The sequence below is a fragment of the Halomonas faecis genome (genome assembly GCF_010993975.1).
Lineage (GTDB): Bacteria > Pseudomonadota > Gammaproteobacteria > Pseudomonadales > Halomonadaceae > Halomonas > Halomonas faecis.
On sequence record NZ_JAACZO010000043.1, the window covers coordinates 110,924 to 166,140 of the forward strand.

Genomic DNA, 55,217 nt, shown 5'->3' on the forward strand with positions numbered 1-55,217 from the left:
GCGGACAGCCCTGCAGGAACACCACCGCCGCCCGGCGACCGGGAAAGGCCGTGGCACTGTCGGCGGCCAGCCCCGCCACCGGCAGGCGGATGGCCGGCGCCGTGGTGTCGACCAGGCGCAGCACGGCGCTCATGACTGGCTCGCCGACCGGGTGTTGTCCATGCCGGGGCGGCCGTGCCAGTAGCCGTCGCAGATCTCGGCGTCGATCAGGGCGAGTGGGTCGGGGGCGGGCAGGTCGCCGCGTCGAGCGGCATCGAAGGCGGCGACCACCTCGGCCATGCCCTCGGCGCGTGGGCTCAGGCGGGCCACGCCGACGCCCATCTCCTGCATGCTCGGCACTTCATGGCGCAGATTCTGACAGGCGCCGGAAAGGGTCTGGATGCCGTTCAGCGTGAATACCTCCCGGGATTCCTGGGAGCGCAGCGCCAGGCCCTCCGGGTGTTTCTGGCAGACGAATTGGCAGCGATCCTTGGGCTTCTGGTAGCGCCGGGCAGTGAAGCAGCGCGAGGACCAGGCCAGCGGCAGGTGGCCGTAGGCGAATACCTCGCAGGGGTGGTCGAGCCCCTCGGCGCGGCAGTCGGCGAGCAGGCGGGCCAGGTCGTCGCGCGACATCTCTACCGGGGCGTTCCAGCGCTGCATGCCGACACGCGCCATTACCGTCAGCGTGGTCGGGTTGTAGAGATTGAGCGCGGCCCCGGCAACAAAGGGCACGCGGGCGGCGGACAGGCGCTGAAGGGCGCTCTGGTCGTTGGCTTCGACGCTGAACTCGCCGTTGTCGCACAGCTTGCGCAGGTCGCGCAGGTCGGCTTCGGATTCGATCAGCGTCTGACTCGACAGCACCACCTGCTTGCCGCTCTCGGCCAGCTCGCGGCCGATGCCCAGCCAGTCGTCGAGCTTCATGTCGCGCCGGCGCGAGCACACCGACTCGCCCAAATAGACGATCTCCACCGGCCAGTCGGCGGCCTCGCGGTAGAAGTCGGCATAGCGCTCGCGGGTCCAGTAGAAGAGCACCGGGCCCAGCGACAGCTGCAGGGTCTGGGGGATGGACATGGCTCTCTCCTATTTCCAGCGGCGCTCGTAGGCGCCCAGGGTGGTGGTGCTGCCTTCGGAGACCTCGCCAAGACCTCTCATCCAGGCAGGCTCGGCGTGGAAGCGACCTGGAGCGACTTCCAGGCGGTCCAGCGCCTGGCGCCAGATGCCGGCGACCTTGGAGACGTAGGCAGGGCTGCGCTGGCGGCCCTCGATCTTCACTGCGCTGATGCCCAGTTCGTGCAGCTCCGGCAGCAGTTCCAGGGTGTTGAGGCTGGTGGGCTCTTCGATGGCGTGATAGGTCTCGCCGCCCACCTCGAAGCGTCCCTTGCACAGGGTGGGATAACCGGCGTTCTCGCCCTCGCCGTAGCGATCGATCAGTACGCCGTTGAGGCGCGACTCGAGCCCCTGGGGAGTCTCCTCCCAGCGCACGTGGGCGGCCGGCGAGCAGACGCCGCGGGTGTTGGGCGATTCGCCGGTCAGATAAGACGACAGGTAGCAGCGCCCCTCGGCCATGATGCACAGGCTGCCGAAGGCGAACACTTCGAGCTCCACCGGGGTGTGCTTGGCCAGGTCGCGCACCTGGGTGATGGAGAGCACCCGCGGCAGTACGGCGCGCTTGATGCCGAACTGATCGTGGTAGAAGCGCAGCGCCTCATGGCTGGTGGCCGAGCCCTGCACCGAGAGGTGACGGGACAGCCCCGGATGGCGGCGGGCGGCGTAGTCGAGCAGCCCCATGTCGGCCAGGATCAGCGCGTCGACACCCAACTCGGCGGCCTGGTCCACGGCGCGGGTCCACATGGCCCAGCCGTCGGGCTGCGGGTAGGTGTTGATGGCGCAGAACACCCGCTTGCCGCGAGCGTGGGCGTAGTCGATGCCTTCCCGGGCGCGCTTGTCGGTGAAGTTGAGGCCGGCGAACTGGCGGGCGTTGGTGGTGTTCTGGAAGCCGAAATAGACGGCATCGGCCCCTTCATCCACGGCCCGCTTCAGGGCGGGTAGATTGCCGGCGGGGCAGACGAGCTCCATGGTGAGCCTCCTGTGGTGGGAAACCCAACCATGCTAGTCGACTATGCGGCATGGCCTTTTGACTCGGGTCATGGCGAGACACGGTCCCGGGAGGAGATGGGATCAATCGCGCAGTTCGAGCCGCTCGAAGGCGGGGCGGAGCGAGGCGAGCAGCGATTCCAGGGCCTCGCTGTGAGGCCGGTCGGTGAAGGGGGCAGCATAGGCAGGATCCAGGCACTGCCCCGGTCGCGCCAGCTGGATGGCGTAGTGCCCCACGCCCTTCCCGGCGAGGTCGAGTGCCAGCCGGCGTAGACCGTCCAGATCGAAATCGTGCCAGTGCACCGTGGTGCGGCACTCGAAGTCGATGCCGCTCTCCAGCAGCATCTGCAGGCTCATACGATGCCCGGCCCCGAGCCCCGTGCGGCCGACGATGGCATCGAAGCGCTCGGCCGGGCCCTTCACGTCCAGCCCTACCCAGTCGAGCCAGGGCAGCAGCGCCCGCAAGCGCCGCGAATAGACGCCAGCGGTATGCAGCCCCACCTTGAAGCCCAGGGAGCGGGCCCGCTCGGCGGCATTGGGCAGGTCGGCGTGCAACGTGGGCTCGCCGCCGCTGAACACCACGCCTTCCAGTAGGCCCTGGCGCCGTTCGAGAAACGCCTCGATCTCGACCCACTCTTCCGAGCCGGCCTTGCGCGGTTCGAGCATCTGCGGATTGTGGCAGTAGCCGCAACGCAGCGGGCAGCCCTGCAGAAACACCACGCAGGCCAGGTGGCCGGGGTAGTCCAGGGTGGTCATGGGCGTGAGGCCGGCCACGGGAAGGCGCAGCTGGGGCGATACGGATGCGGGCATTGGCGCTTTCCAGGCAGGCGCCCGGGGTCGCCGGGGCGCCTGGTATGGCGGTGGGGTTAGGCGCGACCGGCCGATTCGCTGAAGTGGCGGCGCTCGCGGTGCTCGGACTGCTTGCCGTGATTGAACTGGCTGACCGGGCGGTGATAGCCCATCACCCGGGTCCAGACTTCGCAGCGCTGACGCTGTTCGGTGGGCAAGTTCTCGATGGCCTGGTTCATGTGATGCTCCTTTTCACGGTGGTTTTTGCGGGGGAATGGCCTCAGGCAGTCGTCGCGGCAGCCGAGGCCTGTCTTGCCAGAAGCGCCTCGTCGCACTTCGGACAGAACTCGTGCTCGCCGGCCAGATAGCCGTGCACCGGACAGATCGAGAAGGTCGGCGTCACGGTGAGATAGGGCAGGCGGAAGCGCGACAGGGCGGTGTGCACCAGCTGCTTGCAGGCCCTGGCCGAGGAGAGCTTCTCGCGCATGTAGAGATGCAGCACCGTGCCGCCGGTATAGCGCGTCTGCAGCGGATCCTGGTGAAGTAGCGCCTCGAAGGGATCGTCGGTGAAACCGACCGGCAGCTGGCTGGAATTGGTGTAGTAGGGCGCCTCCGACGTGCCGGCCTGCAAGATGCCGGGAAAGCGCTTGCGGTCTTCCTTGGCGAAACGGTAGGTGGTGCCCTCGGCGGGGGTCGCCTCCAGGTTGTAGAGATGGCCGGTGCCTTCCTGGAATTCGCGCATCCGCTCGCGGACGTGATCCAGCAGTTCGAGGGCCAGCTGCTGGCCTTCGGGGTCGGCGATGTCGAAGCGGTCGTCGCTGAAGTTGCGTACCATCTCGTTGAGGCCGTTCACGCCCAGCGTCGAGAAGTGGTTGCGCAGGGTGCCCAGGTAGCGCTGGCTGTAGGGGTAGAGGCCGTCGTCCATCCACTGCTGGATGCATTCGCGCTTGACCTCCAGGCTGTCGCGGCCCAGTTCCAGCAGGCGGTCCAGCTCGGCGTAGAGCCCTGCCCGGTCGCCGGCGAAGCGGTGCCCCAGGCGCGTGCAGTTGATCGTCACCACGCCCAGCGAGCCGGTCTGCTCGGCACTGCCGAACAGGCCGTTGCCGCGCTTGAGCAGTTCGCTGAGGTCGAGCTGCAGCCGGCAGCACATGGAACGCACCATGTGCGGTTCCAGGTCGGAGTTGAGGAAGTTCTGGAAGTAGGGCAGACCGTACTTGGCGGTCAGCGCGAAGAGCCGCTCGGCGTTGTCGCTCTCCCAATCGAAATCCGCGGTGATGTTGTAGGTGGGGATCGGGAAGGTGAACACCCGGCCGCGGCAGTCGCCCTCCTCCATCACTTCCAGGTAGGCGCGGTTGAGCAGATCCATCTCGGCCTGCAGCTCGCCGTAGGTGAAGGGCTGCTCCTCGCCGCCGACGATCGGTACCTGATCGCACAGGTCCGCCGGGCAGATCCAGTCGAAGGTTAGGTTGGTGAAGGGCGTCTGGCTGCCCCAGCGCGATGGCACGTTGAGGTTGTAGATGAACTCCTGCACCGCCTGCTTCACCGCCGGGTAGTCGAGCCGGTCGATGCGCACGTAGGGCGCCAGGTAGGTGTCGAAGGAGCTGAACGCCTGGGCGCCGGCCCATTCGTTCTGCAGGGTGCCGAGGAAGTTGACCATCTGCCCCAGTGCACTGGAGAGATGCTTGGGCGGCCCGCTTTCCGCTCGGCCTGGAACGCCGTTGAAGCCTTCGATCAGCAGGGTGCGCAGCGACCAGCCGGCACAGTAGCCGCCGAGCATGTCCAGGTCGTGAATGTGCAGATCGCCGCGGCGGTGGGCCTCGCCAACGGCGCTGGGGTAGACCTCGTCGAGCCAGTAGTTGGCGATCAGCTTGCCCGAGGCGTTGAGGATCAGCCCACCCAGGGAGAAACCCTGATTGGCGTTGGCGTTGACGCGCCAGTCGGCGCGCTGCAGGTACTCGTTGACCGTCGAAGCGACGTCGACGACGCCGGGCTGGGGGCTTTCCATGGCGCTTTCCTCGCTGGCCGATGATCCATATATGGTGCTTTTAAAATCCATGAACACCATATGTTGTGTCTCGTGCAGGGTAGACACTCCGGCGGGACAGGAAAATGATCCAGGTCATGAAGGTTGCAATGCGTGATTTCCAGCAGCCGTTGCAGTGCTGTCGTCTCGATTGCTGCGCCGAGCTGCCGGTTCCGGTAGCGGATCTTGGGCGATAGGGGCAGGCGCGTCGGCTGTCTCGGGCAAGCGAGCCTGGCGCGTGTCCGGCCGATACTTGCGCATGATATAGCGCAGTCGCTTCATGACGTCCAGGTTGGCGGATTCCATCGTCGCCAGGGCGTCCATCGCCTCGTCCATGCGCCCTTCCTGGTGATGGGTCACGGCCTCGATGGCGCGCTGGTGCACGTCGCGGTGAGGGGCCTCCAGCGCCTGGAAATCGCGGTCGCTGTAGAAGCGCTGGCTGCCGGTACCGTCGTAGTACCAACGGCCCAGGGCACACTGGGTCTCGTCGGGTAGGTCCTCCGCTCGCTTGTCCGACAGGCCCATGAAGATGCGATAGACCTCCAGCTTGATTTCCAGCTCTTCCAGGTTGGCCAGCTCGACTTCGCTGAGCATGGCCGAGAAGGCCAGCGCCTGACTGCTCTCGCCGCTCAGGCCCAGCAGCTGTTCGGTGCGTTGCATGACGCGGCTGGCCTCGGCGCTCAAACGCTCGGCCTTGCGGGCGTTGTCGTCCATCACGCCGTCGACCTGGTCGGCCTGGCTCAGAATGCTGCCGTTGAGCCCGCCGATCTCGTCGGTGGCGTCGTTGGTCCGCGAGGCGAGCTGACGCACTTCGGTGGCCACCACGGCGAAGCCGCGCCCGGCATAGCCGGCCCGGGCCGCCTCGATGCTGGCGTTGAAGGCCAGCAGCGTGGTCTGCATGGAGATCTCGTCGATGACGGTGACGAAGTTGTCGATGCGCCCGGCATCGCCGCGCAGCGAGGTGACCTGCTCGGCGGCCTGGCCGATGCGTGCATTGAGGGCACGCAGCTCCTCGACCATGGCGTTCAAGGCATCCTGGCTGCGCTGCGATTCGCTGGTGGTGAAGTCGGCGACCTGCTGGTTGCCCTGCAGTAGCTCGGAGAGATCCGAGAAGGATTCGCGCAGGGCCACCACGGAGTCGCCGAATCCGGTGAGGTTGGTGAACAGGTGCTGGTGGAGGCGCTGCTCGGCCTCGAGGGCGTCGATGCGGGCCTGAAGACGGTCGCGCTCGGCACGCAGGGCGTCGGCAGTATCGCCGCTGGCGCGCTGATGAGACGCTGCGGTACGTGGAAAGAGTCGCATGAAGTCTCCGGGTCGGTCAGGGGAGAAGCCGTCTGCCATGACGAGACGGCGCGCAAAGTCGGGTGGTGGTGCTTCAGCCGGCACGCTCGAAGAGCAGGTTGTTCTCGAGGTGGATGTGCTGCATCAGGTCCTCGCGGAATTCGCGCAGGCCGGCATACAGGGCGCGCCAGGTGGTGCAGGCGCCCCTGGGGGGATGGATGTCGTCGGTGAGCACCATCAAATGCTCGAGGCTGGCGCCGTGATCGTCGTGTTCGTGGCGCATCACCGTGATCGGCCCCTGGGCCTGGGCGCCCTGGCCGCGGCGCAGCATGGGGAAGAGGATCTGCTCCTCTTTCTGCATGTGGCTTTCCATCTCCTGGTGGATGCCGGCCAGCAGGTCGGCGAGCCCGCGGGGACAGGCATCGCGGTCGCCGTGGACCTGCTCCACGCGGCGCGCCATGCGCGTCAGTTCGGGCAGCTGCTGGCGGTGGACGTCGTGGTAGCGGGTCAGGATGTGGTCGATCAGTTCGTCGTTGTCAGCGGCTTGCCAGTCGTGCTCCTCGCTGGCGTTGGCCGGCAACGCCTCCAGTTCGGCGATGAGCCTGTCGGGATGCAGGCCGGCGCGCTTGGCCGCCTCTCGCAGCGTGACGCGACCGCCACAGCAGAAATCGATGTGATGGGCATGGAAGACGCGAGTGGCGCCGGGCAGGGTGAGGGCGGTACGGCCTACGGTCTGGTCGAGCAGGGGCATGGCAGTGACTCCTTACAAAGAATGGTCTCTTGAGTTAGCAAAAGGCGTGCCACTCAAATCTTTGCTTTTCAATCAATCTATTATGGGTTTTAGGGTCGAAATCACCCTGTTGAGTCAGGGTTTTTATGACCGTGAAGGGTTTTTTTGACCATGTCGCGTGTCCTTCAGAAGTAAGACACCCTCTCAGTGGATGGCTGGAAGGAGGCCGATCTGACTGATAAGATAGTAATCAATTACTATCTTTTGGGGTTCGGCCATGTCGGAACGTCAGCATCTCAGTGCCGAGGCGCGTCGCGAGCGCACCGTGGAGACCGTCATCGACTTGTGCGGTGAGGAGGAGCCCGCCACTCTCACCACCGGGCGCATTGCCCGGCGCATGGGCGTCACCCAGGGCGCGCTGTTTCGCCATTTTCCGAGCAAGGACGCCATCTGGGAGGCGGTGGTGACCTGGGTGGCCGGGCGGGTGATGGCGCGCGTCGACGCCGCCGCCGAGGGTGTCGATGACCCCCTGGCGGCGCTGGAGGCGATGTATCTGGCACATGCTGCCTTCATTGCCGAGCACCCTGGCGTACCGCGGTTGCTGATGGGCCAGCTTCAGCATCCGCGTCCGACGCCGGCCAGTCGCACGGTGCGCGAGCTGATGGAGCGCTACCGCCAACGCCTGCTGAGCCTGCTGCAACGTGCCCGCGACGAGGGGCGCCTGCGCCCCGGGCTCGATCTGGATACCGCGGCGACCCAGTTCATCGGCACGCTTCAGGGGCTGGTGATGCAGGCGTTGATCGTCGATGACGTGGCGGGCATCGTCGAGCGCGCGCCGGCGGCCTTCGACCTCTATCGGCATGGCATCTGCCAGGCGGTGGGAGGTGACGCATGAAGCCCTGGAGTCGGCGGTTGGGGCGGGCGCTGACGGTGCTCGTCGGCGTCGCCCTGGGTGTGGCGCTGCTGGTCGTTTTCGTGGCCAATCGCCAGGCCCCCGAGCGCCAAGAAGCAGCAGTGGCCGCCACTCCGGTGCGGGTCATCGAGGCCCGCCCGCTGGTTTTCCGCCTGGAAGCGCGCGGACACGGCGTGGCGCGCCCCGCCGAGACCTGGCAGGCGGTGGCCAACGTGCCGGGCCGGGTGGTGGAGCGCCACCCGGAGCTGGAGAGTGGCACCTTGCTGCCCGAGGGTACCCTGCTGGTGGCGTTGGATCCCAGCCGCTATGAGCTGGCCATCGCCGAGGCCGAGGCGGAGTTGGCGAGCCTGGCCGGCGAACTGGCCCAGCTTCGGGCCGAGGAGGACAATACCGGCCGCCTGCTGGCCTTGGAGAAGGAGGCGCTCGCCCTGGCCGAGCAGGAGTTGTCGCGTATCGAGCGCCTGGCGGACAGTGGCTCGGTTTCCACCTCGCGGCGTGACGAGCAGCGTCGCAGCACCCTGGGGCAGCGCCAGGCGGTGGCTTCGCTGGAGAACACCCTGGCGCTGGTGCCCGCACGGCGTGCGGTGCTCGAGGCTCAGCGCGAGCGCGCCGCCGTGCGCCTCGCCCAGGCCCGCGAGGATCTTGCGGATACGCGCATCAAAGCACCCTACGACCTGCGCCTGGGCGAGGTGGAGGCGGAACGTCACCAGTTCGTGGCCAGCGGACAGCGGTTGTTCGAGGCCGACAGCCTGGCCGCTGCCGAGGTGGAGGCGCACGTTCCCATCGGCATGATGCGCCGCCTGCTGGGTGCGATCCTGCCCGACGAACCCTTCGATCCGGGGCTGGACCTCGACGAGCGGCTGGATCTCTCCGCAGTGGACGCCGAGTTGTCGCTGGCGGGTGCCGAAGGCGTGGGCTGGACGGGGCGGTTGGTGCGTGTCGCCAGCGGGCTGGACCCGAGCACGCGGACGGTGCGTGCCGTGGTACGGGTGGACGAACCCTACCGAGACATTCGACCGCCAGATCGTCCACCCCTGCAACGCGGCATGTACGTGCGTACGCGGCTCACGGCATCGAGCCCGCAGCCACGGCTGGCGATTCCGGCCAGCGCCGTGCATCAGGGCGAGGTGTGGCTGGCGGATGCCGAGCAGCGCCTCGAGCGACGCGACGTGAGCGTGGCCTTCACCCAGGGCGACCTGGCGGTGATCGATGCTGGCCTCGAGCCCGGTGAGCGAGTGGTGGTCGACGACCTGCCCGCGGCGATCGTCGGGATGGCGCTGGCAGCACGGCGCGACGAAGCCCTGGAAGCACGCATCGCCGCTCGCGCGCGGGGGGAGCGGCCATGATCCGCTGGTTCGCCGCCCATCCCACCGCCGCCAATCTGCTGTTGGTGCTGCTGATCGCCGCCGGGCTCTTCACCGCTCCGTCGCTCAAGCGCGAGACGTTTCCCGACTATCGCCCGGTGGAGGTGAGCGTCGAGGTGGTCTACCGCGGGGCCAGTGCCGCCGACGTGGAGGATGCCGTGTGCCGGCGCCTGCATGAGGCGGTGAAGGGGGTGGAGTACCTCGACGAATTCGTCTGCATGGCCCAGGACAATCTGGCCAGCGCCACTGCCACCATGCAGGGCGGCGGCGACCCGATACGCTTCGTTAGCGAGATAGACACCGAGGTCGGCGCCATCACCGAGCTGCCGGCGCGGGCCGAGCCGCCGGTGGTGCGCGAGTTGCATCGCAGCGATTCGGTGGCGGCGGTGGCGGTGTCGGCCGACATGCCCGCCCGCCAGCTCGAGGAGTACGCCCTGCGCCTGGAGGCGCGCATCATGGCGCTGTCCGGCGTGGCGGACGTGACCATCCACGGCATGTCCCAGCGCCAGTGGCTGGTGGAGGTGCCCGGTGACGTGCTTGGTCAGCACGGCCTCTCGGCTCGCGAGCTGGCGCGGCGGATTTCCGCCCAGAGCCTGGACTTGCCGCTGGGCACGCTGGAGACGCCCGAGCGCGATATTCTGCTGCGCTTCACCGACCAGCGCCGCTCGCTTGCCGAACTGGAGCGCCTGGTGGTGGTGTCCGACTCGGCCGGCGGCGAACTGACCCTGGGCGACATCGCCACCCTGACCGAGACCGGGGAACGCGAGGAAGAGAAGCTGCGCTTCAACGGCGAGCCGGCGCTGGTGTTGGAGGTGAGCAAGAGCCTGCGCGACGACGCCCTGACGGTGAAGGAGGATCTCGAGGCGCTGCTGGCGGCGGAGCGCCGCCGCTTCGATGATGGCATCTCACTGTCCCTGACCCAGGACATGACCCGTATCGTGCGCGACCGCCTGCAGATGCTGGTGGCCAACGGCCTCATGGGTCTGGCGCTGGTGGTGCTGGTGATGAGCCTGTTCTTCCGCCCGCGCCTGGCGCTGTGGGCGGTACTGGGACTGCCCGCCGCCTTCATGGGCGCCTTTCTGGTGATGGGGCTTGCCGGCCTTTCCCTGAACATGATCACCCTGGTGGCGCTGCTGATGGCCATCGGCATCGTCATGGACGACGCCATCGTCATCACCGACAACATCGCCGCCCACGCCGGGGAGGGCGCCACGCCGCTGGAGGCGGTGGTGGCGGGGACCCGTCAGGTACTGCCCGGCGTATTGTCGTCTTTCCTGACCACGGCTTCCGTGTTCGTGCCGCTCTCCTTCCTGGCCGGCGAGTTGGGGGCGGTGCTGGAGGTGCTGCCGGTGGTGCTGATAGCCGCCCTGGCGGCGAGTCTCGTCGAGGCGTTCTGGATCCTGCCCCACCATCTCAAGGGCAGTGTGAAGCATCTGCAGCAGGGCCATGATTCGCGTTTTCGTACCGCCTTCGACCGTGGCTTCGAGCGCTTCCGCGAGGGCGTGGGACGGCTGGCCGACCGAACGATTCGTTTTCGCCATGTAGTGCTGGGGGCAGTACTGGCCGTCATGTTGGGGTCGGTGGGTTTCATGGCCGGTGGCCATGTCGGCAGGGAGGCGATGCCCGACATCGACGGCGACGTGCTGGAGGCGCGCATCCTGATGCCCCAGGGCACGCCGCTGGAACGTACCGAGGCGGTGGCCGAGCGGGTCGAGGCGGCGATGCGCGAGCTCGATGCGAGGTTCTCCCCCGAGCAGCCGGAGGGCAGGGCGCTGATCGAGGCGATTCAGGTGCGCTTCAACCACAACCTCAGCGCTCGGGAGACGGGCCCCCACGTGGCCACGGTGAGCGTCGACCTGCTCACTGCCGAGCGACGCACCAAGAGCCTGGACGAGCTCACCGCGGCGTGGCGCGAGGCGATCGGCGAGATCGAGGGCCTGCAGCGCCTGATCATCCAGGAACCGGGCTTCGGCCCTGCCGGAGTGCCGGTGGCGGTGCGCCTCACCGGTGAGGATCTCGATGCCATGAAGGCGGCAGCCCACGAGTTGACCGAGCGACTCGAGGGTTACTCGGCGGTCTATAACGTCATGGATGACCAGCGCCTGGGCAAGCCCCAGCGCGCCTACTCCCTGGCCCCTGGGGCTCACGGCCTGGGCCTCACCGCCGACGAGGTGGCCGGCCAGCTGCGTGCCGCCCTGCTCGGCGAGATCGCCAATACCCAGCGCATCGGCGAGCAGGAGATCGAGGTGCTGGTGCGCCAGGCCGAGGCAGACCGCGACGGCCTCGACGACCTGGCCGACCAGACCCTCATGCTGCCCGACGGCAGCCAAGTGCCGCTTTCGGTGGTAACCGAGATGGCCGAGCGTCGCGAGTGGGCACGCATCACTCGTATCGACGGGCGGCGCACGGTGACCGTGGAGGCCAACGTAGACGCCCGTCAGGCCAGCGGCCAGGCCATCGTCGACGATCTGATCGGCAGCGGCTGGCTGCAAGACTTCCGGGAGAAGCATCCCGATGTGGAAGTCACCTTCGAGGGCCAGGTGGCCAGCTCCGCGGAGACCGGCGGCTCCATCGGCCGCGCCCTGCTGATCGGCCTGGTGGGGATCTTCGTGATCCTGTCGTTCCAGTTCCGCAGCTACGTGGAGCCGCTGATCGTCATGCTCTCCATCCCGCTGGCGTTCATCGGCGCCATCTGGGGACACGTGATCATGGGCTACTATCTCTCCACGCCCTCGCTGATCGGTGCAGCGTCCCTGGCCGGCATCGTGGTCAACAATGCCATTCTGCTGATCCACTTCATCAAGGAGCACAGGGCGAGAGGGCTCGACGCCGCAGCCGCAGCCGGCCGCGCCAGCCGCGACCGGCTGCGCGCCATCCTGATCTCCTCCTCCACGACCATCGCCGGCCTGCTGCCGTTGCTGGCCGAGACCAGCACCCAGGCGGATGCCATCAAGCCCCTGGTGATCGCCGTAGTGTTTGGTCTGCTCAGCGCCACCGTGCTGGTGCTGCTGGTGATTCCGGCGCTCTACGTGCTGTTCGACGACTGGGGGTTGGCGAAGGTGTCGGAGTGCCCATGATGGGTTGACCGATGGTGCACGGCGGCTATCCTATAAGAAGTAATTCAAATACATCTTTTGTTGGCAGGAAGCGATGCCCATCAGTGGCCTTTGTCGTGGCCTGCCCAGAAGCGAGGAGGAGCCGTATGCTGTTGCATTACTTCGAAGATCCCGGCCGAACCCATACGCTAGGCGACACCCTGCTGATACTGGGGCTGGCATTGCTGGGGGCCGGCGTGATGGGCGGCTACGTGATCGACGACCGGCTGTCGCTGATGGTCCAGGTGCTGGCGCATATTCTGGTCATCGTCGGCCCTACTCTGGTCAAGATCGGCTACGTCATGCGTATCAATGCCCGGCACCGCTTGCATCTCGCCTACTGAGGCCTACCGCTTTCCGATCGACAGCCGCGCTGCCGACACGGACGAGCGCTTGGCCGATCTCGACGCTCCGTTCAGCGTGTTCCGCTGTCGGCAGATCGCCAACTGCACCTGGGTGTGTCCCAAGGGGCTCAACCCGATGCGTGCCATCGGCCGCATCAAGGCGATGCTGCTGGCACGTGGAGCCTGACACTCGTCGACGTGGCCCTCGCCGGGGTTGCAGCCCGCGATATCGCTCGATGGAGGTCATTGAAGGAGACATGACGTACAGCGGATGTGCACCGATACCGAACCACCACAACGACAAGCGACGAGGAGGTTGCGAGATGACCGCACCCGTGATGATGCAGCGACGCATGCCGCTGGCCGTACTGTTCTCCACTCTGTTGGGAGCGAGCGTGTTGGGAGGCCCGGTCTGGGCCGATGAGCACGGCGACGGTGAGGCAGAGAGCTGGCTACCCAGTCTGGTCACGGAAACGCCGCAGGCGGGGTTCGCTCTGGCGGTGACTCTGTCGCAGAAAGGGGTAGCGACGACTCAGACCGATGGCGAGGTACGCCAGGCATTGCGCCCCGAGTATGCCGAGGACGCCGATAGCCTGATTGCCGTATCCCAGGTCATTGCCACCCACTTCCAGACGGTCGCAGCTGCCAACGGCTACTGGCGCGACTGACCCGACAGGCGCGATAGACCGCCGTTCCACTGCAGTGAGGCCCCGGCCATGACCGGGGCCTCGCTGCATCGTGGCCAAGCGTTGCGCCTCAATACGCCCAGACGATGGCCATCAGCAGCCCCCAGGCCAGCACCCCGGCGGCCATGATGGTGTAGGTGGCCGACATGGTCGTCACGTCGTTGTCGCTGCGCGCGCACAGCGCTTGAAGGCCGTGGTAGACCTGGCTGCAGGAGATGCCCAGTGCCACCAGCACCGCCAGGGCGTTGAGCAGCAGGCTGGGAATCAGCAGCACGATGGCCGAAGACCACAGCGGCAGCGGCGCCAGGGCGGCCAGCAAATAGGCGTCTTGATAGCCGATCGACAGTTCGCGGGTGCCGTTGACCACGGCATGGATCAGCCAGCCCATCACGCAGAAGGTGAGCAGCTCGGCCAGCAGCAAGATGGTGGTGATGAAGCGCCATTCGCGCTCGCCGAAGCCGGCCACGAAATCGTCGCCGTAATGCGTACCGGCGTAGTAGAGCAGTACCGGCGGAAGCAGCGACATGGGCAGCACCAGGCACCAGGCCAGCACGGCGATCGAGGGCTTGCGACGCTGCAACTCCTTCCAGCCCGCCTGGCGAGTGAAAGGCAGCTGAATCACGGTGATGGGGTTCATGGTGGTTTCCTGTTTCGTCGGGGGCAGTGTAAAATATCATAGCATGATATGATTAATTTCTAGGCGCTGCTGCCTGGCCTGTCAAGGTAGCCAGAACCCCAGCATCGGAGCCGCCCATGAGTGACGACGCCCTGAGCAAGCAGGATTTCGAACGGCTCTCGCACTTCCGCTATCGACTGCGCTGCTTTCTGCGCGCCAGCGAGGACATCTGCCAGCGGCACGGCTTGACCGCGCTGCAGTACCAATTGCTGTTGCACTTGAAAGGCTTCGCCGAGCGCGAGTGGGCCACGGTTGGCGAGCTCGCCGAGCGGCTGCAGGCCAAGCACCACGGTACGGTGATGCTGGTCGATCGCTGCGCACAACTGGGCTTGGTAGAGCGCCGCCCCGGACGCCATGACCGCAGACGCAGCGAGGTGCATCTGCTGCCCAAGGGAGAGCGGCTGGTCGAGGCGGTCGCCGGACTGCACCAGCCGGAGCTGCGCCACCTGCAGGAGGAGTTCCAACTGCCTGGGTGGCCCGACTTATCGTGATCGTCATGGGCTCGTCTTTCCCGTTCCGGGCAAACGCCTGAATTTGTGGCAAGTGACATGCATCAATACGGCTTTGGCCGACTTCTGGTTTCCTGTGATCCTCTGCAGACACCCGTTAAGGAGTGACGATGAGCGAGACCCCGCAACCCGACTGGGATCCGCGCGCCGAGTTCGTACAGCGCGATCAGATCGCCGCCTACGATGCCATGCGCAGTCGCTGCCCAGTGGCCTACAGCGACTACCTGCAGTGGTCGCTGTTCCGTCATGCCGACGTCAAGCGCGTGCTCGAGGATCACGACACCTTCAGCAACGCGGCGAGCCGGCACCTCTCCGTGCCCAATGCCATGGATCCGCCCGAGCACACTCGCTTCCGGCGTCTCATCGAGCCCTATTTCGGCCCCGGACCCATGGCGGCGTTCGAGCCGCGTTGTCGTGAGATCGCCGAGAGTCTGGTGGCCCGCCTGCCCGAATCGGGCGAGATCGAGGCCATGGCCGAGCTGGGCCAGAATTTCGCTCTGGAGATCCAGTGCGCCTTCATGGGTTGGCCGACGAGCCTGCATGAGCCGCTGCGCGACTGGACGCGCCGCCAGCACGCCGCCACCCTGGCCGGCGACCGTCAGGCGCTGGGCGAGCTGGCACTGGAGTTCGACGGGGTGATTCGCGACCTGCTGGAGTCCCGTCGCGCCGCTGGCGAGGCCGCGCCTGACGACGTCACCACCCGCATCATGAACGAAACCGTGGCGGGGCGAGCGCTCACCGATGAAGAGATCGTCAGCATCCTGCGCAACTGGACGGTGGGCGAGCTGGGCACCATTTCGGCCAGCATCGGCATACTGATGGGCTATCTCGCTGCTCATCCCGAGCTCCAGGCACGACTGCGGGAGTCGCCCGGGCTGCTGCCGGCGGCCATCGACGAGATCCTGCGCATCGATGCGCCGCTGATGTCCAACCGTCGACGCACCACGCGGGCGGTGGAGATCGGCGGGCGACGCATTCCCGCCGGTGAGCGGCTGACCATCCTGTGGGGCTCGGCCAACCGCGACGAGGCAGTGTTCGGCGACCCGGACGCGTTCCGCCTCGACCGCGATCCCGGGGACAACCTGCTCTACGGTGCCGGCGTTCACGTCTGCCCCGGCGCACCGCTGGCACGCATGGAGCTCGAGCTGTTCATGGAGGCGCTGCTGGCCCATACCGTGCATCTGTCACCGGTGCCGGACAAACCGGCCGTACGCGCCAAGTTCCCGGCCGGCGGCTATTCTGCGGTGCCGCTGAGGGTAATGCGCTGAGGCCGATGAGCATCACGCAGCGGCGATCCCAACAGCAGGGCCCGGGTCGATGACCCGGGCCCTGGCGTTTGCCGGCGCGCTTACAGACCGATGCGATGTGCCCGGTAGGTGAAGAACACGCCGCTGGGCGATTCGGCCTCGAGAGTGGCCAGCTTCTCGAAGGTGCGGGTGTCGTAGACGGTGACGGTATCGCTGTCGCGGGCCGAGATCCAGATGTGCTCGCCGCGCGGCGTGAACTCCTTGTGCAGCACCGAATCGCCGGGCGAGAGGGTCTCGATCACTTCGTGAGTCCGGCTGTCGATGACCTGCACCGCGTCGTTGTCGGGGTGGGCGAAGGTGACCCACACCTGGCGTTCGTCGGGGCGGCTCATCACGAAGATCGGCTGACCCTGCACCTCGATGCGGTCGGTCAGCGACCAGTCGTCGGTGTCGGCGACGAGCACCTCGTGGCGTCCTACCGCCGGGAAGAAGGCCTGGTCGCCGGCCATGGCCCAGCCTTCCAGATGCGGCATCTTGTAGACCGGCAGGCGCTCCTCGCCGCGGCCGTAGTCGGGCAGGATGCGCTGCACGCCTTTCTCGGGGTGCCACAGGTCGAGCAGCGCCATGCCGTCCTCGCCGAACAGCCCCGCTATGTAGTAACGGCCGTTGGCGGTGATCAGGGCGTCGTAGGGCTGGCTGCCGATGTCGCGGTACTTGGTCACCTCCGGCGCGTCGCCGCTCATGTCCAGCACCCAGATCTGGTTCGCCTCGAAGAGGCTGAACACGAAGCGGTTACCGGGGGCGTCCACCACGCCCACCACCTTGGCCTGGGCGGTTTCGCCTTCGTCCGTTTCATAGTCGGCGGGTACGTCGGCGACCAGCTCCAGCGTTTCGGCATCGAACACCTTGACGCCGCCGGGCTCGTAGTTGCCCACCGCGACGTAGCGGCCGTCCTGGGAGATGGCGCCGCCGATGCTGTTGCCGGACTGGATGACACGCCCATCGATCTCGCCGGTGAGCAGGTCGAGGCGCGTGAGCCCGCCGTCGCGGCCGAACACGAAGGCATGGCGGGCGTCACGACTGAACTTCACCGAGGCGTGAGAGAGGTCGCCGAAGCCGTCGACATGCTGCAGTACGGTCTTCTCGGTGGTGTCGACCAGCGCTACGCTGCCGGTGGCGCGCTCGATCACCACGCCGAGATCGCCAGTGCCGCGCAGTGACGGGGTATCGTCGCCACTGGCATCGGCCAGCGCCGGAGTGGCCGCCAGCAGTGCCAGGCCAGCAGCGACGAGCAGGGTCTTGAGCGAAGCGGTAATGGGCATCGGGTCTCTCCTGGTTGGCCGGATTGGCCTGTTGCGGCGCAGGGTCACTCCTGCGAATCCACCGTATCAAGGGGGTTATCGGTCTGCAGGTGCTCGGCGATCCAGCGTGCGTCGGCCTCATCGATCAGCGCTCCCCACCCCGGCATGGCGGTGCCGGGAATGCCGCTGAGGATGAGGTGGCTGAGCGCTTCGACGCTGTATTCGTTCATGCGGTCGCGGGGTAGGGCAGGGCCCAGCCCGCCGCGCAGCGTCATGCCGTGGCAGGAGCCGCAATCCTGGTAGAGCAGCGTCTCCAGTTCGGCCTGGCGTTCGGCGTCGGGGGCCTGCGGTTCCGCCTGGGCCACCAGCGGTATCAGGAGAGCGCAGAGCAGCAGGGGCAGCAAGTGCATGGAAAGCCTCGCGATGCAGAATGGTCTGAGCGTCGGCGAAGGACGCTCGAGCGAGTGTCCCGCCGGCGCGGAGGCGTTGCTTTGACCGGCGTCAATGGCAGTGGGGTTTGTCGTGTCGCGCCTGTGGAAAAGTCATATGGAGGATACCTCTTTTGACCTGTGTCAACGGCAGCGGCGATCATCGCTTCCCGAGTGAATGTGGCATGTAAGATACCACTGAGCCAGATCATTCCACTCGACCCCGGTGACTGCCCAATGGTCGCACTCGATGCCCTCGACCGACACCTCATCGACGCCTATCAGCGCGACCTCCCGTTGTGCGAACGCCCCTTTGCGGCCATGGCCGAGCGGCTCGGGGTGAGCGAAGCGGCGGTGCTGTCGCGGCTCGAACGTCTGGCCGCCGAAGGTGTGTTGAGTCGAGTGGGCCCGGTGTTCGACCACGCCCGGGCCGGGGCCAGTCTGCTGGCTGCCGTGGCCGTGCCGGAGGCCGAACGCGATACCGTTGCGGCACGTATCAGCGACTACGCCGGGGTGAACCACAACTACGCCCGTGAGCACCGCTACAACCTGTGGTTCGTGATGACGGCGGCAGACGAGTCGCAGCTCGACGCCCGACTCGATGCCCTGGAAGCCGAGCTGGGCCGTCCGGTGCTGCGCTTGCCCATGCTCGAGGCGTTCCACATCGACCTCGGCTTTCCCATTCCCTGGTACGAGCTGGAGGGCGTATGAGCGATATCGTGTCTCGCCAGGCGGCCGAGCGCCAGCTGCGCGCCCGGCTCGAGCAAGGTTTGCCACTCACGGCGCGTCCGTGGCAGGCGTTGGCCGAGCAGTGCGGGCTCTCCGAGGGCGAGGTGCTGGCCTGCGTCGAGCGCTGGCAGGCCGAGGGTCTGATCAAGCGCCTGGGCCTGGTGGTGCGCCACCGTGCCCTGGGTATCGACGCCAACGCTATGGTGGTGTGGGACGTGCCCGATGGCTCCGTGGGCGAGCTGGGTCAGCGGTTGGCCGCTGAGCCGGCCGTCACGCTCTGCTATCGGCGTCCGCGGCGCCCCGACTGGCCCTACAACCTGTTCTGCATGATCCACGGCACCCGCCGCGAGCAGGTCGAAGCCCAGCTTGCCGACATCGTCGTCCGCCAGGGCCTAGAGGCCATCCCCCATAGCGTGCTGTTCAGTCACCGGGCCTACAAGCAGTGTGGCGGCCGCTTTACCCAAGAGGAATCGAGCCATGAGCGCCGAGCCCATCACCCGGCCTGAGCCAGCCACGCTGGATGCCGCCGATCGACGTATCGTCAACCGCCTGCAGGATGGGTTGCCGCTGGTGGCGGCGCCCTATGCTGCCGTAGCGGCCGAGCTGGAACTCTCCGAGGGCGAACTGCTCTACCGCCTCGAGCGGCTGCTGGAGAGCGGCGTGCTGAGCCGTTTCGGACCGATGTATCACGCCGAGCGGCTGGGCGGGGGCCTGACCCTGGCCGCACTGGCGGTGCCTGAACCCGATTACCCGCGGATAACCGAGCTCGTCAACGCATTTCCCGAAGTGGCACATAACTATCGCCGCGAGCATCGGCTCAACATGTGGTTCGTGCTGGCTACCGAAACGCCGATGCGCATCGATGAGGTGGTCGCCGAGATCGAGGCGGCTACGGGCCTGCCCGTCTACAACATGCCCAAGCAGGAGGAATTCCATGTCCGTCTCCACCTGCCCGTCTGAAACCGAGGTGAGCAACCCTCCCCGGCAGGACGGGCTGGATGTCCTCGACCGGGCCATCGTAGTGGCCACCCAGGCCGGTTTGCCGCTGGTTCCCGATCCGTGGCGCGCCGTGGGCGAGCCGCTCGGACTGTCGGGCGAGGCGGTGCGCGAGCGCATGGTGCGCATGCTGGCGACCGGGATCATCCGCCGCGTGGCTGCGGTGCCCAACCACTATCGCCTGGGCTACGTGGCCAATGGCATGACGGTGTGGGACGTGGACGATGCGCACGTCGACCGGCTGGGTCGCGAAGTGGCGACGCTGCCCGGCGTCAGCCATTGCTACCGCCGCCCGCGCCACCTGCCGGAATGGCCGTACAACCTGTTCGTGATGCTGCATGGACGAACCCGCGAGGAGGTGGAGCAGCAGGCCGCACGGCTACGTGAGCGTCTGGGTGCGGCCTGCCGCGACCATCGCATCCTCTACAGCTCGCGCATTCTCAAGAAGACCGGGCTGCGCCTGGCCGGCCGCTCCGACCGGCAGGGCCAGTCGCGCTAGACGCTGCCGCTTTCGAGGAGAGTCTCATGTTCCGAGTCACCCGCTACATCAAGTCCCTGGTCGAACCGACCCCAGTGCCGCCGGCCCACAAGCCACCCGGCCCGGTGGTGATCTGGAACCTGATCCGGCGTTGCAATCTCACCTGCAAGCACTGCTATACCACCTCGGCGGACATCGACTTCGCCGGCGAGCTATCCACCGAGGAAGCCATGGCAGTGCTCGACGACCTGCACCGCTTTCGCGTGCCGGCACTCATCCTCTCGGGGGGCGAGCCGCTGATGCGCCCCGATATCTTCGACCTGTCGCGCCGCGCCCGGGCGCTGGGCATCTACACCGGCCTGTCCACCAACGGCACCCTGATCACCGAAGACAACATCGATGAGATCGCCGACGTCGGCTACGACTACGTGGGCATCAGCATCGACGGACTGGAGGCCACTCACGACGTCATCCGTCAGCGCCAGGGGGCGTTCCGCGAGTCGATGCATGCCGTCAAGCTATGCAAGGAGCGCGGCATCAAGGTGGGGCTGCGCTTCACCCTGACCCGTGAGAACTACGAGCAGCTCGGCGATATTCTGGCGCTGCTCGACGAGCACGACGTCGACAAGTTCTATCTCTCGCACCTCAACTACGGCGGTCGCGGGCGGCGCCACAGCAAGCAGGATGCCTGGCACCAGATGACCCGCGATGCCATGACGCGGCTGTTCGATCACTGCCGCAGCGAACTCGAGCGTGGCATCGAACGCGAGTACGTCACCGGCAACAACGACGCCGACGGTCCCTTCCTGCTGATGTGGGCGCGTGAACACTTCCCCGAGCAGGCGGATGCCCTGGAACAGCGCTTGCTGAACTGGGGGGGTAACGCCTCCGGCGAGTACATCGCCAACATCGACAATCTGGGCCACGTCCACCCGGATACCTTCTGGTGGGACCACGACCTGGGCAACGTTCGGGAACGCCCCTTCTCGGCGATCTGGCGCGATACCACCGACCCGCTGATGCGTGGCTTCCGGCAGCGCCCGCGGCCGCTCAAGGGGCGCTGCGCCGAGTGCGGCTTTCTGGCCATCTGCAACGGCAATACCCGGGTGCGCGCCTGGAAGGTAAGCGGAGATCCCTGGGAGGAGGATCCCGGCTGCTATCTCAGCAACCCGGAGATCGGCGTTGCCGAGGGGAGCGCACGTCGCGTGGCCGCGCCCTACGATGCCATTCAGGCCATCGAGCTATAGCTGCGCCATAACATGACACAAGACCGACCAGACAAGACCGCGTTGACGCTTCGGGGAGAGGCCGACCATGACGACATACCGCCAACCGCGACACCTGAGTTTCGACCTCGACGAGGCGCCATTGGCGCCTGGTGAGGTCGCCATCGTCGGCGCCGGGCCGGGCGACCCGGGCCTGCTGACCCTACGTGCCCTGTCGCTGCTGCAGCAGGCCGACTGCCTGGTTTTCGACCGCCTGGTCTCCCAGGAAGTGCTGGCGCTGGCGAGCCCCGGCGTAGAGCGTTTCTACGTCGGTAAGGCGGCGAGTCACCATGCCCTGCCTCAGGAAGAAACCAACGCTCTGCTGGTGCGCCTGGCCCGCGACGGACAGCGGGTGCTGCGTCTCAAGGGCGGCGACCCCTACATCTTCGGCCGCGGCGGTGAGGAGGCCGAGTACCTCATCGAGCATGGCATCGGCTTTCGCGTGGTGCCGGGCATCACCTCGGCATCCGGCTGTTCCACCTACTCGGGTTTTCCGCTCACCCATCGCGACTTCGCCCAGAGCGTCACCTTCGTCACCGGCCACGCCAAGGCGGACGGCGAACTGGCGCTGGACTGGTCGGCGCTGGCGGTGCCCAATCACACCGTGGTGTTCTACATGGGGCTGGCCAACGCCGAACTGATCAGTCGCGAAATGCAACGCCATGGGTTGCCCGCCTCGCATCCGGTAGCGCTGGTGGAGCGCGGCACCACCCCCGAGCAGCGCCATGTACTGGCCACTCTAGGTGATGTTGTCGAGGTCATCGAGCGCGAGGCGTTCCGCCCGCCGACCCTCATCGTGGTGGGCGAGGTGGTTCGCCTGGCCGATCATCTGGCGCCGGCAATGACCAACCTGACCCGGCATGCGATGGAGGAACCGCCCATGGGGAGGCTGGCACTGTGAACCTGCGCATCACCGTGACGACTCTGTTGACCGGAGCCCTGTGGGGGCTCGGCGTGATGGCATCGCCAGCATTGGCCGAGACGCCGGATCCGCACATGCTCTACAACCAGCACTGCTCCGCCTGCCACGGCGTGGGGCGGCTGGGCGGAATCGGGCCGGCGTTGCTGCCGGAAAACCTATCGCGACTCAAGCCCGACGCGGCCCAGGAGGTGATTCGTGACGGTCGCCCGGCCACGCAGATGCCGGCCTTCGGTGCGTTGCTCGACGATGACGAAGTCGCCGCACTGGCCGAGTGGATCTATGAGCCGCCCGAGGAAGAACCGACCTGGACGGATGACGACATCCTCGCCAGCCATGTCGTCGATCATCCTTACGGGAGTCTGCCCGACGAACCGGGGTTCGAGGTCGAGGATCTCAAGAACCTCTTCATCGTGGTGGAGACGGGCGACCACCACGTCAGCCTGCTTGATGGCGACACCTTCGAGCGCATCGAGCGCTTTCCCAGCCGCTATGCTCTGCATGGCGGGCCCAAGTACACGCCGGATGGCCGTTACGTCTACTTCGGCTCCCGCGATGGCTGGATCACCAAGTACGACATCTACAACCTCGAAGTCACCGCCGAGGTGCGTGCCGGCATCAACATGCGCAATATCGCCGTCTCGGCCGATGGCCGCTACGTGATGGCCGCCAACTACCTGCCGCACACCCTGGTGCTGTTCGATGCCCGCAATCTCGAGCTGATCGCCACCCTGCCGGTGGAGGCCGAGAACGGCGAGACCTCGCGGGTCAGCGCGGTGTACACGGCGCCGCCGCGCAATAGCTTCGTCGCCGCCCTCAAGGACATTCCCGAGATCTGGGAGGTCCGCTGGCCCGAACAGCGTGCCGAAGGTGACGAGCCGCTGGTCGGCGACTTCGCTCTGCATCGCATGGCGGCGCCGGACTATATGGATGACTTCTTCTTCGATCAGTCGTACCGCTACCTGGTGGGTGCATCCCGCGGCGACGGCGGCGGTGGCGTGGTGTTCGACATGGATGCAGAGGAAAAGGTGGCCGACCTGCCGCTGGAGGGCATGCCCCACCTGGGCGCCGGCACCACCTGGGAACTCGACGGGCGCCGGGTGATGGCGATCCCGCACATCGACAAGGGGCTGGTGTCGGTGTTCGACATGAGCGACTGGTCGCTGATCACCCACATCGAGACCGACGGGCCGGGCTTCTTCATGCGCAGCCACGAGAACTCGCCCTACGTGTGGGTGGACGTCTTCTTCGGCCCCAACCACGACCGCATTCACGTGATCGACAAGCAGACGCTGGAGATCGCCGAAACGCTGATTCCCGAGCCCGGCAAGACGGCCGCCCATGTGGAGTTCGATCGCGACGGCGAGACCCTGCTGCTGAGCATCTGGGACGACGACGGCGCGCTGCTGCGCATCGACGCCGAGACGCTGGAGGAGCTCGACCGCATGCCGATGAAGAAGCCTTCGGGCAAGTACAACGTATGGAACAAGACGCAGTACGAGGAAGGAACCAGCCACTGAGACGCAAAGCCGTCAGCCGACTTCGGTTGCCCGTTCCGGCGACGGCCACTCTTCGTAAGAAGCATTCTTGATACTTGTCATGGAAGCCGCGCGTCAGTTGGCGCACAATGCGCATGTCCAAGCGTTTTACTCAGGTATCGCGACCATGCCGTCCTCTTCGTCTTCCCTGTCTTCTACCACGTTGGCGCGCCTGCCCGTGGCGCGTCTGGCCTTCCGCCCCTTCTTCCTGCTGGCGGCGCTGTTCAGCGTCCTCTCCATGGTGGTGTGGTTCGCCTTCTGGCACGGTGACATCCTGTTGCGCCCCTACGGCGGGCTGATGTTCTGGCATCAGCACGAGATGCTCTTCGGCTTTGCCATGGCCGTGGTCGCGGGTTTTCTGCTCACTGCGGTGCAGAACTGGACGGGGTTGCCGAGCCTCAAGGGAGGGCCGCTGCTGGCGCTGGTGGCCACCTGGTTGGCGGCGCGACTGCTGATGGCCTTTCCCCTGGGGCTGCCGGCCTGGCTGCTGGCATTCGTCGATCTGCTCTTTCTGCCAGCGGTGGCGGCGGTCATGGCGCGCCTGGTCATTGCTGCAAAGCGCTGGCGCAACCTGGTCTTCCTGCCCGCGCTCACACTGCTCTTCATTGCCAACCTGGCCATGCACCTCGGCGTGATGAATGGCGATGCCGACCTCATCCGCCAGGCGTCCTATCTGGCGGTGCTGTTGATCACGCTGCTGATGGTGGTGGTCGGCGGTCGAGTGATCGCCATGTTCACGGCCAATCGCCTGGGACGACCGAGGAAGGCACCCATTCCGGGGTTGGAATACGCCAGCCTGGGTAGCGTCATGGCACTGGTGCTGGCTCAACTGCTGGCCATGCTGGGGCTGACGCTGCCGGCGCCCTTGCTGGCTGCCCTCATGGGGCTGGCGGCAGTGGCCAATGGGCTACGCTTGGCGCGCTGGGATGGCTTGGCGAGCTGGCGTGAACCGCTGCTGTGGGGACTGCATGTCAGCTATGCGTTCATACCGATTGGGCTGGCCATGTGGGCGCTCTCGCAGCTGGGCAGCTTTCGCGCCGAACTCGCCGTGCATGCCCTGACCATCGGTGGCATGGGCACCATGATGTTGGCCATGATGTCGCGCGTTGCGCTTGGCCACACCGCGCGTCCCATCCGTACCCTGCCGGGCATCGGCGTGGCGCTGGGATTGATGGTGGCGGCCGCGTTGCTGCGCTCGCCGGTGCTGGCCCTGTTTCCGCAGATCACCCACTGGACCTACAACCTGGGCATCATCTTCTGGTGTCTGGCCTACGGCGTTTTCCTGTTCCACTATACGGTGCCATTGCTGTCGTCGCGTGCCGATGGCCAGGACGGCTAGCCTGCCTGCACCTCGCGCCAGCTTCGAGTGACGATTCTGCCCGCAGCCCGCAGCTGGAGTCGACCATGCTGGAGTACTACCTGCCGATCAAGCATCTGCACTTGCTGACCGTGACGCTGAGCCTGGCGTTCTTCCTGGTGCGCGCAGTGTGGTCGGTGCGCCAGGCATCGATTCTGCAGCGCCGCTGGGTGAAGGTGTTGCCTCACGTCAACGACACGCTGCTGCTCACCTTCGGGATATTGCTGATGGTAATGTTGTCGATGTGGCCTCACCAGCACCTCTGGCTTGCCGCCAAGCTCGTCGCTCTACTGCTCTACATCGGCCTGGGCACCTTGGCGATCAAGCGCGGACGCCGCCCCGTCACCCGAGCCGTGGCGGCGGTGGCAGCAGTAGCGGCCTTCGCCTACATGGTGGGGGCTGCCGTCGCTCATCACCCGCTCTCCTGGTTGGCGATCCTGTCAGCTGGCTGACGCGTCACGGGTGTCTATACTGAGGGCGCGTCAACGATTCACTCGCCAGGAAGAATGAACCCATGAGCGATCACTCTCTCCCCAGCGGTGCCGGCAAGGTGGCCGAGGAATATCCGGCGGTATGGGAGGCGTTCGAGACTCTCGGTCAACGCTGCGCCGAAAGTGGGCCACTGGATGCGCGCACCCGCCGGTTGGTCAAGCTCGCCCTGGCGGCAGGCGCCGGCTCCGAGGGCGCCGTTCACTCCCATGTGCGGCGAGGCCTGCGTGAGGGCATCGAGCCCGAAGCGTTGCGCCAGGTTGCCCTGCTGGCCGTACCCACGCTGGGCTTGCCGGCCGGCGTTGCATCGCTGACCTGGATCGACGATATCGTCGAGAGCTGAGTCGCATGTGCTGGATTTCTCCGGTCGGCCTGCGACATCGTGTCGCGAGTCGCCAGGCGGCGCCATGATCGCGGCGGTGTCGCTTCTTTCCTCCAATTTGACCAAGGTCAATGCCCGGGCGGGGTGGCTCCTGCTATTCTAAACATGCATCATAAATGCATGTTTAGAAAAAGGGGTGGGACCGGTCGATGACGGCTGCGGGTCCCGCAAATGCCAAGCAAGCAAGGGGGGATGGCCCATGACCGAAGGCCTCACCAAGGCAGCGGCCCGCAATATCTTCTATGGCGGCTCGCTGTTTTTCTTCCTGTTGTTTACCGCGCTGACGGCTCATAGCCATTGGTACATGGTCAACACGTCCACCGACAAAGAGGGGTTGACCGACTCCGTCGAGCTCGGCAAGCACGTCTGGGAAGAGAACATGTGCATCAACTGCCACAGCATCATGGGCGAGGGTGCCTACTTCGCGCCGGAGCTGGCCAACGTCTGGGAGCGCTATGGCGGCCACGACAACCCGGAAGGCGCACGCATGGCACTGACCGCCTGGATGCGAGCCCAGCCGACCGGCGCGGAAGGGCGTCGCCAGATGCCGTATTTCGACCTCAGCGACGAGGAGATGAATGCGCTGATCGACTTCCTCAAGTGGACCGACTCCATCGACGACCAGGATTGGCCACCGCACCCCGCGGGTTGAGCGGCGTGACGTGAGTCCGGGTTGATGATGCAAGGAGAACGATACCGATGAAATACGAAACCCAGAAGGTGGCCTTGCCATTCTTCATGGTGGCCATGGCGCTCTTCGCACTGCAGATCGTCTTCGGTCTGCTGGCGGCCACCGTCTATATCGCACCCAACTTCATGGCTGAAGTGATGCCCTTCAACATCATGCGTGTCAGCCATACTAACCTGCTGATCGTATGGCTGTTGATCGGCTTCATGGGCAGCACCTACTATCTGATGCCCGAAGAGGCCGAGCAGGAGATTCACAGCCCAGGGCTTGCCTACCTGCAGCTGGCAATCTTCGCCTTTGCCGGTGCAGCGGCGCTGGTCGGCTACCAGTTCGGCATCCACGAAGGGCGCGAGTTTCTCGAGCAGCCGTTCTGGATCAAGGTGCTGATCACCATTTCCTATCTGATCTTCCTATTCAACACCAGCATGACCCTGCTCAAGGGGCGCAAGACGGCCATCAACCTGGTGCTGATGCTGGGCCTGTGGCTGGCGGCGGTGTTCTGGCTGTTCGCCTTCTACAATCCTTCGAACCTCGCCGTGGACAAGCTCTACTGGTGGTGGGTCGTGCACCTGTGGGTCGAAGGCGTGTGGGAGTTGATCATGGCCTCGCTGCTCGGCTACCTGTTGATCAAGATGTCCGGCGTCGACCGCGAGGTCATCGAGAAGTGGCTCTACGTCATCGTCGGCCTGTCGCTGTTCTCGGGTCTGCTGGGTACCGGACACCACTACTACTGGATCGGTGCGCCGAGCTACTGGCAGCCCATCGGGAGCATCTTCTCCACCCTCGAGGTGATCCCGTTCTTCGCCATGGTGGTGTTCGCCTTCTACATGTTCTGGAAAGGCAGCCGTAACCATCCCAACAAGGCGGCCATGCTGTGGGCACTGGGCTGTCCGACCATTGCCTTCTTCGGCGCCGGCGTGTGGGGCTTCATGCACACTCTGTCGTTCATCAACTACTACACCCACGGCACCCAGGTCACTGCGGCGCACGGCCACCTGGCCTTCTACGGTGCCTACGTGATGCTGATCCTGGGCATCATCACCTACGCCATGCCGCAGCTGCGTCGCGTGCAGCCGTACAACCAGGTGATGAACATGTGGGGCTTCTGGATCATGACCTCGGCCATGTGCTTCATGACCTTCACCCTGACCTTTGCCGGCGTCGTTCAGACTCACCTGCAGCGGGTGCTGGGCATGAACTACATGGAGGTGCAGAGCCAGCTCGACCTCTTCTACATCATGCGTCTGGGCTCTGGCGTCGCGGTGACCGTGGCTGCCGTGATGCTGCTCTACTCCTTCTTCGGTCCGTCACGCGAGCAGGTGCCTGCCACCAGCGCGCCGTTGACTGCATCCGAGTGAGTGCTCGTCGACGGGGCGCTTGCGCCCCGTCGACCCTTCTCCTGGAGTGACCATGTCCGATACCGCCATTGCCAGCGATCCTGCCGTCGAGCAGACGCTGCCCTATTACGAGCCGGTCGGCAGCGAATGCGCGCTGTTCGAGCAGGCCTACCAGCAGCGACTGCCGTTGCTGCTCAAGGGGCCGACCGGCTGCGGCAAGACCCGTTTCGTCAGCCACATGGCGGCGAAGCTCGGGCGGCCGCTGTTCACCGTCTCGTGTCACGACGACCTCACCGCCGCCGACCTCACCGGTCGTTACCTGCTGCAGGGTGGCGAAACGCGCTGGGTCGACGGTCCGCTGACCCGCGCCGTGCGCGAGGGCGGCATCTGTTACCTCGACGAGGTGGTCGAGGCACGCAAGGACGTCACCGTGGTGTTGCACCCGTTGACCGACGACCGTCGCCTGCTACCGCTGGAACGCACCGGCGAGCTGCTCGAGGCGCCGGACGATTTCATGCTGGTGGTTTCCTACAACCCCGGCTATCAGCACATCCTCAAGTCGCTCAAGCCGAGCACCCGCCAGCGTTTCGTGGCGATGTCGTTCGATTTTCCGCCCCCCAAGGCAGAGTGCGAGATCGTCGCCCGCGAGAGCGGCCTGGCTTACGATCGCTGCGCTGCCCTGGTCAACCTGGCCTCGCGGCTGCGCGCCATGAAGGGCCAGGATCTGGAAGAGGGCGTGTCTACGCGTCTTCTCGTCTATTGTGCGACCCTGATCGCCGCAGGGATGCCGATCCTCGAAGCGACCCAGGCGACCCTGGTGGAACCGCTCTCCGACGATCAGGACGTTCAGGAAGGGCTGCTGGAATCGATCAAGGCAACCTTTGGGTAAGACGGTGCCTTATCGCGAGGTGTATCGGGGGCGGGCCTGCCGCCGGGCTAGTCCCGAGCAAAGAGCGCCGACATGAATTAACGTCTTCTCGCTCAGGAGATTGATGATGCTGGACTTTCTCGAGGTCGAGGAGTTCGTCGGCCGCCACTGGCACCGCTGGGCTTCCAGCGCGGCCAGCTATCCGGATCACCCCGAATCGGCGGTGCATCTGGACGATCTGCGTACGCTGCTCGGCGTCTTCTTTCGCAGTGGCGGTGGCGAGTCCGGTATCGAGGTGGCCGCCATCGCCCGGCGCAACTCTCGTCACCGGCTGTCGCTACGACAGCGTCTGGGTCTCGACGAAGAGGCGCTGGACCAGGCGCGCCGTGACGAGGAGCATTTGCTGTTGCCGCCGCGCATCGCGCTGTTTGCCGACGCCTCTCTGAACCGTGACCTCTACATCTGGCTCACCGCCTACCTGGCGTCGGGCCAGCGTGTCGAGGTTGCCCCCGACCCCCTGCAGAACGATCTACTGGCACTGCGTACGACGCGTCGTACCACCCTGCGGGTGCTCGAACGCTTTCCGGGCCTGGCCGAGCGCCACGCCCGGCTGTGCCAGTCGCTGCGCGAGGTTCGCCCTCAGCGCAAGCGCCTGCCGCCCATGGAGGCGGCGCTGGAGGAAGCGCTGCTCGCCCAGCTCGGTGGTCCGGTGCCCGATGACGACGGTTGGGCCGCCGCCATGCATCGCGCCGTCGTCGATGACGGATTGTCACTGGCCGACTTCCAGGCTCCGCGGGGCTATCGGCCACCGCTGCCGGTGCCGCTGTGGGGGCAGGTGGTGTCGCTGGGTACCCGTGACGGCGCTCGCGAGGACACCGCCGACGATGCGGAGATCGCCTTGCGTCGCAACCAACCGGAAGACGATGCCGGCAAGCGCCAGGCCGACCGCCGCGAGCAGGATCAAGCCGACCGCGACGACCCGCTGATGCTCAACGCCTCAGAGAAGATGCTCTCCTGGGCCGAGATGGTGAACCTCAACCGCCACGTCGAGGACGAGGAGGAGGAGACCGCCAAGGAGGCGGCCGACCAGATGGAGGAGATCGTGCTCAGCCCCAACCGCAAGCAGGCGGCCTCGCGGCTCAAGCTCGACCTTGATCTGGCACCGGACGAGGCGACAGGAGGTCGCCTGGCGGGGCGCCACACCTATCCTGAGTGGCACCACCGCAAGCAGGTTTACCTGCCGGACCACTGCGTCGTCCACAGCGATGTGCAGAGCGAGGAGGGCGAACAGTGGGAGCCCGATGAAGCGACCCGGCGACGCATTCGCCGCGTGCGCCGCGAGTTCGAGGCACTGCGGCCACGTCGCGAGATCCTGCGCGGCCAGCTGGACGGCAGTGACCTCGACATGGATGCGGTGATCCGTTCGCGCTGCGATCTGGCCGCCACCGGCGAAGCCAGTGACCGGATCTACCTGTCGGCCCGCGAGCAGGCGCGCGATCTCGCCGTGTCGATCCTCATCGACGTCTCGCTCTCCACCGAAGCCTGGCTCGAGGATCGGCGCGTCCTCGACGTCGAGAAGGAGGCCCTGTTGGTGCTGGGGCACGGCCTGGCCGGCTGCGGTGACGACTATGCCATCCACTGCTTCACCTCGCATCGCCGCCACAAGGTGTGGGTCAACACCCTGAAGGGCTTCGAGGAGACCATGAGCGATCGGGTGGCGCGCCGCATCGCCGCGCTGCGCCCCGGTCACTACACGCGCATGGGGCCGGCGATCCGTCACGTCACCCAGGAGCTGGCCAAACGCCCCAACCGCCATCGCCTGCTGCTGGTACTCACCGACGGCAAACCCAACGATACCGACTACTATGAAGGGCGCTACGGCATCGAGGATACCCGCAAGGCGGTGCTTGAGGCGCGTCAGCAGGAGGTCAAGGTATTCGGCGTGACCGTCGACAGCGAAGGCCACCGCTACGTGCCGCACCTGTTCGGGCGCGGCAGCTACGCCATCCTCAATCGCCCCGAGCACCTGTCGCTGGCGCTGCCGGGCATCTACCGTCAGATCATCGGCACCTGAGGAGACATGGCCATGACCAATCCCCGTCTCGCCATTGCCGTTGCCATTGGGCTCACCATCGGCCTGGCGGTGGTGCTGCCCCTGGCCTGGCTGATCAACAACCGCGACTGGGGGGTGGGGCTGATGCTGCTCGTGCCCCTCATCGTTTACGGCCTGATGCGCCTGGCCCGCGTCCTCGAGGCGTGGGCACGCAAACCGCCGCCCTCGCCGGGGACTTCCCGCTCCGATTCCAGCTCATCTCGGCGTTGATCGCTGGGACCACGCCAACGGCTTTCAGGCGAGTCCCAGCCGCGGCGCCGCATAGCCGGCACCGATCAGCGCCAGGGTGAAGATGACCAGCCCTATGAAAGTACCCTTCCAGGCCGGCGTGGCGGCGCGCAGATTGAGGTAGACCATCAGCAGCCGCTGGGCCTTGAAACCGGTGACCACGAGTACCAGTCCGGCCGACCACAGCGGCAGCGGCGCCCAGCTGCCCTGATCGAGCCGCGCCGAGAGCATGGCGACGAGCGTCAGCCCCATCAGCGTGAGCCAGGTGGCGAGCAGGCGGCGGGTGCCGGGCAAAGTGGTCATTATCACCTCATCGGGTCGGGCCGCTTTCAGGGCGGTGACGGGGGGTAGCGCAGTAGAGAGCCCTCAGCGCAATAAATAGATAAGCGGGTAGAGCAAAATCCAGATCAGGTCGACCATGTGCCAAAAGGCAGCGGCGGTCTCCACATTGTCGGTGCTGGTACGCCAGGTCACCAGTGCCAGCAGCCCCAGGCCGAACAGCACGTGGGCGAAGTGGAAGGCGGTCAGACCGTAGTAGAAGCCGAAGAAGAGATGGGTGTCGGGGGTGATGCCGGCCGCGAACTTGTCGGCATACTCGATCACCTTGATCACGCCGAACACCACGCCCAGTGCCATGCTGGCGGCCAGCCACTGGCGGGTGCGTCGCCGCTGGCCATGGGAGATGGCTTCCACGGCCAGTGCCACGCACAGCCCGCTGGTCAGCAGCACCAGGGTGTTGAGCCCGCCCATCAGCGGGTCGAGGGCCTGCTGGGCGGCATTGAAGGCGGCCACGTCGGTGGCGCGCTGCCAGGCGTAGAGTGCGAAGAAGGCCGTGAAGACCAGCATCTCACTGAGTATCAGCACCCACATCAGCGGGTTGCCGGGTAATGCGGAGAGCGGTCCCCAGCCGGGGTTGGGCAGGGCGTGCGCTGCGTGACGCTCGCGGGATGACACGCTCAACCCTCCTGTGGCCGGAACTCGTGGCGGACCGTGGGGGAGCCGAGCTTCCACCCTGCCCAGGCGAACAGCACCGCCAGCAGTGTGGCGATGAGGATGATGGCGCTCAGTGTACCGGTGAGCCCGGCAGTGGGGGCGCTGCGATCCACCGCAGCGCTGGTGGCGGCCTCGGGCAGCAAGCTGAAGGTGAGCGGCGTCAAGGCGGCTCCACCCAGCACGGCGACGAAGCCCGTTGCGAGCAGGGCGAGAAAGGCACGTCGCGCCCAGGGGCGGCGCTGCAGCAGCGCGATGGCCAGCCACAGGGTGAGCAGGGCGCCGGCGAGCAGCAGCACGGCCAGGGCCTGGCTGCGCTCGAGTAGCCAGGCGACACCGCCGGTCAGGCCGCCGCTGCCGGGCTCGACGGCCAGGACCAGCGCCAGTCGGTCACCGGGAAGCAGGGCCAGGCCTAGCAGGGCGACGGTCACCACGGCAAAGGCGATGAAGCCCCAGGCGATGGCGGTGACGGCGGTCGAGCGGGCGGAAAGCGGCGCGGAGCGAGTCGTGACCGATGCGTTCATGATGGGTCTCCGTCGTCAGTCGCGCAGGCTGACGGAGGCGCCGCCCAGCCATAGGCTCTTGGGGGCCTCGATGGACAGCCCCCTCATCAAGCGGTTGATGCCCACGCCGCAGCGCCCGACCATCCAGATCAGGCAGGCCGTGAAGAAGCCGTAACCCAATGCCCAGGGGGCCCAGGCGGGCAGGCGGAGCCAGCCGAGCAGCTGCCAGGCCAGCAGGCAGAGTACCGCACCGGCGATGCCCAACCAGAAGGTGCGAATCTGGAACTGCAGATGGCTGGCCACCCAGTCGGCGGCATGGCGGCGGCGCAGGTGGGCCAAGAGGACGCCAACCGGCGCCGTGACCACCGTCAGGACGCTGCCCAGGAACAGCACGTAGACCACGGCGGCGAGCTTCTTGCCGCGTTCTTCGGCGGGAATGGCATCGGAAGGCAGGGGCGCGGATGGTGCGGACATGGCCACCTCCAGGGGGCTGGGTTGCCGGTTGGACGTCGGCCTCGCCAGAAGGCTAGGCCCATCGAAGCATGACTATCGACACTATGCCGCAGGATGCTGTCGCTGTCCTTGTCACGGATCAATACCTGAGCAGAGGGGTCGGGTATTGGCTCGGGCAGATTGTCGCACTCAGGCCCGGGGCGGAGTCTCGATCACGGTCGCCTGATGGTGCTCGTCCCGGGTGAGCATCGGCACTCGCCGCTCGGTCCACCACATCCACACGATGGAAACCAAGGTCACGCCGAAGCACAGCATCCACACGGTGGTGGCCACGCCGGTGAGATCGACCAGGGCGCCGAACATGATCGGCAGCAGAAAGCCGCCCAGGCCGCCGGCTAGCCCCACGATGCCGGAGACCAGACCGAGGTTCTCGTGATAGTCGTTGGAGAGGTACTTGAACACCGAAGCCTTGCCGATGCCCCAGGCGATGCCCACCACGAACAGCGCGGCGGTGAACAGCCATACCGGAATGCCGAAGCCGAACTCCACCATGCCCTCGCCACCAGTGGTCGTCACGCGATACTGGGTCTCGGGATAGGACATGATGAACAGGGCCACCAGGCTCGCCCACATGCACCCCCAGGTAACGGTGTGGGCGCCGAAGCGGTCCGAGAGCCAGCCGCCGAAGGCGCGAATCACCCCTGAGGGCAGCACGAAGATGGTGGCGATCAGTGCGGCGAGTTGGATTCCCAGGCCGTACTCGTTCATGTAGTAGCGGGTCAGCCACAGCGAGACGCCCACGTAGCCGCCGAACACCACCGAATAGTACTGGCAATATTTCCACACCTTGGGATCGTTGAGCACCTTGACCTGCTCGCGGAGGGAAACGCGGTCGGCATTGCGATGCGTCGGGTTGGAGTAGGTGAAGAACCAGAAGACGATCGCCGTGATCAGCATGATGGCGGCGTAGATATTGGGCACCGCCTGCCAGCCCAGTACCACGATGACCGTGGGGGCGATGAACTTGGTCACTGCGGCGCCCGCGTTGCCGGCACCGAAGATGCCCATGGCCAGACCCTGGCGCTCCTTCTCGAACCACTTGGCGGTGTAGGTGATGCCCACCGAGAAGGAGCCGCCGGCCAGGCCGATGAGGGTGCCGAGAATGAGCAACTGCCAGTACTGGGTGGCGAACTGCACCATCCAGATGGCCGGCACGATGAGCACCAGGATGATGAAGAAGACCGGGCGGCCGCCGTAACGATCGGTCATGGCCCCCAGGGGCAGGCGAGTGAGCGAACCCGTGAGGATGGGGATTGCGGTGAGGATGCCGAACTGCGTGCCGTTGAGGCCGAGCTCCTCGGCAATGGGCACGCCGATCTCGCCGAACATCGTCCACACCATGAAGCACATGGTGAAGGCGAAAGTGTTGGCAGCGAGCACTGAATACTGCTTGAAGCGCTGCGAAGCCATGCTGTCTCCTTTGCGGTTCGAAAGATGTCGTGCGACGGCCGCCGGAGCGGCCATCGCACGCCAGGTCGTACTATCCCCCCTGCTGGGGTTTGGGCGGTGCCTGCTCCTGCTCTTCGATCATGCGGTCCACCGAGGAGACGAAGTACTCCTCGTCGAAGGCGCCTTCGGGCTCCTTGAGCCACAGCAGGCAGATCAGCCAGCTGAGGAAGGCGCCGGTGGCGATGATGTAGAAGAACTGAGTGGGCGTGACGAAGGTGAAGATGGTCAGGTAGACCACCGCGCCGACGTTGCCGTAGGCCCCGGCCATGCCCGAGATCTGCCCGGTGATGCGGCGTTTGATCGAGGGAATGATGCCGAAGGTCGCCCCTTCCGCCCCCTGCACGAAGAAGGAGGTGAAGATGGTGATGGCGATGGCGATGATCAGCGGCCAATTGGAGTCGAGAAGTCCCATCAGTACGAAGCCGACGCCGATGCCGAACATGTAGCTGAGCATCACGAAGCGGCGGTTGCCCAGGCGGTCGGAGACCAGGCCGCCCATGGGGCGTGCCACCAGGTTGATGAAGGCGAACGAGGCGGCGATCAGGCCGGCGACGGCAGCGCTGAGCCCCCAGGTCTGCTCGAAGAACATCGGCAGCATGGAGACCACCGCCAGTTCGGCGCCGAAGTTGGCGAAGTAGGTGCTGTTGAGCGCGGCCACGCTGTTGAAGGAGTACTTGTCGTCCTCGGGTACGCCCTTCTTGAGGATCGGCACGTTGACGCGCAGGATCTGCACGATCTGGTAGGCGACCACGGCGACGATGGCCAGGTAAGCGATGACGGCGCCGGTGGTGGAGAGGTAGCCCAGGTTCTGAATGCGCCACACCAGGATGCCCAGCACGCCCACCAGCGGGATGGTCCACAGGATCAGCTTGATCATGTCGCCCCAGCTGCTCACCTCCATGGCCATGGCCTTGCGTGGCTTGCGGTGCGCCTTGGCATCGGGGCCGTCGGTGATGGCGAACCAGTAGTAGACGCCGTAGGCGGCCATGACGATGGCGCTCTGGGCGATGGCCCAGCGCCAGCCATCGGCACCGCCGTACCAGGTGATGGCGATGGTCGGCAGGGTCATGGCGGCGGCGGCGGAGCCGAAGTTGCCCCAGCCGGCGTAGAAGCCCTCGGCGAAGCCGATGTGCTTGGGCTTGAACCACAGCGCCGTCATGTGGATGCCCACCACGAAGCTGGCGCCCACGGAGCTCAGCACCAGGCGGGAAACCAGCAGCTGGGTCATGGTATCGCCGAAGGCGAACACCAGGGCAGGGATCGACATGCTCACCATCAGCACCGAGAACACCCGGCGCGGGCCGAAGCGGTCGAGTGCCATGCCCACGATGATGCGTGCCGGGATGGTCAGCGCCACGTTGCAGATGGCGAACAGCTTGAGGTCGTCCGCCGTCAGCCAGTCCACGCTCTTGAGCATGCTGCTGGCCAGCGGCGCCATGTTGAACCAGACGTAGAAGGTGATGAAGAAGGCGATCCAGGTCAGGTGCAGGGCCCGGATCTCGGGGGTGCGAAACTTGAATAGGTCGGCGACTTTCATGGTCGTGTCATCCTGATCTCGCGAAGGAAGGAGCCTGGAATCCGGTTTCAGGGGCTGGGAAAGATCAGCAGAGGACACTCCACTCGCCGGGCGAGGAAGGAGCTGACGCTGCCGAAGGTCATGTAGTCGAGTTCGTCGACGAAGTAGCTCAACGACTGGGCGATGATGCCCCCATCGGGTTTGTTGCTGTGGCGAGCGATGATCAACAGATCGGGCCGATGCTTCTGGGTGGCGTGCAGCAGCATCTTGCGCGCATCCCCCTCGGCGAGGCTCCAGTCGACGTCGAAACCCTCCCGGGTGGCGAAGTCGGCGCCTTCCTGCAGCGCCTTCTTGAGCTCGTCGACCTCCTCCTGGAAGAGATCTTCGTTGGCGTCGGTGGCATCGCGCGGGTTCTCGGCGACGCCCACCAGCATCAGCAGTGGCGCGTTGCAGCGGAACATGCCGACCGTCTGGGCGAGTGCCAGCTTGGCGTTACGTGAGCCGTCATAGGCGATCATGATCTTCATGACTTACCTCCGTGTGAGACGGACTTTCGAATGACCGTGCCCGGACTCGGGGGAGAAGGGCACGGTCGTGACGGCGCCAGGGTGGGTTGCTGTTAGGGGTTCTTGATCTCGGCGTTCGGGCGCAGGTAGAACCACCAGTTCACCGCCAGGCAGATCGCGTAGAAGATCGCGAAGCCGTACATGGCGAGCTCCGGGGTACCCAGCTTGATCTGCTCGCCCATCACCCGCGGGGCGATGAAGGCGCCGTAGGCGGCCACGGCTGACGTCCAGCCCAGCACCGGGCCCTTCTGCTGTTGGTCGAAAATCACGCCGATGGTGCGGAAGGTGGAACCGTTGCCGATGCCGCTGGCGGCGAACAGCACGATGAAGAGCACCAGGAACATCCAGAAGTACTGGTTGGGGTCGGTCGAGTTGTAGGCCAGCATCATCACGTAGCCCACGGCCGCCGAGGCGATCACCATGATTACCGAGATCACTTGGGTGACGATGGAGCCGCCCAGCTTGTCGGAGATCCAGCCGCCCACCGGACGGATCAGGGCGCCGACGAAGGGGCCCATCCAGGCCCAGGTCAGGGCACTGGGCGCGTCGGGGTTGGCGATGCGGGTGACGCTGCCGTCGGCGGCCACGTCCATCATGTTGCCGAAGATGACGGTGATGGAGAGCGGCAGGGCCGCCGAGAAGCCGATGAAGGAGCCGAAGGTGGCGATGTAGAGCACCGTCATCGACCAGGTGTGCTTGTTCGAGAAGATGGCGAACTGCTTCTGGATGTTGGCGCGGATCTGGCCGGGCAGCAGACGCAGCAGAGCGAGCGTCAGACCGATGGTCAGCGGCAGGGCGATCCACATGTTGAGCCAGCCCAGTGCCACCACGCCGGCGATGGCGGTGAGCATGCCCACGCCGTAGAGGCCGAGGATCTTGCTGAAGGCCGCCATGGGGCTGCCGGGGTTGGGGGTGATGTCGCGGATGTTGTTCATGCCGAACCAGCCGGCGAAGGCCAGCGGGATCAGGAACACCAGCCAGACGAAGCCGGCGTTCTGGATCCAGGTTTCGGTGCCCGCCTCGATGCGGCCGATCAGGGTGCCGCTGGCCTGCTGCAGCTCCATGGGGCCACCGGCGATGGCGCCGAAAATGCCCACGGTCATCACCAGCGGAATCAGGATCTGCATGGTGGTGACGCCGAAGTTGCCGAGACCGGCGTTCATGCCCAGGGCATAGCCCTGTTGCTTCTTCGGGTAGAAGGTGGAGATGTTGCTCATCGAGCAGGCGAAGTTGCCGCCGCCGATGCCCGAGAGCAGAGCCAGGGCCTGGAATACCCAGAAGGGAGTGCCGGGGTTCATCAGCGCGATGCCGGTACCCGCGGCGGGGAGCATCAGCAGGGCGGTGGTCAGGAAGATGGTGTTGCGCCCGCCGGCGATGCGAATCATGAACGAGGCGGGAATGCGCAGGGTGGCGCCGGAGAGGCCGGCAATCGCCGTCAGCGTGAACAGCTGGTCGACGCTGAACGGAAAACCGAGGTTGCGCATCTGAGTGGTGATCATGCCCCACATCAGCCATACCGCGAAGCCCATCAGCAGGCTGGGGATGGAGATCCACAGGTTGCGCGTGGCGACCTTCTTGCCCTCGCGCTCCCAGAAAGCGTCGTTTTCGACGTCCCAGTGTTCGAGGTCGGCATTCTTCCTGCCGGAGGCGACCCTGCCCAGGTCGGCATTGGTATTGGCCATGGTGGTTTCCCCTGATGGTGAGTCCGTCGATGCCCGGCTTGCACCCTGAGGCCTGACCGGGATCAATTCAGTCCAGATGACCGCAAGATACGACGCCGCTAGGAGCGGCGAAACCGGGCGAAATGGCCGGAAAATCAGGGAAATACCACTTGAGGGGTAGCAGGGGTATTTTTATAAACCACTGTTTTTTTTGATGTTGTAAAACTCGACAGGCAAAAGAGAGGCGCCCTGCCGGCGCCGAGAAGTCATTGGAGGTATCCACACAGAACCCGCTCTTACCTCCCTCGTTTTCCTACCGGTCGATGCCCTCCTGGACGGCCCACACCGCTGCCTCCACCCGTGAGCGCAGGTTGAGCTTCTTGAGCAGGTGCTTGACGTGCACCTTGACCGTGCCTTCGGTGATGTCGAGCTTGCGGGCGATCAGCTTGTTGGAGAGTCCGGCGGCCAGCTCGCGCAGGATTTCGCGCTCGCGCTGGGTCAGGCTGTGGATGTCCGGCGTGGCCGGTTGCGTGCGCTGGCTGCGCAGCGCTTCGGCGAGCAGCGCGGTGAGACTCTCGCTGACCACCATGCGACCCAGGGCGGCCTGACGCAGCTGGCGAACCATCTCCTCGGGCTCCATGTCCTTGAGCAGGTAACCGTCGGCGCCGGCGCGCAGTGCCGCTACCAGATCGTCCTCGTGGTCGGAGACGGTGAACATCACGATGCGTCCGGCAAAGCCCGCCTCGCGTAGCGCCTTGAGGGTCTGGATGCCATCCATGCCCGGCATGTTGAGATCCAGCAGGATCATGTCCGGGTCGAGCTCATCGGCCAGGCGTACGCCTTCACTGGGTTCGCCGGTGTCGCCGACCAGTGTGAGGTCGTCCTCCAGCTCGAGCAGCTGGGCGACGCCGCGGCGCAGTAGCGGATGGTCGTCGATGATCAGGATACTGGCGGGAGACTCGAGATCGGACGGGTCCATGGGGATCAGTTTCCTTGCTCGTGAACGGGTGAAGTCGATGCCGGCTGGCGGGTGATCAGTCGGGCCGTCTGCGGGGTGAAGGTGAGCTCGACGCGTGCGCCGCCGCCGGGGCGGTTGACGATGACCAGATCGCCACCGAGGGTCTGGGCGCGATCGCGCATGATCACCAGGCCGTAGTGCATGGGCGGCGAGACGTCGTCCTCGAGACCCACGCCGTCATCCTCGATGGACAGACGGATGCGCGCCTGCTCGAAGCTGACGGTGACCGATGCCCAGTGCGCTTCGGCGTGCTTGTGAGTGTTGCTCAGCGCCTCCCGGGCGATCTGCAGCACGTGGATCTCCTCGTTGGGATTGAGCAGGTGCGGGGGTACGTCGTAGTGCAGCTCCACCGGGGCGCCCATGCGCTCGCTGAACTCCTCGGCGGCCTGGCGCAGGGCCGACTGTAGCCCCGGCCCCTCCAGCTTGAGGCGGAAGGTGGTGAGCAGCTCGCGCAGCTGACGATAGGCGCTGTTGAGGCCGGTGCGCAGCTCATCGAAGACGGCGGTCTGGGATTCACGGGGCGCGTTCTTGGCCTGCATGCGCTCCAGGCGGGCCACCTGCATCTTCAAATACGACAGGGACTGGGCGAGGGAGTCGTGCAGTTCGCGGGCGATCACGGTGCGCTCGTTGATCAACGAGACATGCTGCTCCTCTTCGATGCGTCGCTGCAAGTAGACGGCCGTGGCCAACTGGTCGGCCAGGGCATTGAGCAGGCGGCGCACGCTGTCCGAAAGCCGCTGGTTCCGGGGATGCCAGATCTCCAGGGTACCGAGCATCTCGTCGCCCACGCTCACCGGCAGTAGCAGGCACTCTCCCTCCTCGGTATCCGGCAGGTTGAGGGGGTGTGGGTCGAGCAGGCACGCGTGGCAGTCGTGATCGCGGCAGTAGGCCGGGCGTCGCGCGGACTGGGTGGCCAGGATGGGAATCTGACGGTCGTCGTAGGGATCATTGAGCGACAGTCGGATCGGCCCGATCTCCAGCAGCTGCTCGATGTGCCGCAGCATCGGGGCGGCGCTGGCGCACAGGTCGTTGCCGCCGCCGTACAGCGAGCGGCTGCCGTCGTGCATCACCCGCATCACTTGATTGCTGCGCTCCAGCTCCTGAGTCTTGCGCGCCACGCGCGCTTCCAGCTCGGCATAGCTGGAGGCCAACTGCTCGGCCATGTTGTCGAAGGTGCGCCCCAGGGTGGCCAGCTCGTCGCGGCCGGTGAGTTTGGTGCGGTGGGAGAAGTCGCGCCGGGTTGCCTGACGGGCCAGCACCAGCAGCTGACGCAGCGGCAGTACCAGGTTGTGGCGGATGTCGTAGAGCGCGATGGCCACTACCACCGCCGTCAGGCCGAGAAACAGGATCTGCAGGGCGCTGAGCAGGCGGATCTTGGCTTCGGTGTTCTCCTCCAACTGAGTGACCATGGTGTCGATGTCGCCGACCAGGTCGTCGAGGGTACGGTCGAGCTGGCCGCCGCGCAGCTGGCGGGTATCGATGACCTCTTCCACATGGGGGCCCAGCTCGTTGTACCAGCGGGTGAGAATGAGACGGTACTGCTTGCGCAATTCGTGGGCTTCGGAGCGCGGGATGGCGCCGGTCAACTCCTCGCTTTCCAGCCGTTGGCCGAAGCGTTCGGCGTACACGCGTACCGCCGCCTCGTGGGCATCGGTGGGCTGGTGCTGGTAGCGCTGCAGGGCAGCGACGATCTGGTAGGTGTTCATGCGCAGCGAGCCGGCCACGTTGATGGCGGCGGCATCGCCCTGGCTGCCGCCGGCCACCGCCATGGTCACCACGATGCTGATCAGCGCCATGCCGCTGATGGCCAGTAGCGAGGCCACGATGCGGGCCACCAGGGAACGTTGCAGCAGTTTCATTGCCGGGCCGGATCTCCGCGGGGTGTCGGAATGGGTGGGGCAGAGGCCCGACTATACCGCACGCGACGGGGCGGTGGGGTAGCCGGACTCGCCTCGAAAGAGGTACCTCGTATGCCCTTTTGACGCTACAGACGGCGCTTCCGAGAATGTCTTCGACCATGCCACGGGATACGTCGTTCATGAAACCTGCCCGAAACGGCCCGGCCGCGGGCCAGTCGATCGACTACCGTTCGCTCGTGGTGGTGCTGCTCTCGCCGCTGGCCTTCGCGTTGGTATTCGCCAGTTGGACCATCTTCGCCGTCCTGGGAGTGGAGTTGAAACGCTCGCTCGGTTTCGGCGAGGTGCAGTTCGCCACCCTGCTGGCCATGCCCCTGTTCACCGGTGCACTGGCCGCATTGCCCATGGCGATGCTGGCCCGCCGAGTGGGAGGCCGCCGGGTGATGATCGGCTGTCTGCTGCTGATCTGTCCTTTCCTGTGGGGCATCTCCCTCTCGCGTGGCTATGCCGATTTCCTGCTGGCCGGCGCTGGCCTGGGGCTGGGGGCCGGTTCGCTGGCCGCGGGTCTCGTCTATGTGGCGGCTCTTGGGCCGCGGCGCCATGTGGGGCTGGCGCTGGGTTTGTATGGCGCCGGGATGCTGGGTGCCGGTCTGACTTACTGCCTGCTGCCGCTGATCAGCCGCGCCTATGGCTGGCCGCTGGCGCCCAAGCTCTATCTGCTGCCGGTGCTGCTGGTGGCGTTGCTGCTGTGGGTATTCGCCGATGACGAGCCCCTGGGAAGGTCTTCGGCGGTCGGGAGCCCTCGGTCCGGTCCTTCGCCCCGCCGTTTCGCCGCGGGGCGGTTCGGACTGCCGCCGCTGGCGGTGTGGCGCTTGGCGCTCTATTACAGCTTCTTTTACGGCACTTTCGTGGCCCTGGCGCTATGGCTGCCGGGCTATCTTGCCGCCCAGTACCAACTGCCGCTGCAGCAGGCAGCGCTCGCGGCCCTGCTGTTCACGCTGCCCGGCGGGTTGGGCCAGATCCTGGGCGGTGCCCTGGCCGACCGGCGCGACTTCCGCGACCTGCGCTGGTGGGTCAGCGCCGTCGTGATGACCTGCCTGTTCTTCCTCTCCTACCCCGACTTCTCCATGCAGATCCACGGCATCCACGGCGATCTGGCGCTGCATTTCAGCATGCCGCTGGTCGGTTTCGTCGCTCTGTTGACGACGATGGGTCTGGCCATGGGCATCGGCAAGGGCAGCCTGATGTGCCTGCTGTACCGCGAGCACGGCGATGACATGGTGCGCTCGGGTGGGCTGGCACTCGCTCTCGGCGGACTGTTTGCCGCACTGCTGCCGCTGATGTTCGTGCTCGGCAACGAATGGATCGGCATCCGCACCGCCGGTTTCATGTTCCTCTATGCCGCGCTGGCCGTGTGCATGCTGCTGATGCGCTGGGATCCGCGCTCGCGCACCGGAGTCGTGGCCTGAGGCGGGCTATCTCCCCCGGTCGGGGCCGTCTATCACCTTGGGGGTAGGGCGGCGGTATATGGAGGTAACCGGGCAGTAATCGCCGTACCGATACCCCAGAATCGACGCTTAGAGACCGTGCCTGGAGCGGTGGAGAAGACCCATCGACCGCCCGGCGCCAGAGAGTGACCCAAGCAGCGGTCACGCATCTTTCGAGGAGCCTGGAGAGCGACCATGAGTCACTTCATCGATCGGCTGAACTTCTTCCGCAAGGCCCGCGAGCCCTTCGCCAACGAGCATGGCGAGGTCCGCGACGAGTCCCGCGGCTGGGAGGATGGCTACCGTCAGCGCTGGCAGCACGACAAGATCGTGCGCTCCACCCATGGCGTGAACTGTACCGGCTCGTGCAGCTGGAAGATCTACGTCAAGAATGGCCTGGTCACCTGGGAGACCCAGCAGACCGACTACCCGCGCACCCGTCCCGACCTGCCCAACCACGAACCGCGGGGCTGTCCGCGGGGGGCCAGCTACTCCTGGTACATGTACAGCGCCAATCGCTTGAAGTACCCGCTGATCCGAAAGCCCCTGCTCAAGCTGTGGCGCGAGGCGCTGGCCGAGAAGAAAGACCCGGTCGACGCCTGGGCCTCCATCGTCGAGGACCCGGCCAGAACCAAGCAGTACAAGCGCGCCCGCGGCATGGGCGGCTTCGTGCGCGCCGACTGGGACGAGCTCAACGAGCTGATCGCCGCCTCCAACGTCTACACCGCCAAGCAGTACGGCCCCGACCGCATCATCGGCTTCTCGCCGATTCCCGCCATGTCGATGGTCAGCTACGCCGCCGGCAGCCGCTACCTGTCGCTGATCGGCGGCGTGTGCATGAGCTTCTACGACTGGTACTGCGACCTGCCGCCGGCCTCGCCGATGACCTGGGGCGAGCAGACCGACGTGCCCGAGTCCGCCGACTGGTACAACTCCGGCTACATCATCGCCTGGGGCTCCAACGTGCCCCAGACCCGTACGCCCGACGCCCACTTCTTCACCGAGGTGCGCTATAAGGGCACCAAGACCGTCTCCATCACTCCGGACTACGCCGAGGTCTCCAAGCTCACCGACGAGTGGCTTTCCGCCAAGCAGGGCACCGATGCCGCCCTGGCCATGGCCATGGGTCACGTGATCCTCAAGGAGTTCCACCTCGACAAGCCCAGCGCCTATTTCACCGACTACGTGCGGCGCTACACCGACATGCCCTTCCTGGTCGAGCTGGAAGCGCGCGAAGACGGCAGCTATGCGCCGGGCCGCCAGCTGCGCGCCAGCGACTTCGCCAAGAACATGGGGCAGGACAACAACCCCGAGTGGAAGACTCTGGCCTGGGACGAGACCCGCGACCAGCTCGTCGTACCGCGCGGCTCCATCGGCTTCCGCTGGGGCGAAGAGGGCAAGTGGAACCTCGAACCCCGCGATGCCGATGGCAACGACATCCAGCCGCTGCTCACGCTCGCCGACAAGCATGACGAGGTGGCCAGGGTCGCCTTCCCCTACTTCGGCGGCATCGAGCACGAGCACTTCGATCACGTCAAGGGCGAGGGAGCCGGTGCGGCCGAGGGCCTGCTGTTCCACAGCCTGCCCGTCAAGCGTCTCAAGAAGGCCGATGGCAGCGACGTGCTGACCGCCACCGTCTTCGATCTGATGTGCGCCAACTACGGCATCGATCGCGGCTTCGGCGAGGAGGGCGAGGACGACGGCGCGACGTCCTACGATCAGATCCGGCCCTACACGCCGGCCTGGCAGGAGAAGATCACCGGGGTGCCCGCCGAGCAGGCCGCGCGCATCGCCCGTGAGTTCGCCGACAACGCCGACAAGACCCAAGGTCGCAGCATGATCATCGTCGGTGCCGGCATGAACCACTGGTACCACATGGACATGAACTATCGTGGCCTGATCAACATGCTGGTGATGTGCGGCTGCATCGGCCAGAGCGGCGGCGGCTGGGCGCACTACGTGGGCCAGGAGAAGCTGCGCCCGCAGACCGGCTGGCTGCCGCTGGCTTTCGGGCTGGACTGGACCCGTCCGCCGCGCCACATGAACTCCACCTCCTTCTTCTACAACCACTCCTCGCAGTGGCGCTACGAGAAGCTCGAGATCAAGGAGATCCTCTCGCCGCTGGCCAAGGTCGAGGACTACCCGGGTAGCCTCATCGACTTCAACGTGCGCTCCGAGCGCATGGGCTGGCTGCCCTCGGCACCGCAGCTCGCCACCAATCCGCTGCACCTGGCCGAGGCCGCCAAGGCGGCGGGTCTGTCCACCAAGGAGTACGCCGTCGAACAGCTCAAGAAGGGCGAGCTGGCGTTCGCTGCGGAAGATCCCGACGACCCCCGCAACTTCCCGCGCAATCTGTTCGTGTGGCGTTCCAACCTGCTGGGCAGCTCCGGCAAGGGTCACGAGTACATGCTCAAGTACCTGCTGGGGACCCGCCACGGCATCCAGGGCAAGGACCTGGGCGAGGAGGGCGGCAGCAAGCCGCAGGAGGTCAAGTGGCACGACGCGGCGCCGGAAGGCAAGCTCGACTTGCTGGTGACCCTCGACTTCCGCATGTCCACCACCTGCCTCTACTCGGACATCGTGCTGCCCACGGCGACCTGGTACGAGAAGGACGACCTGAACACGTCCGACATGCACCCCTTCATCCACCCGCTGACCGCGGCCACCGACCCGGCCTGGGAGTCGCGCAGCGACTGGGATATCTACAAGGGCATCGCCAAGGCCTTCTCCAAGGCGTGCGAAGGCCACCTGGGCGTGGAGACGGACCTCGTCACTCTGCCGCACCAGCACGACTCCCCCGCCGAGTTGGCCCAGCCCGAGGTCAAGGACTGGAAGAAGGGCGAGTGCGAACCGATTCCCGGCAAGACCATGCCCGCGCTGATCGAGATCGAGCGCGACTACCCGGCCACCTATGAGCGCTTCACCTCGCTCGGCCCGGCGCTGGAGAAGCTCGGCAACGGCGGCAAGGGCATCAGTTGGAACACCGACAGCGAAGTCGAACTGCTCGGCAAGCTCAACTACCGCAAGGCCGAGGGGCCGGCCAAGGGACGCCCGTGCATCGAGAGCGCCATCGACGCCGCCGAGACGGTGCTGACCCTGGCTCCCGAGACCAACGGCCAGGTAGCGGTGAAGGCGTGGGGTGCGCTGTCCAAGATCACCGGACGCGACCACACCCACCTGGCGCACCCCAAGGAGGAGGAGAAGATTCGCTTCCGCGACATCGTCGCCCAGCCGCGCAAGATCATCTCCAGCCCCACCTGGTCCGGCCTCGAGGACGAGCACGTCTCCTACAACGCCGGCTACACCAACGTCCACGAGCTGATTCCGTGGCGCACGGTGAGCGGCCGTCAGCAGTTCTATCAGGATCACGCCTGGATGCGCGCCTTCGGCGAGAGCCTGCTGGTCTATCGCCCGCCCATCGACACCAAGGCGTACAAGGACGTGGTGTTCGTCAACGACAACGGCAATCCGTCCAAGGCGCTGAACTGGATCACCCCGCACCAGAAGTGGGGCATCCACTCCACCTACTCGGACAACCTGCTGATGCTGACGCTGAACCGCGGCGGCCCGGTGGTGTGGCTCTCCGAGGACGATGCGGCCGACATCGGCGTCGAGGACAACGACTGGATCGAGCTCTACAACGCCAACGGCGCCATCGCCGCCCGAGCGGTGGTCAGTCAGCGGGTCAAGAACGGCATGGTGATGATGTACCACGCCCAGGAGCGCAACGTGAACGTGCCGGGCTCCGAGATCACCGGCACCCGCGGCGGCATCCACAACTCCGTGACCCGGGTGTGTCCCAAGCCGACCCACATGATCGGCGGCTACGCCCAGCTCGCCTACAGCTTCAACTACTACGGAACCGTCGGCTCCAACCGCGACGAGTTCGTCCTGGTGCGCAAGATGAAGCGCGTCGACTGGCTCGATGAAGAGGGCAACGACACCGTTCAGGAGGCCGTGAAATGAAGATTCGTTCCCAGGTAGGCATGGTCCTCAACCTCGACAAGTGCATCGGCTGTCATACCTGTTCGGTGACCTGCAAGAACGTCTGGACCAGCCGCGAAGGCATGGAGTACGCCTGGTTCAACAACGTCGAGACCAAGCCCGGCGTCGGCTATCCCAAAGAGTGGGAGAACCAGAAGAAGTGGAAAGGCGGCTGGCTGCGCCGCAAGGATGGCAAGATCGAGCCGCGCATCGGCGGCAAGTGGCGGGTGCTGGCGAACATCTTCGCCAACCCCGATCTGCCCGAGATCGACGACTACTACGAGCCGTTCGACTTCGACTACCAGCACTTGCATACCGCCAAGCTGGGCAAGCACCAGCCGGTGGCGCGCCCGCGTTCGCTGATCTCCGGCGAGCGCATGCAGAAGATCGAGTGGGGCCCGAACTGGGAGGAGATCCTCGGCACCGAGTTCGCCAAGCGCCGCAAGGACGCCAACTTCGAGAAGGTGCAGGCCGATATCTACGGCCAGTTCGAGAACACCTTCATGATGTACCTGCCGCGCCTGTGCGAGCACTGCCTGAATCCCACCTGCGTGGCGAGCTGCCCCTCCGGCGCCATCTACAAGCGTGAGGAAGACGGCATCGTCCTGATCGACCAGGACAAGTGCCGCGGCTGGCGGATGTGCATCTCCGGCTGTCCGTACAAGAAGATCTACTACAACTGGAAGACCGGCAAGTCGGAGAAGTGCATCTTCTGCTACCCGCGTATCGAGGCGGGCATGCCCACCGTGTGCTCCGAGACCTGCGTGGGCCGCATTCGCTATCTCGGCGTGCTGCTCTACGATGCCGACCGCATCGAGGAAGTGGCGAGCTCCCCGGACGAGCGCGACCTCTACCATCGCCAGCGCGAGATATTCCTCGACCCGCACGATCCGGAGGTGATCGCCCAGGCCAAGAAGGATGGCATCACCGACAACGTGATCAAGGCCGCCCAGGAATCGCCGGTCTACAAGCTGGCCATGGATTGGGGCCTGGCGCTGCCGCTGCACCCGGAATACCGCACCCTGCCGATGGTGTGGTACGTGCCGCCGCTGTCGCCGATTCAGTCCGCCGCCGAGGCGGGCAAGATCGAGTACGAAGGCGTGCTGCCCAAGATCGAGTCGCTGCGCATCCCGGTGAAGTATCTGGCCAACCTGCTCACTGCCGGCGAGGAAGCGCCCGTGGTGCTGGCGCTCAAGCGCCTGATGGCCATGCGTCTCTACATGCGCGGCAAGCACGTCGAAGGTCAGGCCGACGCCGGGGTGCTGGAGGAGGTCGAGCTCTCCGAGGCCCAGGTGGAGGAGATGTATCGTTACCTGGCCATCGCCAACTACGAGGATCGCTTCGTGATTCCGACCAGCCACCGCGAGATGGCCACCGAGGCCTTCCCCGAGCGCGGCGGCTGCGGCTTCAGCTTCGGCGACGGCTGCCACGGCGAGAGCAAGCCGAGCCTGTTCAACGGCCGCTCCCAGACCACCACCCTGGTCAAGCCGGTGGAAGTCTACGAACCCGAAGCCGAGGAGGCCCGTCATGGCTGAAGCCGCCCTGCAGATGGCCCAGCCGGAGCCCGGCATGCGCAGCCTGCGCGTGCTGGCCCGCCTGCTGGACTACCCCACCCCCGAGCACCAGGCCGCGGCCGGCGAGATGATCGAGGTCATCGGCGCCGAGCCACGCCTGGGCGGCGAACTCAAGCGGCGCCTGATGGCCTGGTGCCAGGAGATGGCCGGTGGCGATCTACTGGAACTGCAGGCCGAGTACGTGGCGCTGTTCGACAAGGGGCGCAGCACCTCGCTGCTGCTCTTCGAACACGTCCACGGCGAGTCACGGGATCGCGGCCAGGCCATGGTCGACCTGATGAACGAATATCAGGCTGCCGGCTTCGAGCTCGATGCCCGCGAACTGCCGGACTACCTGCCGCTGTTTCTCGAGTACCTCTCCACCTGCAGCGAGGCGGAGATCGGCCGCTGGCTGGGCGAGATCCGCCATATCCTGGCGCTGCTCACCGCGCGCCTCGAGGAGCGCGAGGCCGACCAGGCGCTGGTGCCGCGGGCGCTGCTGGCGCTGATCGGTGCCGAGGCCGACGTCGAGCCGCACCGGCCCCAGGTGCGCGACGAAGCCCCGGACGACACCCCCGAGGCACTGGATGCGGTGTGGGAAGAGGAGGCCGTGCGTTTCTCCGCCGAATCCGATCAGGACTGCGCGCTGCAGTCCGCCGAGGGGCGGCGACTCGCCGAGCGCAAGAGCGTCACGCACAGCGAGGCCGTACGCATCATGTCACCGGCTGTCGACCGCGGCCCGTCCGATCGCTAACAGGAGAATCGCCATGTTTTCCGAATACCTCACGCACCTGCTCTACGGCTACTACCCGTATCTGGCCGGTACGGTGTTTCTGGTCGGTAGTCTGATGCGCTATGACCACGGCCAGTTCACCTGGAAGACCGGCTCCAGCCAGATGCTCTCGTCGAAGAACATGCGTCTGGCCAGCAACCTCTTCCATATCGGCATCATCGTGATCTTCTTCGGCCACCTGTTCGGCATGCTGACGCCGCACTGGGTCTATGCGCCCTTCCTGAGCGCCGGGGCCAAGCAGGTGGTGGCCATCGTGGTCGGCGGCATTGCCGGGGTGCTGTGCCTGGCGGGCGGCGCCATGCTGCTGCATCGCCGCATCACCAACCCGCGCGTGCGCGCTTCGTCCAGCACCATGGATACGCTGATCCTCGGGCTGATCGTCTTCCAGGCGGCGCTGGGCGTGATCAGCGTGTTCTTCTCGCTGGGCCATCTGGATGGCGAGATGATGATCACCCTGGCCGCCTGGGCGCAGGCCATCGTGTTCTTTGGCGGCGGGGCGGCCGAGTACATGACCGAGGTGTCGTGGATCTACAAGCTGCATATCTTCCTTGGCTTGACCATCATCCTGCTCTTCCCGTTCACGCGACTGGTGCACGTGTGGAGCGTGCCGTTGGGCTACATCACTCGGCGTTACCAGCTGGTGCGCAAGCGGGGTTGATGTCGGCCCATTCGTCCAGGCTAGGGCGAGCGCTGATACCCCCAGCGAGGGGCGCCGGGGGCAAGCCGAAGAGGAGGTCCTTCACCATGGATGGTGAAGGTGGCGCCCAGGGAAGGGTTCACAGCGCCTCCGGTGGGCCGGCCCCGCTCGCAGGCTTGTCGACGGATCAGCCCCGAGCGGTGCCGCGAGTCGCGATAGGTTGTTGATCAGGTTCCTGGAGTTGACCATGCAAATGATCGAGATCGAACAGATTCCCGGCGGGGCCACGCCACCGCCCATCCGGGTCGGCGAGACCGCCATCGGCGAGGCGGATATCGCCCACGAAATGCAGTACCACCCGGCGTCCAGTGCCGGCGAGGCGCAGCTGCAGGCCGCGCGTGCGCTGGTGGTGCGCGAGCTGCTGCGCCGGCGCGCGGTGGAGCGGGGGCTGGTGGCCGACGTCGCCGCGGATGAGGGCGACAACGAGGCCGCCATCGCGGCCCTGCTGGAGCAGGAGCTGGACGTGCCGGAACCCGCGGAGGCGGATTGCCGACGCTTCTATGACGCCGATCCGGCACGCTTCAGCGAACCCACCCGGCTGGCGGTGCGGCACATCTTGCTGCCTGCGGCACCGGATGACGCCGAGGCTCGCGACGCTCAGTACCGCCAGGGCGTGAGCCTGCTCGAAACGCTCCAGACGGTGCCGGAGCGCTTCACCGAATTCGCCCAGCGCTATTCCGCCTGCCCTTCGAAGGACGAGGGCGGTGAGCTGGGCTGGCTGGCGCCGGGGCAGACCGTGGCCGAGCTCGACCGCGCCCTGCACCACCTGCCGGAGGGGCTGCACGAGCGGCCACTCGCCTCGCGCTACGGTTGGCACCTGGTCAGCGTCGATGCTCGCGTCGAGGGTCGTCAGCTCCCCTTCGAAGCGGTCGTCGAGCGGGTGCGACATACCTTGCGCGAGCAGGCGACGCGCCGGGCGTTGCGCCACTACCTGCTGGCGCTGGAAGCGGAGATCGGTGTCGAGGGGGTCGAGCTCGACGACGATGCCGCCGGTTCATTGATGCAATAGGAGAGATTCCATGGCCCATGTCCACGCCGATGCGTCTTTCGTACCGCTCGGCATTGCCGTGCTCACCGTATCCGATACCCGCGGCTATGACCGCGACGGCAGCGGTGACCTGCTCAGCGAGCGCCTGACCGAGGCCGGCCATGCCCTGGTCGAGCGGCGTATCGTGCCCGACGACGTCTATCGCATTCGTGCAGCGGTTTCCCAATGGGTGGTGCGCGACGACATCCAGGTGATCCTGGTCAACGGCGGAACCGGCTTCACGCCTCGCGACACCACGCCCGAGGCGCTCTTGCCGCTGTTCGACAAGGCCGTGGAGGGTTACGGCGAATTGTTCCGCCACCTGTCGCTGGCCAGCATCGGCACCTCCACCATCCAGTCCCGCGCCGTGGGCGGGGTCGCCAACCGTACCCTGATCTTCGCCATGCCCGGCTCGCCCAAGGCGTGCGCCACCGCCTGGGATGGCATCCTCGCCGAGCAGCTGGATGCGCGCACCCGGCCCTGCAACTTCGTGGCCATGGTGCTGCCCGAGGCGCCAACGTGTGCGCCGCGCGAGGGGCAGGCGACGCCTGACCATGGTCAAGGAGCCCATGCATGAGCTGTGCCACGCTCGCCAAGGGACTGCTCGACCTCGACGTCGCCAGGGCGCGCCTGATCGCCGCAGCCGAGCCGCTGTCCGGCGAGGAAGCGGTTGCCGTAGAGAGCGCTTGCGGGCGGGTGCTGGCCCACGACGTGTTCGCCCACCTCGACATGCCCGGCATCGACAACAGTGCCATGGACGGCTATGCCCTGCGCACCGCCGAGCTGGCGGCGGCCGGTGACGCGGGCTTGCCGGTGGCGCTGCGCGTGCCGGCAGGCGCGGAGGTGGCGCCACTGCCCGAAGGCGCCTGCGCGCGCATCTTCACCGGCGCGCCGGTGCCCGCCAGCGCCGATTGCGTGATTCCCCAGGAGCGAGTCACCCGTGACGCGGGGGGGCGCATCCACGTCAGCGGCGAAGCCCGGGGCGGGGCCAACATTCGTCGGCGCGGCGAGGAGTATCGGGCCGGCGAGCGGTTGATGTCGTCGGGAAGCCCGCTGGATGCCGCAGCGCTGGCCATGCTGGCGAGTCAAGGGATTGCCGAGGTCGCGGTACGTCCGCGCCTGAAGGTGGCGCTGCTGTCGACGGGTGACGAACTGATCGAGCCCGGTATACCCTACGAATCTGGTCGGGTATACAACAGCAACCGGGTGATGCTCCAGGCGCTACTCGTGGCCGCGCACTGCGAGGTGGTCGATCTGGGCATCGTCGCCGACACGCCGGCAGCATTGCACGACGCCCTGAGCCGCGCGCGCGACAACACCGACTTGGTGCTGTGCACCGGCGGCGTCTCGGTGGGCGAGGAAGATCACGTGCGCCCGGTGCTCGAGCGCCTGGGCGGGCTAGTCTTCCACGGCGTGGCGATCAAGCCGGGCAAGCCGTTCGCCTTCGGCTACCTGGATGATGGCACGCCCGAGGGCGTGCCGCTGATCGGTCTGCCGGGTAACCCGGTGGCCTCGCTGGTGGGCTGGCAGCTGCTGGCCCTGCCTTTCGTCCGCGGCTGTCAGGGGCGCACGGTGGGGCCGCTCGAGCGGTTCCCGGTTCGCGCCGGGTTCGCGCGGCGCGGCGCGCCGGGACGTACCGAGCTGGTGCGTGTGGTACTCGATTGGCAGGGCGGTCATCCGACCGCCCATCTGGCTGGCGGGCAGGGGTCCCACATGTTGCGGGCAGCCAGCCAGGCCCATGGCTATCTGTTGATGGCTGCCGATACCGATGTGGAGGAAGGACATGACTACCCCTATGTGCCCGGCGGACAGTTCCACGACTGACCTGCTGTTCAAGCCCAAGCAACTGCGCGAGCTGGTGCAGGGCGTGCCGTGGCTCGGCGCAATCGACGACTCCGAAGCGGCGGCACTGCTCGAGAGTTCCGAACTCAAGACGCTGAAGAACCGCGAATGGCTGTTCCGCCAGGATGCACCGGCTCACTGGCTCTACATCGTCATCAACGGGGCGGTACGCCTGACGCGCAGCGCTGGCGACGGGCGACTGGCGACCATTCGCTGCGTGGAGCGCGGCGGCACCTTGGGCGAGCTGAGCATGGTGTCCCGGGGAGGCATCTATCTGTATTCCGCCGAGGCGTTGCGGCGTACCCACGTGCTGGCCATCCCTGCCGCGCATTGCCGCGAGATCATGGACCGTCAGCCCGAGTGTCGTGCCGAGTTCATGAGCCGGCTGGCACTGGAGCTCACCGAGCGGCTGGAGGATCTGGCGCTGCTCACCCAGGCCGATGCCATGTCGCGGCTGGTGAGCTATATCCTTCGCCAGCTGCCGGCGGGCCGCAGCAAGAGCCCGCGGGTGGTTCGCCTGTCGATTCCCAAGCGCTGGTTGGCCTCACAGCTCGCCATGACGCCGGAAACCCTGTCGCGGCTGCTGGCCAAGCTGCGTGACAGCGGCGCCGTCAACATCGATCGCCAGCGACTGGTAGTGCTCGACGAGCAGAAGCTGCGCGACATCATGCTCACCGACGACTGACGGCCGCGCGACAGCCGTGCCCGTTGGCGTCCGACCACGAGGAAAGGCCGCATGACTTCGACTCCGCGCGAGCCCGGCCTGATCGATGGCTTCGGCCGTACGGTGCGTTACCTGCGCCTCTCGGTCACCGACCGCTGCGATTTCCGCTGCGTCTATTGCATGGCCGAGGAGATGACCTTCCTGCCTCGCGCCCAGGTGCTCACCCTGGAGGAGATGACGACGCTGTGCGCGGCCTTCGTCGAGCTCGGCGTGGAGAAGATCCGCCTGACTGGCGGCGAGCCTCTGGTACGCCGCGGCATCGAGACCCTGGTCGAGCGGATCGGTGCGCTGGAGGGGCTGGCCGATTTCGCCATGACCACCAACGGTGCCGGCCTGGCGAAGCATGCGCGCCAGCTGTACGACGGTGGCCTTCGCCGACTCAACGTCAGCCTCGATACGCTCGATCCAGCGCGCTTCCGGGCGCTGACCCGCACTGGCGAACTCGCCCGGGTGATCGACGGCATTCGGGCGGCGCAGGATGCCGGCTTCGCGCGCATCAAGCTCAACGCGGTGATCCTCAAGGGGCGCAACGACGACGAGATACTCGACCTGGTGGACTTTGCCCGGGCGGAGAACGTCGATATCAGCTTCATCGAGGAGATGCCGCTCGGCGAGGCCATCGGCCACGACCGTGCCGAGACCTTCTGCGGCAGCGACGAGGTGCGCGCACGCATCGAGGCGCGTCACCCCTTGGTGCCCACCACCGAGACCACCCTGGGCCCTTCTCGCTACTACCGCATGGCCGACAGCGCTTCGCGAGTCGGCTTCATCTCGCCGCACAGCCACGACTTCTGCGGCGCCTGCAACCGCGTGCGCGTCACCGCCGAGGGCCGGCTGCTGCTGTGCTTGGGTAACGAGCATTCGGTGGATCTGCGCGCGGTGCTGCGTCGCTACCCCGGTGATACGGAGCGCCTCAAGTCGGCCATCGTCGCCGCCATGGCGAAGAAACCCGAACGCCACCACTTCACCACCGATGGCGATGTCCAGGTCGTGCGCTTCATGAACATGACCGGGGGGTAGCAGACACCGCTGGTTGCGTTAATGGCCAAGTGCCGCCAGCACGTTCTCCCGTGACTGTCGCTCGTGCTCGGCGTAGAGTTCGAGCTCGTCGATGATGGCGACGCCGAGCGCTTCCTCGAGTGCTTCACGGCTGGCATTGCCGGTATAGGCCTGGCTCTCGCCACCGCCCAGGTTGGACTGGAAGATGCCCGCCGCGCTGACCGGCAGGAAATCCTCATAGGTGATCGGGCGCGCCTCCACCAGATCACGTTCGATCAGCGTCTCGAGGTCGGTTTCGACCACCGTACCCGCGGCCCTGCCCGCCTCGGTGAGGCGGTACTCGAAGAATGCCAGCCCCTGGCGGCGCAGCTCGCCCTCATCGTCGGGAAACGCCGCGAAGATCTCCGCCAGGACCCGCTGGTGGCTCTCGTTGTCGAGCCCCTGGGTTTTCGCTCGGGATTGGCCCAGTAGCCGGTCATAGAGCGCACGCCCCTCGGCGGTCAGCGCCACGCCGCGCTGCTCGATCTCGCCGAAGCGGGCGGTATGCGTGCCCTGATTCCGGCCGGCGAAGCGAATGGATTCCGTGAGTGCTTTGAAGCTGGTCTGGCGCAGCAGGATCGGGCAGTCGCGCCGGGGCGGCCCCTCGATCACCGCCTTGGGCTCGATGCCCACCTCGGGCATGCGTCGCTGGATGTCGTCGATATCGAGGGTGCGCGGGGTCAAGTGGTTGATGTGCGGCCCGCGGAAGCATACGACATCGGCGATCAGGCGATGTTCGGCGTGCAACGCCTCGTAGGTGTCTAGGTCGACAGTGGCGTCGCTGTGCCAGCGGAAGGTCTCCAGTGCCTCGGTCACGAAGCGGTCGGCTTGCGCTTCGGTGAGGCCGCCCTGGGATTCGAAGCGCTCGACCAGTTCGCGCGCTGCCGGGGTGAAGATGTCGCGTTCGGCGAGAATCGCCGCAGCGCGTTCGCGCAGGGCGTCGTTCTCGACCAGCTCCAGGCGCAGCAGCGAGGTGAACAAGCGGAAGGGGTTGTGCGCCAGTGACGCGTCGTCGATGGGGCGGAAGGCGGTGGAGTGTACCGGCACGCCCGCCACGGAGAGATCGTAGTAGCCCACTGGAAACATGCCCATCACGGCGAACAGGCGGCGCAGCATGGCCATCTCCCCGGCGCTGCCTACGCGAATGGCGCCGT

Annotated in this window: 55 protein-coding genes and 1 pseudogene (2 of these 56 running past the window's edge); 34 read left to right on the forward strand and 22 right to left on the reverse strand. The window is 66.1% G+C overall.

All coding sequences use genetic code 11. The annotated features are described in order from the left end of the window. The 8 genes from GFD32_RS13760 to ytfE form a co-directional block, all read right to left on the reverse strand. A protein-coding gene (locus GFD32_RS13760) for an anaerobic ribonucleoside-triphosphate reductase activating protein (protein ID WP_163577182.1) crosses the window boundary here: on the reverse strand, nt 1-133 show its start. The gene continues 611 nt to the left of window position 1, outside the view; only the first 133 of its 744 coding nucleotides appear in the window; it begins with the start codon at nt 131-133; its stop codon lies beyond the left edge, outside the window. Beyond that, nucleotides 130-1,050 carry a U32 family peptidase gene (locus GFD32_RS13765; RefSeq protein WP_163577183.1) on the reverse strand — a complete coding sequence of 307 codons (921 nt, stop codon included), beginning with the start codon at nt 1,048-1,050 and terminating at the stop codon, nt 130-132. The genes GFD32_RS13760 and GFD32_RS13765 overlap by 4 nt, the downstream gene beginning before the upstream one ends. Before the next feature lie 9 nt (nt 1,051-1,059). Continuing rightward, a complete protein-coding gene (gene ubiU / locus GFD32_RS13770) occupies nt 1,060-2,055 on the reverse strand; it encodes a ubiquinone anaerobic biosynthesis protein UbiU (protein ID WP_163577184.1) in 996 nt (331 codons plus the stop codon). Between the two features lie 102 nt (nt 2,056-2,157). Further along, nucleotides 2,158-2,883, reverse strand: coding sequence for an anaerobic ribonucleoside-triphosphate reductase activating protein (locus GFD32_RS13775; protein WP_163577185.1), 726 nt, complete (start codon nt 2,881-2,883; stop codon nt 2,158-2,160). 56 nt (nt 2,884-2,939) lie between these two features. Next, complete coding sequence (gene nrdD, locus GFD32_RS20065) at nt 2,940-3,101, reverse strand: anaerobic ribonucleoside-triphosphate reductase (protein ID WP_089682958.1); 162 nt, start codon at nt 3,099-3,101, stop codon at nt 2,940-2,942. A gap of 41 nt (nt 3,102-3,142) precedes the next feature. Further along, complete coding sequence (locus GFD32_RS13785) at nt 3,143-4,867, reverse strand: ribonucleoside triphosphate reductase (RefSeq protein WP_163577186.1); 1,725 nt, start codon at nt 4,865-4,867, stop codon at nt 3,143-3,145. Nucleotides 4,868-4,981: 114 nt separating this feature from the next. After that, entirely contained in the window at nt 4,982-6,187 is a 1,206-nt protein-coding gene (locus GFD32_RS20070) for a methyl-accepting chemotaxis protein (RefSeq protein ID WP_276208809.1), read from the reverse strand. Nucleotides 6,188-6,260: 73 nt separating this feature from the next. After that, a complete protein-coding gene (gene ytfE / locus GFD32_RS13795) occupies nt 6,261-6,917 on the reverse strand; it encodes an iron-sulfur cluster repair protein YtfE (protein ID WP_163577188.1) in 657 nt (218 codons plus the stop codon). Here ytfE and GFD32_RS13800 point away from each other — a divergent pair. The 7 genes and pseudogenes from GFD32_RS13800 to GFD32_RS13830 all read left to right on the forward strand — a co-directional run bounded on the left by GFD32_RS13800 (nt 6,916) and on the right by GFD32_RS13830 (nt 13,280). Further along, nucleotides 6,916-7,065, forward strand: a complete 150-nt coding sequence (locus tag GFD32_RS13800; protein WP_163577189.1) for a hypothetical protein — start codon at nt 6,916-6,918, stop codon at nt 7,063-7,065. The two genes, ytfE and GFD32_RS13800, sit on opposite strands and share 2 nt — an antisense overlap. A gap of 108 nt (nt 7,066-7,173) precedes the next feature. Further along, nucleotides 7,174-7,791 (forward strand): TetR/AcrR family transcriptional regulator, encoded by a 618-nt coding sequence (locus tag GFD32_RS13805; RefSeq protein WP_163577190.1) that lies wholly within the window; start codon nt 7,174-7,176, stop codon nt 7,789-7,791. Next, complete coding sequence (locus GFD32_RS13810) at nt 7,788-9,155, forward strand: efflux RND transporter periplasmic adaptor subunit (protein WP_163577191.1); 1,368 nt, start codon at nt 7,788-7,790, stop codon at nt 9,153-9,155. Before GFD32_RS13805 ends, GFD32_RS13810 begins: the two co-directional genes overlap by 4 nt. Next, entirely contained in the window at nt 9,152-12,250 is a 3,099-nt protein-coding gene (locus GFD32_RS13815; protein WP_163577192.1) for an efflux RND transporter permease subunit, read from the forward strand. Before GFD32_RS13810 ends, GFD32_RS13815 begins: the two co-directional genes overlap by 4 nt. Before the next feature lie 125 nt (nt 12,251-12,375). Continuing rightward, the gene (locus GFD32_RS13820; RefSeq protein WP_163577193.1) at nt 12,376-12,612 is read left to right on the forward strand and encodes a transmembrane sensor/regulator PpyR; all 237 of its coding nucleotides are present in this window, start codon (nt 12,376-12,378) and stop codon (nt 12,610-12,612) included. Further along, nucleotides 12,611-12,799: pseudogene (gene sdhB / locus GFD32_RS13825) on the forward strand (succinate dehydrogenase iron-sulfur subunit); the annotation flags it as partial. The gene GFD32_RS13820 and the pseudogene sdhB, both read left to right, overlap by 2 nt. Before the next feature lie 136 nt (nt 12,800-12,935). Further along, nucleotides 12,936-13,280, forward strand: coding sequence for a hexameric tyrosine-coordinated heme protein (locus GFD32_RS13830; protein ID WP_205599134.1), 345 nt, complete (start codon nt 12,936-12,938; stop codon nt 13,278-13,280). Between the two features lie 88 nt (nt 13,281-13,368). On the opposite strand, the gene GFD32_RS13835 is transcribed toward GFD32_RS13830, so the two are convergent. Beyond that, a complete protein-coding gene (locus GFD32_RS13835) occupies nt 13,369-13,935 on the reverse strand; it encodes a YIP1 family protein (RefSeq protein ID WP_163577194.1) in 567 nt (188 codons plus the stop codon). A 116-nt stretch (nt 13,936-14,051) separates the two neighbouring features. Between GFD32_RS13835 and GFD32_RS13840 the strand changes: the two genes are divergently transcribed. Then, nucleotides 14,052-14,465 carry a MarR family transcriptional regulator gene (locus tag GFD32_RS13840; protein WP_163577195.1) on the forward strand — a complete coding sequence of 138 codons (414 nt, stop codon included), beginning with the start codon at nt 14,052-14,054 and terminating at the stop codon, nt 14,463-14,465. Between the two features lie 128 nt (nt 14,466-14,593). After that, entirely contained in the window at nt 14,594-15,751 is a 1,158-nt protein-coding gene (locus GFD32_RS13845) for a cytochrome P450 (RefSeq protein ID WP_163577196.1), read from the forward strand. Between the two features lie 80 nt (nt 15,752-15,831). Here the strand turns inward: GFD32_RS13845 and GFD32_RS13850 are convergent, their stop codons facing one another. Together GFD32_RS13850 and GFD32_RS13855 are read right to left on the reverse strand one after the other, a co-directional pair. Then, a complete protein-coding gene (locus tag GFD32_RS13850; protein WP_163577197.1) occupies nt 15,832-17,052 on the reverse strand; it encodes a cytochrome D1 domain-containing protein in 1,221 nt (406 codons plus the stop codon). Nucleotides 17,053-17,096: 44 nt separating this feature from the next. Next, entirely contained in the window at nt 17,097-17,441 is a 345-nt protein-coding gene (locus tag GFD32_RS13855; protein WP_163577198.1) for a c-type cytochrome, read from the reverse strand. A 255-nt stretch (nt 17,442-17,696) separates the two neighbouring features. Here GFD32_RS13855 and GFD32_RS13860 point away from each other — a divergent pair, with 255 nt between their 5' ends. From GFD32_RS13860 to GFD32_RS13930, 15 genes are all read left to right on the forward strand, one after another. Continuing rightward, the gene (locus GFD32_RS13860) at nt 17,697-18,170 is read left to right on the forward strand and encodes an Lrp/AsnC family transcriptional regulator (RefSeq protein WP_163577199.1); all 474 of its coding nucleotides are present in this window, start codon (nt 17,697-17,699) and stop codon (nt 18,168-18,170) included. Then, nucleotides 18,167-18,694, forward strand: coding sequence for a siroheme decarboxylase subunit beta (gene ahbB, locus GFD32_RS13865; protein ID WP_163577200.1), 528 nt, complete (start codon nt 18,167-18,169; stop codon nt 18,692-18,694). Before GFD32_RS13860 ends, ahbB (GFD32_RS13865) begins: the two co-directional genes overlap by 4 nt. Further along, complete coding sequence (locus tag GFD32_RS13870) at nt 18,666-19,148, forward strand: AsnC family transcriptional regulator (RefSeq protein ID WP_163577201.1); 483 nt, start codon at nt 18,666-18,668, stop codon at nt 19,146-19,148. The genes ahbB (GFD32_RS13865) and GFD32_RS13870 overlap by 29 nt, the downstream gene beginning before the upstream one ends. Next, on the forward strand, nt 19,123-19,683 hold the full coding sequence (gene ahbB / locus GFD32_RS13875; protein WP_163577202.1) for a siroheme decarboxylase subunit beta: 561 nt from the start codon (nt 19,123-19,125) through the stop codon (nt 19,681-19,683). The genes GFD32_RS13870 and ahbB (GFD32_RS13875) overlap by 26 nt, the downstream gene beginning before the upstream one ends. Before the next feature lie 26 nt (nt 19,684-19,709). Further along, complete coding sequence (gene nirJ, locus GFD32_RS13880; protein WP_163577203.1) at nt 19,710-20,909, forward strand: heme d1 biosynthesis radical SAM protein NirJ; 1,200 nt, start codon at nt 19,710-19,712, stop codon at nt 20,907-20,909. Nucleotides 20,910-20,976: 67 nt separating this feature from the next. Further along, nucleotides 20,977-21,828: a uroporphyrinogen-III C-methyltransferase gene (cobA, locus tag GFD32_RS13885; RefSeq protein ID WP_163577204.1), complete on the forward strand. Its 852-nt coding sequence runs from the start codon at nt 20,977-20,979 to the stop codon at nt 21,826-21,828. Next, a complete protein-coding gene (locus GFD32_RS13890; RefSeq protein WP_276208810.1) occupies nt 21,825-23,366 on the forward strand; it encodes a nitrite reductase in 1,542 nt (513 codons plus the stop codon). Before cobA ends, GFD32_RS13890 begins: the two co-directional genes overlap by 4 nt. Nucleotides 23,367-23,511: 145 nt before the next feature. After that, nucleotides 23,512-24,723, forward strand: a complete 1,212-nt coding sequence (locus tag GFD32_RS13895; protein WP_163577205.1) for an NnrS family protein — start codon at nt 23,512-23,514, stop codon at nt 24,721-24,723. 65 nt (nt 24,724-24,788) lie between these two features. Further along, nucleotides 24,789-25,193 (forward strand): SirB2 family protein, encoded by a 405-nt coding sequence (locus GFD32_RS13900; RefSeq protein WP_407081080.1) that lies wholly within the window; start codon nt 24,789-24,791, stop codon nt 25,191-25,193. Between the two features lie 62 nt (nt 25,194-25,255). Continuing rightward, nucleotides 25,256-25,573, forward strand: coding sequence for a carboxymuconolactone decarboxylase family protein (locus GFD32_RS13905; RefSeq protein ID WP_163577206.1), 318 nt, complete (start codon nt 25,256-25,258; stop codon nt 25,571-25,573). A 238-nt stretch (nt 25,574-25,811) separates the two neighbouring features. Beyond that, nucleotides 25,812-26,264 carry a c-type cytochrome gene (locus GFD32_RS13910; RefSeq protein ID WP_163577207.1) on the forward strand — a complete coding sequence of 151 codons (453 nt, stop codon included), beginning with the start codon at nt 25,812-25,814 and terminating at the stop codon, nt 26,262-26,264. A 47-nt stretch (nt 26,265-26,311) separates the two neighbouring features. Beyond that, entirely contained in the window at nt 26,312-27,658 is a 1,347-nt protein-coding gene (locus GFD32_RS13915) for a cbb3-type cytochrome c oxidase subunit I (protein ID WP_163577208.1), read from the forward strand. Between the two features lie 52 nt (nt 27,659-27,710). Then, nucleotides 27,711-28,526 (forward strand): CbbQ/NirQ/NorQ/GpvN family protein, encoded by an 816-nt coding sequence (locus GFD32_RS13920; RefSeq protein ID WP_163577209.1) that lies wholly within the window; start codon nt 27,711-27,713, stop codon nt 28,524-28,526. 106 nt (nt 28,527-28,632) lie between these two features. Beyond that, nucleotides 28,633-30,579 (forward strand): nitric oxide reductase activation protein NorD, encoded by a 1,947-nt coding sequence (locus GFD32_RS13925; RefSeq protein WP_163577210.1) that lies wholly within the window; start codon nt 28,633-28,635, stop codon nt 30,577-30,579. A gap of 12 nt (nt 30,580-30,591) precedes the next feature. Beyond that, nucleotides 30,592-30,828 (forward strand): hypothetical protein, encoded by a 237-nt coding sequence (locus tag GFD32_RS13930; RefSeq protein WP_163577211.1) that lies wholly within the window; start codon nt 30,592-30,594, stop codon nt 30,826-30,828. A gap of 24 nt (nt 30,829-30,852) precedes the next feature. Here the strand turns inward: GFD32_RS13930 and GFD32_RS13935 are convergent, their stop codons facing one another. The 10 genes from GFD32_RS13935 to GFD32_RS13980 all read right to left on the reverse strand — a co-directional run bounded on the left by GFD32_RS13935 (nt 30,853) and on the right by GFD32_RS13980 (nt 40,921). Beyond that, nucleotides 30,853-31,149, reverse strand: a complete 297-nt coding sequence (locus GFD32_RS13935; protein WP_163577212.1) for a hypothetical protein — start codon at nt 31,147-31,149, stop codon at nt 30,853-30,855. 63 nt (nt 31,150-31,212) lie between these two features. Continuing rightward, nucleotides 31,213-31,800, reverse strand: coding sequence for a cytochrome c oxidase subunit 3 family protein (locus tag GFD32_RS13940; RefSeq protein ID WP_240455661.1), 588 nt, complete (start codon nt 31,798-31,800; stop codon nt 31,213-31,215). A 2-nt stretch (nt 31,801-31,802) separates the two neighbouring features. Next, nucleotides 31,803-32,360, reverse strand: a complete 558-nt coding sequence (locus GFD32_RS13945; RefSeq protein ID WP_163577213.1) for a hypothetical protein — start codon at nt 32,358-32,360, stop codon at nt 31,803-31,805. A 15-nt stretch (nt 32,361-32,375) separates the two neighbouring features. Next, entirely contained in the window at nt 32,376-32,813 is a 438-nt protein-coding gene (locus GFD32_RS13950; RefSeq protein WP_163577214.1) for a DUF4870 family protein, read from the reverse strand. Between the two features lie 168 nt (nt 32,814-32,981). Then, nucleotides 32,982-34,262, reverse strand: a complete 1,281-nt coding sequence (locus GFD32_RS13955) for an MFS transporter (protein WP_163577215.1) — start codon at nt 34,260-34,262, stop codon at nt 32,982-32,984. Between the two features lie 70 nt (nt 34,263-34,332). Then, nucleotides 34,333-35,838, reverse strand: a complete 1,506-nt coding sequence (locus GFD32_RS13960; protein WP_163577216.1) for an MFS transporter — start codon at nt 35,836-35,838, stop codon at nt 34,333-34,335. A 47-nt stretch (nt 35,839-35,885) separates the two neighbouring features. Beyond that, nucleotides 35,886-36,344: a universal stress protein gene (locus GFD32_RS13965; RefSeq protein WP_163577217.1), complete on the reverse strand. Its 459-nt coding sequence runs from the start codon at nt 36,342-36,344 to the stop codon at nt 35,886-35,888. Between the two features lie 92 nt (nt 36,345-36,436). After that, nucleotides 36,437-38,065, reverse strand: a complete 1,629-nt coding sequence (locus GFD32_RS13970; protein ID WP_163577218.1) for an MFS transporter — start codon at nt 38,063-38,065, stop codon at nt 36,437-36,439. A 292-nt stretch (nt 38,066-38,357) separates the two neighbouring features. Next, a complete protein-coding gene (gene narL, locus GFD32_RS13975) occupies nt 38,358-39,023 on the reverse strand; it encodes a two-component system response regulator NarL (RefSeq protein WP_240455662.1) in 666 nt (221 codons plus the stop codon). Nucleotides 39,024-39,028: 5 nt separating this feature from the next. Continuing rightward, complete coding sequence (locus tag GFD32_RS13980; RefSeq protein WP_163577219.1) at nt 39,029-40,921, reverse strand: histidine kinase; 1,893 nt, start codon at nt 40,919-40,921, stop codon at nt 39,029-39,031. Nucleotides 40,922-41,100: 179 nt separating this feature from the next. On the opposite strand from GFD32_RS13980, the gene GFD32_RS13985 reads away from it, so the two are divergent. From GFD32_RS13985 to moaA, 10 genes are all read left to right on the forward strand, one after another. Continuing rightward, nucleotides 41,101-42,387, forward strand: coding sequence for an MFS transporter (locus tag GFD32_RS13985; RefSeq protein WP_163577220.1), 1,287 nt, complete (start codon nt 41,101-41,103; stop codon nt 42,385-42,387). Between the two features lie 213 nt (nt 42,388-42,600). Further along, nucleotides 42,601-46,371: a nitrate reductase subunit alpha gene (locus tag GFD32_RS13990; protein ID WP_163577221.1), complete on the forward strand. Its 3,771-nt coding sequence runs from the start codon at nt 42,601-42,603 to the stop codon at nt 46,369-46,371. Further along, a complete protein-coding gene (narH, locus tag GFD32_RS13995; RefSeq protein WP_163577222.1) occupies nt 46,368-47,924 on the forward strand; it encodes a nitrate reductase subunit beta in 1,557 nt (518 codons plus the stop codon). The genes GFD32_RS13990 and narH overlap by 4 nt, the downstream gene beginning before the upstream one ends. Then, entirely contained in the window at nt 47,917-48,696 is a 780-nt protein-coding gene (gene narJ, locus GFD32_RS14000) for a nitrate reductase molybdenum cofactor assembly chaperone (protein WP_163577223.1), read from the forward strand. Before narH ends, narJ begins: the two co-directional genes overlap by 8 nt. A 13-nt stretch (nt 48,697-48,709) precedes the next feature. After that, a complete protein-coding gene (narI, locus tag GFD32_RS14005) occupies nt 48,710-49,393 on the forward strand; it encodes a respiratory nitrate reductase subunit gamma (protein WP_163557730.1) in 684 nt (227 codons plus the stop codon). 226 nt (nt 49,394-49,619) lie between these two features. Continuing rightward, nucleotides 49,620-50,441, forward strand: a complete 822-nt coding sequence (locus tag GFD32_RS14010; RefSeq protein WP_163577224.1) for a peptidylprolyl isomerase — start codon at nt 49,620-49,622, stop codon at nt 50,439-50,441. Nucleotides 50,442-50,451: 10 nt separating this feature from the next. After that, nucleotides 50,452-51,036: a molybdenum cofactor biosynthesis protein B gene (gene moaB / locus GFD32_RS14015; protein ID WP_163577225.1), complete on the forward strand. Its 585-nt coding sequence runs from the start codon at nt 50,452-50,454 to the stop codon at nt 51,034-51,036. After that, entirely contained in the window at nt 51,033-52,283 is a 1,251-nt protein-coding gene (locus GFD32_RS14020; RefSeq protein WP_163577226.1) for a molybdopterin molybdotransferase MoeA, read from the forward strand. The genes moaB and GFD32_RS14020 overlap by 4 nt, the downstream gene beginning before the upstream one ends. After that, nucleotides 52,243-52,986: a Crp/Fnr family transcriptional regulator gene (locus tag GFD32_RS14025; protein WP_163577227.1), complete on the forward strand. Its 744-nt coding sequence runs from the start codon at nt 52,243-52,245 to the stop codon at nt 52,984-52,986. The genes GFD32_RS14020 and GFD32_RS14025 overlap by 41 nt, the downstream gene beginning before the upstream one ends. A 51-nt stretch (nt 52,987-53,037) precedes the next feature. Further along, nucleotides 53,038-54,045, forward strand: coding sequence for a GTP 3',8-cyclase MoaA (gene moaA, locus GFD32_RS14030; RefSeq protein ID WP_163577228.1), 1,008 nt, complete (start codon nt 53,038-53,040; stop codon nt 54,043-54,045). A gap of 18 nt (nt 54,046-54,063) precedes the next feature. Here the strand turns inward: moaA and hglS are convergent, their stop codons facing one another. Next, nucleotides 54,064-55,217: the 3' portion of a 2-oxoadipate dioxygenase/decarboxylase HglS gene (gene hglS, locus GFD32_RS14035; RefSeq protein ID WP_163577229.1), read on the reverse strand. 208 nt of this gene lie beyond the right edge of the window; only the last 1,154 of its 1,362 coding nucleotides appear in the window; the start codon falls outside the window, past its right edge; it ends in the stop codon at nt 54,064-54,066.

Excerpts from the sequence above, each read along its gene's own strand:
- GFD32_RS13765 (WP_163577183.1), bottom strand. The coding sequence starts at position 1,050 with ATGTCCATCCCCCAGACCCTGCAGCTGTCGCTGGGCCCGGTGCTCTTC.
- ubiU (WP_163577184.1), bottom strand. The coding sequence starts at position 2,055 with ATGGAGCTCGTCTGCCCCGCCGGCAATCTACCCGCCCTGAAGCGGGCC.
- GFD32_RS13775 (WP_163577185.1), bottom strand. The coding sequence starts at position 2,883 with ATGCCCGCATCCGTATCGCCCCAGCTGCGCCTTCCCGTGGCCGGCCTC.
- nrdD (WP_089682958.1), bottom strand. The coding sequence starts at position 3,101 with ATGAACCAGGCCATCGAGAACTTGCCCACCGAACAGCGTCAGCGCTGC.
- GFD32_RS13785 (WP_163577186.1), bottom strand. The coding sequence starts at position 4,867 with ATGGAAAGCCCCCAGCCCGGCGTCGTCGACGTCGCTTCGACGGTCAAC.
- GFD32_RS20070 (WP_276208809.1), bottom strand. The coding sequence starts at position 6,187 with ATGCGACTCTTTCCACGTACCGCAGCGTCTCATCAGCGCGCCAGCGGC.
- GFD32_RS13800 (WP_163577189.1), top strand. The coding sequence starts at position 6,916 with ATGGCAGTGACTCCTTACAAAGAATGGTCTCTTGAGTTAGCAAAAGGC.
- ytfE (WP_163577188.1), bottom strand. The coding sequence starts at position 6,917 with ATGCCCCTGCTCGACCAGACCGTAGGCCGTACCGCCCTCACCCTGCCC.
- GFD32_RS13805 (WP_163577190.1), top strand. The coding sequence starts at position 7,174 with ATGTCGGAACGTCAGCATCTCAGTGCCGAGGCGCGTCGCGAGCGCACC.
- GFD32_RS13810 (WP_163577191.1), top strand. The coding sequence starts at position 7,788 with ATGAAGCCCTGGAGTCGGCGGTTGGGGCGGGCGCTGACGGTGCTCGTC.
- GFD32_RS13815 (WP_163577192.1), top strand. The coding sequence starts at position 9,152 with ATGATCCGCTGGTTCGCCGCCCATCCCACCGCCGCCAATCTGCTGTTG.
- GFD32_RS13820 (WP_163577193.1), top strand. The coding sequence starts at position 12,376 with ATGCTGTTGCATTACTTCGAAGATCCCGGCCGAACCCATACGCTAGGC.
- GFD32_RS13830 (WP_205599134.1), top strand. The coding sequence starts at position 12,936 with ATGACCGCACCCGTGATGATGCAGCGACGCATGCCGCTGGCCGTACTG.
- GFD32_RS13835 (WP_163577194.1), bottom strand. The coding sequence starts at position 13,935 with ATGAACCCCATCACCGTGATTCAGCTGCCTTTCACTCGCCAGGCGGGC.
- GFD32_RS13840 (WP_163577195.1), top strand. The coding sequence starts at position 14,052 with ATGAGTGACGACGCCCTGAGCAAGCAGGATTTCGAACGGCTCTCGCAC.
- GFD32_RS13845 (WP_163577196.1), top strand. The coding sequence starts at position 14,594 with ATGAGCGAGACCCCGCAACCCGACTGGGATCCGCGCGCCGAGTTCGTA.
- GFD32_RS13850 (WP_163577197.1), bottom strand. The coding sequence starts at position 17,052 with ATGCCCATTACCGCTTCGCTCAAGACCCTGCTCGTCGCTGCTGGCCTG.
- GFD32_RS13855 (WP_163577198.1), bottom strand. The coding sequence starts at position 17,441 with ATGCACTTGCTGCCCCTGCTGCTCTGCGCTCTCCTGATACCGCTGGTG.
- GFD32_RS13860 (WP_163577199.1), top strand. The coding sequence starts at position 17,697 with ATGGTCGCACTCGATGCCCTCGACCGACACCTCATCGACGCCTATCAG.
- ahbB (WP_163577200.1), top strand. The coding sequence starts at position 18,167 with ATGAGCGATATCGTGTCTCGCCAGGCGGCCGAGCGCCAGCTGCGCGCC.
- GFD32_RS13870 (WP_163577201.1), top strand. The coding sequence starts at position 18,666 with ATGAGCGCCGAGCCCATCACCCGGCCTGAGCCAGCCACGCTGGATGCC.
- ahbB (WP_163577202.1), top strand. The coding sequence starts at position 19,123 with ATGTCCGTCTCCACCTGCCCGTCTGAAACCGAGGTGAGCAACCCTCCC.
- nirJ (WP_163577203.1), top strand. The coding sequence starts at position 19,710 with ATGTTCCGAGTCACCCGCTACATCAAGTCCCTGGTCGAACCGACCCCA.
- cobA (WP_163577204.1), top strand. The coding sequence starts at position 20,977 with ATGACGACATACCGCCAACCGCGACACCTGAGTTTCGACCTCGACGAG.
- GFD32_RS13895 (WP_163577205.1), top strand. The coding sequence starts at position 23,512 with ATGCCGTCCTCTTCGTCTTCCCTGTCTTCTACCACGTTGGCGCGCCTG.
- GFD32_RS13900 (WP_407081080.1), top strand. The coding sequence starts at position 24,789 with ATGCTGGAGTACTACCTGCCGATCAAGCATCTGCACTTGCTGACCGTG.
- GFD32_RS13905 (WP_163577206.1), top strand. The coding sequence starts at position 25,256 with ATGAGCGATCACTCTCTCCCCAGCGGTGCCGGCAAGGTGGCCGAGGAA.
- GFD32_RS13910 (WP_163577207.1), top strand. The coding sequence starts at position 25,812 with ATGACCGAAGGCCTCACCAAGGCAGCGGCCCGCAATATCTTCTATGGC.
- GFD32_RS13915 (WP_163577208.1), top strand. The coding sequence starts at position 26,312 with ATGAAATACGAAACCCAGAAGGTGGCCTTGCCATTCTTCATGGTGGCC.
- GFD32_RS13920 (WP_163577209.1), top strand. The coding sequence starts at position 27,711 with ATGTCCGATACCGCCATTGCCAGCGATCCTGCCGTCGAGCAGACGCTG.
- GFD32_RS13925 (WP_163577210.1), top strand. The coding sequence starts at position 28,633 with ATGCTGGACTTTCTCGAGGTCGAGGAGTTCGTCGGCCGCCACTGGCAC.
- GFD32_RS13930 (WP_163577211.1), top strand. The coding sequence starts at position 30,592 with ATGACCAATCCCCGTCTCGCCATTGCCGTTGCCATTGGGCTCACCATC.
- GFD32_RS13935 (WP_163577212.1), bottom strand. The coding sequence starts at position 31,149 with ATGACCACTTTGCCCGGCACCCGCCGCCTGCTCGCCACCTGGCTCACG.
- GFD32_RS13945 (WP_163577213.1), bottom strand. The coding sequence starts at position 32,360 with ATGAACGCATCGGTCACGACTCGCTCCGCGCCGCTTTCCGCCCGCTCG.
- GFD32_RS13950 (WP_163577214.1), bottom strand. The coding sequence starts at position 32,813 with ATGTCCGCACCATCCGCGCCCCTGCCTTCCGATGCCATTCCCGCCGAA.
- GFD32_RS13955 (WP_163577215.1), bottom strand. The coding sequence starts at position 34,262 with ATGGCTTCGCAGCGCTTCAAGCAGTATTCAGTGCTCGCTGCCAACACT.
- GFD32_RS13960 (WP_163577216.1), bottom strand. The coding sequence starts at position 35,838 with ATGAAAGTCGCCGACCTATTCAAGTTTCGCACCCCCGAGATCCGGGCC.
- GFD32_RS13965 (WP_163577217.1), bottom strand. The coding sequence starts at position 36,344 with ATGAAGATCATGATCGCCTATGACGGCTCACGTAACGCCAAGCTGGCA.
- GFD32_RS13970 (WP_163577218.1), bottom strand. The coding sequence starts at position 38,065 with ATGGCCAATACCAATGCCGACCTGGGCAGGGTCGCCTCCGGCAGGAAG.
- narL (WP_240455662.1), bottom strand. The coding sequence starts at position 39,023 with ATGGACCCGTCCGATCTCGAGTCTCCCGCCAGTATCCTGATCATCGAC.
- GFD32_RS13980 (WP_163577219.1), bottom strand. The coding sequence starts at position 40,921 with ATGAAACTGCTGCAACGTTCCCTGGTGGCCCGCATCGTGGCCTCGCTA.
- GFD32_RS13985 (WP_163577220.1), top strand. The coding sequence starts at position 41,101 with ATGAAACCTGCCCGAAACGGCCCGGCCGCGGGCCAGTCGATCGACTAC.
- GFD32_RS13990 (WP_163577221.1), top strand. The coding sequence starts at position 42,601 with ATGAGTCACTTCATCGATCGGCTGAACTTCTTCCGCAAGGCCCGCGAG.
- narH (WP_163577222.1), top strand. The coding sequence starts at position 46,368 with ATGAAGATTCGTTCCCAGGTAGGCATGGTCCTCAACCTCGACAAGTGC.
- narJ (WP_163577223.1), top strand. The coding sequence starts at position 47,917 with ATGGCTGAAGCCGCCCTGCAGATGGCCCAGCCGGAGCCCGGCATGCGC.
- narI (WP_163557730.1), top strand. The coding sequence starts at position 48,710 with ATGTTTTCCGAATACCTCACGCACCTGCTCTACGGCTACTACCCGTAT.
- GFD32_RS14010 (WP_163577224.1), top strand. The coding sequence starts at position 49,620 with ATGCAAATGATCGAGATCGAACAGATTCCCGGCGGGGCCACGCCACCG.
- moaB (WP_163577225.1), top strand. The coding sequence starts at position 50,452 with ATGGCCCATGTCCACGCCGATGCGTCTTTCGTACCGCTCGGCATTGCC.
- GFD32_RS14020 (WP_163577226.1), top strand. The coding sequence starts at position 51,033 with ATGAGCTGTGCCACGCTCGCCAAGGGACTGCTCGACCTCGACGTCGCC.
- GFD32_RS14025 (WP_163577227.1), top strand. The coding sequence starts at position 52,243 with ATGACTACCCCTATGTGCCCGGCGGACAGTTCCACGACTGACCTGCTG.
- moaA (WP_163577228.1), top strand. The coding sequence starts at position 53,038 with ATGACTTCGACTCCGCGCGAGCCCGGCCTGATCGATGGCTTCGGCCGT.